Source organism: Nonomuraea sp. NPDC049129, from assembly GCF_040648495.1.
In the GTDB taxonomy this organism is placed as follows: Bacteria; Actinomycetota; Actinomycetes; order Streptosporangiales; family Streptosporangiaceae; genus Nonomuraea.
Genome location: NZ_JBEZDU010000002.1, coordinates 859888 through 917558, shown reverse-complemented (window position 1 = coordinate 917558; position 57671 = coordinate 859888). Strand labels below are relative to the sequence as shown.

Genomic DNA, 57671 nt, shown 5'->3' with positions numbered 1-57671 from the left:
CGGCGGTGGCGGCTGTCGGCCCTGCCCGAGTCCTACCGGCGCGATCGAGCATGGTTCGGGGCCTGCCTGGCGCGAGCCCACATCATGCAGGGCGATGCCGAGGCCGGCACCGCCATCGCCTTGAACGTGGTTCCGGATGCTGCGGCGGTCAACGCCTACGCCGTAGCCGAGCTCCGACGTGCCGCGCACGAACTGGCAGGGCCAGGTGCATCAGGTGCACAGGCGATCAGAGACTCACTCCTCGCCAAATAGCGTTGGATACGTCGGCTAAGCGGCGCCCGCCAAGATCGATCAAGGCTTCCTGAAATCATGTCCATGCACGTCAGGCGGGCCGCCCAGCGCAGTCGGCCTGTGTCCCGGAGCCGCCGATGACCTTCAGTTCTCCACCCAGGGCATGGATGTACAGGTTCAGGGTGGCCAGTTCGGCGTTGGACCCGTTCTCGATCGCCGAGACTCGCTGCTGGGACACCCCCATCACCTGGGCCACCTCGGCTTAGGGCAGCCCACCCTCCTTGCGCATGTCGGCCAGGAGCCCCCGCACACCTGCGCCACCCGGCGCTCCCGCGCCTCCTCCAACGCCTGGCGGTCGTCGGGGTGGACGAACTCGGTGATGAACTCCTCACGCGTATAGGAGTGGAACTCGGCGCTCATGGCAACTCCTTCAGATACGCCTCATACCGTTGCCGTGGCCGCTGTCATACGTTTCGTCTATTCGAATCCCCATCACACCGCCGAAGCACAGCGCGGAGTGCTTGGACTACTCAGGCCGCGTTGGTGCGGTGTCCGGTGAAGCTCACCCGGGTGTCGTCGTGGTCGAGGGCGATGTTAAGGGTGGCGTCAAGGGCCTCGGCCAGCTTGGCGAGAAGCGGCAGCGTGGGAACGGTGTCAGAGCCTTCGATCCGGGAGACCTTCGCCTGGGTGAGGCCCGCGCGGTCGGCCAATTCAGCCTGAGTGAGCCCGAGTTCGGTGCGCCGATCGTACACCGCCTTCGCCAGGGCCATGGACAGCCGGATCTCGCGACGAGCCTCGGCCACGTCCTCCGGCTCGGTGAAACCCGCGGCGAGCTTGCGTTCGCGCAAGGTCTTCCAACGGCTGTGGCTCATTGCTCCACCTCTCCTTCCTCAATGGTGCGGATGAACTTCTCGTGTGCTGGACCGTGTTCGGCCTCGCAGACCTTCTGAGCGAGCTTGGCGCGCTTGACGGCGTCCTCCCGCATAGGCGGCCGGCGTGGGGAGTGCGACTTACCGTTTCATTCGTCTGGATTCGTGGCAGCTTCCCGCCGCTGCGTCCGCTAGCTAGCGAAGTGGTACCAAAGGGGGAAGACGCTTACCGGCCTGCAGTTGATGCCAGTGGGCGTCGGAGTGAGATGGGATCCTCGAAACCAGGCGGGCGATCGCGGCCTGGCATGGCGGGGCCGGCGGCTCCGGTCTCACGATGCCGCCGGCCGATGAGATCGTTCCCTCGACTCGCTAGAACGCGGTGATGATCTGCGTGAACTCGCAGTTGACGAAGGTGTCGGGTGGCCCCGACACGAGCCGGATATCGGATATGCAGTGATCGGTTCCGGCGCCGCCGTCAAGGGTGCCGCCGCCGTTCTTGCCGGTGAGCTGATCGGCGCCGCCCAGGCCCTGGATCTGGTCACGGCCGCCGCCACCGTCGATGACGTTCGGGCCCGCGTTGCCGATGAGCACGTCGTCGGCGGTGCCGCCCTCCAGGTTCTCGACATCCGCGGCGATGGTGTCCCGTGCCCCTTCGGGCCCGTCTTCGGGACCGCCGTCGTCGCCGGTCGCGCCGTCGAGGTCGGCCCGGATGGCGAGCCTGCCGCCTGTCTCGCCGTAGGAGACGGTGTCGGAACCGCCGCCGCCCTGCAGGACGTCGCCGCCGAATCCTCCGTCCATGGTGTCGTCGCCGGAGCCGCCGACGAGCTGGTCATTGCCGGTCTCGCCGAACAGGTGCGCGGGGATGCCGGTGGAGTTCGTGATCACGTCGTTGCCGTCCAGGCCGCGGATGCGGATGGACGGGGAGGCCCCGACCTGGCAGTGCGCTTCGTGCGGGGTCACCAGGGTGCATCCGGTGCCTGCGATGAGTGTGGCGGTGGGGTCGGTCAGTACGAAGGACCCGTTCTCGACGCGGACCGTGATCTGGTCGTCCACGCCAACGGGAGCGTCGTACCTGAGGTCCCCGAAGCCACGCACCACACCAGGTTGGCAGTCACCGTAACAGGGACGTGCCGCCATCGCGGGCTGCACGGCCACGACGGCCGGGAGAATGGCGAGCGCCGCCGCACCGCCGAGCAGCCGCATCATGCGGCGCGGAACCCGGTACGTCCGATCACGAATTCGTGTACGTGTCATCTGTCATCACAGCCCTTGGCATGGCTTGGGCGATGTTGCGACATGTGCGTGACCCTTCGTCGTAGGAGACGGCGCCTTTATTGGCATCCACCCAGTAGGCGTTCCACCGGGTTCCATCACCCGCCGCCTCGCCCAGCCCCACCGCCGACGGTTCCGCCTGCGGCCTTCACCTCGGCCTGGTCGTCGGCGGAGACCTTCGCGACCACGTTGCGGCGCGGTGAACGAGACACCTTTGGCGCAGCGGTCCGTGATCGGCGATGCGCGGGTGCGGGCCCTGGGCCCCCACCGGAACCGCACCCGGACGGGGAAACCGTGTGGATCAGCGAGTGCAGTGGACGATGCCCGCCAAGTTCCAGACGCCGAAGCCCGGCGGGGCACTGGCGGCGAAGTCGAAGGAGACAGGCGAAGAGGTCACGTTCGGCCGGAAGAACAGCAGGTGCGCCCCGAAGCCGACGCTCGAGATCGCACCGCCGGTCGCCTGGTACCCGCTCGGGCAGGTGGTCGTCACCTTCTTCTGGGCTGCGGCGTCGTTGCTCGTCTGATTCTCAACGACCAGGAAGTCGAAGAGGCGGTTCTCCCGTGCGCAGATCGCGTATGAGGCCACCTGGTAGGGGTCGGTGGGCGCGACCGAGAAATCGTCCTTCGCGGCCTCAGCGCCCACACCCGACGCGACGCCGTTCAGGTGGTTCGGCCCCATTGTCAGATCGAGCTGCCCGTGGGCGCCGATGAGCTGTCCACCCGACCCGATGACGTTCTTGCCGGGTGAGCAGTTGGCGAGCACCGAATCTGACGGCCTCGTCGTCGGCGGATTGACCTGCGTGATCACCTCGTATCCGGGCGGCGCGACGGCGCAGGAGACGAACGTCGACACTGCCCATGGTGCTGTCACCCCGATCTGGTCCACCTGGACCGTGACGACGAAGCCGGCCCCGGCCGCGTCAGAGATCGGGCGAGCCTCGGTGATGATGAGGTGTTGCCCCCCGGAGGTCTGGGCCCCACCGCCGAGCGGGACCTTGCCGGGCGAGCAGTTCACCCGCTGGGACTTGTTCACCAGGCTGAACGGCGACAGCACCGTTTTCACCTCGATCGACCCTGCCGGGATCGTCGCCGCCGCCGTAGGTTGCACCGTGAGGACCTGCGCGGCCAGAACGGCCATGCCGAGCCAGATCGCTGCGTACCAGACTCGTTTCATGCGCTGATGTACGGCTCTTGCCGCATTGGTTGTCAGATCCTAAAGACGTTCCGGCCCGTTCCATACCGGCCGGTCTGCAGCTTGTGGCGAGTAGACGCTGCGCCGGTCAAGCATCCAGGCGCAGCGCGGCGGGCACCTTTCGGCCGATCCGTGCCGCGTCCCGGACCTGTTCCAGCATGCGATGCCGTCGGACGTCGTACAGGGAGTCGGGAACGCCCTCCGTGTCCGGCGCAATGCGCCCGGTGATCTGCTCGCGCAGAAGCGCGTACTGGTGGACGACGTTGTAGGAGGGCTCGGCGGATCGCCCGGTCCACGTCAGCGACCGCTCGTAGCGGACGGGAACCGGAAGTTCGGTCAAGGTGCCGTCGCTTCCCCGGGCGGCGGACAGTACGCCCGTCGAGCCTCCCGGCCACGTCGTGGCCTGAACACTCAACGTGGGTTCCGTGGTCATCAACTGGATGCCATTGCCGGGAGACATCGACGTCACCGTGTGCGGCGGCGCCTTGGGACAATCCCCGATCAGCAACCAGCCGGTCCCCTGCTCCTCAGGAGGATAGACATTGAGTTGGCAGGAATGTTCTGAACCACGCAGGGCGCCCCAAAGCGCCGGACGAAGCCCGCGGACCCCCTGCCCGGTCGGCCATCCACATGGCGGACCGATTCCTGCTCAGGGCCCCGCGTCTTCTATCCTTCGTATCCGACCCGATCGGAGGAGTAGATCCAGTGAACGCTCAGCGCGACTACGCCGAACTCGTCCAGCGTGGCCTTTCGCTCGACCTGACCCGGGGGAAGCCGTCGCCGCGACAGCTGGATCTCGCCAATGACATGCTCAAACTGCCGACGTCCTACAAGGCAGCCGACGGCACCGACGGGCGTAACTACGGCAACCTGCAGGGGCTCAGCGAGCTGCGGGAGCTGTTCGGGCCGTTGCTGCAGGTGCCGGCCGAGCAGTTGGTCGTCGGCGGCAACTCCAGCCTTGCCGTGATGCACGACACGATCGTGCACGCGCTGCTCACCAAGGTGCCCGGGGTCGAGCGGCGGTGGGTGGAGGAGCCGGAGATCACGTTCCTGTGCCCGGTGCCGGGGTATGACCGGCATTTCACGATCTGTGAGCGGTTCGGGATCAAGATGGTGCCCGTGCCGATGAACGGCGAAGGGCCCGACATGGACGTCGTCGAGCGGCTGGTCGCCGAGGACGCGAGCGTCAAGGGCATCTGGTGTGTGCCGAAGTACAGCAACCCGTCCGGGGTCACCTACAGCGACGAGACCGTGCGGCGGCTGGCGGCCATGTCCACGGCGGCGTCTGATTTCAGGATTTTCTGGGACAACGCTTATGCGGTGCACCACCTCACCGACACCCACGCCGAGCTGGCCGACCTGCTGGCCCTGTGCGCCGAGTACGGCAACGCCGACCGGGCCTTCGTGTTCGGGTCCACGTCCAAGGTGACCCTGGCGGGCAGCGGCGTGTCGTTCTTCGGGTCCTCGCCCGCGAACGTGAAGTGGTTCCTGGCCAACACCGGCAAGCAGTCCATCGGGCCCGACAAGATCAACCAGCTTCGGCACGTCGAGTTCCTGAAGGACGCCGACGGGGTGGCCGCGCACATGCGCAAGCACGCCGAGCTGGTGTGGCCCAAGTTCGAGCTCGTCGACCGGGTGCTGGCCAAGGAACTCGGCGACCTCGGCACCTGGACGAGCCCGCAGGGCGGCTACTTCATCAGCCTCGAGGTGTCGCATGCCGGTGAGGTCGTGGCCAGGGCCAAGGCGGCCGGGATCGCGCTGACCCCCGCCGGGGCCACGCACCCCTACGGCCAGGACCCCGACGACCGGACGATCCGGATCGCACCCACCTATCCCGATCTGGAGGAGCTGGAGCAGGCCATCACCGGTCTGGCCGTCTGCGTCCGCGCGGTGGCCGAAGAGCGCGCCTGATCCCACAGTTCTCTCTAAGCCCGCGTACGCCTGACGCATCTGCGACTTCCGGTACGGCGACCCGTCGTACCGGAAGTGTGGGGCTAGCTAGCGCTGTGACGGAAACGATCAAGCCGGGACGGGCTGGGCGGCGCAGGGCGAGCCGGACCGGCTGCCGGCCACCTACCACCGCACCCACGGCGTCACCTACTTCCACGGCTGCTACTGCGTCGGCGACGACTTGCTGTGGGCCGTCAATCACCGGCGCAAGGGCAGCAACATTGGCTTCCCGGTCGTGTACCGCGGGGATTCTCCTCGAATGGGGATGGGGCGTTCGCTTCCCCTCTCAAGGATGAGTCGTCCCCCGAGTGGTGCACGCAGCCGGACATCCACGGTGTAGGGATGACCAGCCGCGGAACTCCGCACCCTTCCCCAGGACATGAAGGGAGCGCACTCGTTGTATACCTGTACGCCCACCGCCACCCGGGCGGCCGACTCCTCCTCCACCACCGTGTCCACCACCCGCTCGCAGAAGGTGCCATCGGGCCTCGGCCTGCTGAACAGCAGTTCCGCGCGCAGAGTGCGCCCGTCGGCCAGCGGTTCCACCTGGGCGATCCACTGCCAGTGCGGTTTGTTGATCTGCGCGGTTGCGAAGAGGACGGCGAAGGCGACCAGCAGCATCGCAAGGATGATGCCAAGCTTCCTACGGCGAGTGGCGAACATGAGGTGGTGTTGGGCGTTCCTGGTCGGCGAGATGACGGCTGTTCTAGCGCTGGGATTTCGCTGGTTCAACGCTTTCGTCTTCTGGGTGGTCATGGTCTCCGTGGCAGGCATGATCGTGGCCGGTGCTTTTATCCCCATGATTCGGCTGTTCTACAAGCCTATGGAGGGGATAGGGCTGATAAGGGGCCAGACTAACCGCGGGGCACGCAACTGCCGGTTGAGCATGGCCGTGTAGTCACGGAGCCGCTGCGCGGCGTCGTACACGGCGGCTTGGGCCTGCTCAACGGGCAGCGTCCAGTGCGCAGTCGGTGGAGTGCCACTGCATGCCGCCGCCACGGGTACGCCCTTCAACGCGGGTGACCTGCTCGGGTACGGGTTTTACTGTGCCGCACGGATTACCCGGCTGGGATGGAACGCTGCGCAGTGTGATGGCGATTACCCGACATGGGGACGGAAGCGTTCTACACCACTGCCGCGCAGGTCCTGCCGACAATGTTGATAGCCCTGTCAGTCGAACTACTCCTACTGACGCAGGGGCGGGTACGTGAGTGGAAGGAGAAGGTCGCGAAGTGGGATAAGGAGAAGGTGTCGAAGAGGGGGCCCATGCCGTTTGAGGGTGGCGATGCGGCGCTCGGGCCGTTCTGGATCTATGTGCTACTGGCAGTGGTGTTCGTGGTTGGTGAAGTCGCAGCCTTCCTTGCGATTGGGGCGGGCTGGCGCAATGCGGGGACGTTCTGGACGGTTGGATCGTGCTTGCTGATCATGATCGTTGGCGCAGCGGGAGTACCGATAGCGCGCCTGGATGCCGCGCTGAGGTGGCGCTGAGGTGGAAAGGGCGCTGGACCGGCTAGCCGGTCCGTGCGGGGCCGAACTCGACGGCCGGTGGCTCCGCGAGTGCGGCAAGCCGGACTGCGAGCGCGTCGTACCGCCGCCATCCTGGCCGGCTTCGTCAAAGAGGTGGGCGCCGAGGACACGGTGATCGTCGGACGGAGCCTGGGCGGTCGCGCGGGCGGATCCGGCGGGCGAGCCTGACCCTCCACGCGGCGCCGGACCCGGTGATCGCCCTCAAGCCACCCGGCCACCACGACGCGCCCCGCCCCCGGCCTGAGCACGGAACTCCCCGGAACCTCCCGGCACAGCACGGAACGCCTTCAGGGCAGACATGCGCTCCGCGTGTCACAAGATCCCCGAACGCTCAAGGAGCGAACGTGCGTCGAATCCTCTTCTCCGTACTCACCGGAATGGGCCTGATGCTGGCCCTGGTGATGGCTGCCACCGCAGCTCAGGCCGCGGCTTTCCCGTCCACGATCATCCGCAGCAATGGTGTCGTCTCACCCGCCAGATGCATCGGCCCGCTCAACGGCGGCACGGCTGACAACACCCCTGTGGTGCTGATGGACTGCAGTCAGGTCTGGCACGGCTTCGCGCCCATCGGCGTGTCGATCGACAACTCGATCCGTCACTCCAGCGGCAAGTGTCTCAGTCTGGCCAACACCCAGAACCCGACTCCCCTCGGCACCCGGCTGATCCTGCGGACCTGCGCCTTCGGCGTCACGGGCGACCAGCAATGGACCTTCCGCGCGCTGACCCCCGGCGCCCCCGACAACGTCTGGGTCCTGGGACAGCACTTCAGCTTCAACTGCGTGGCCCCGGTCGGCAACAGCACGGCCAGCGGTACCCCGCTGAGTGTGCAGAGCTGCAACTTCGGCCCCCTGCAGCAGTGGGTGATGCCGCCGAACCCGGGCAGCTTCGGTTTCTCCTTCGATGACGGAACGACTCCCTGACCGCCTGAAGGGTGAATGATCGGCCGTCCGCCTTCGCGTACTGACGATCACGAGAGCACCGCGTCCTCGGCTTCAACCCGGTGGCCGGCTCGACTAGCTAGATGGTGCGGGTCTGGCTCTGGCGGAAGCCGAAGATGTACTCGCGGGTCTCGCTCGGGTGGAACGACACTCCGACCCCGGGTTCGAACACCACATTGTCCCGCGGGCAGTAGCACAGCCTCTCCCACACGGTGAGCGCCTGTACCCGGGCCGGGGCCTCCGCCGTGTCCCGCTTGCGGGCCCCGTACGACCCCAGCACGAACAGCAGCCCGAACCCCCAGAACAACCCGGTCAGGCAGAACGGCGCGAGCAGCACCTCGGTCCAGTTCGCGTCCTTGCCCATCGCGATCACCAGCGCGGTCACCAGGTGGACCAGGGCGGCGACGCCGAGCAGGATGTAGCCCTGGTTCCTGGTCCACGCCGTGTAGTGGCGGCTGGGGAACGACAGCCAGACCGCCAGCTGCGTACGGCTCATGAGGTGTTTCGAGGCGCCCAGCGAGGCCGCCGTCGGCAGGTCCACGATGTCGCGCGTGGCGGCCATCCGGGCGCGGCCGATCCGGTACGTGGTGCCCGCCGCCACCACTCCAGGGACTGCGGAGACCTGGTCAGATCGGCTGCATACCGGACACGTGACTTCCACCTGGGCAGTCTGGCCTTTAGCCGCTGTCGGCGCAAACCGTAGAGTTTCCCATGTGAGACCCATTGATGCCTTGGTGAACGCCCTGCCCGAGGGGCGCGTCCTGACCGACCCCGACGTCATCGACTCCTATGCCCGCGACCGTACGTTCCTGGAACCCGGCAAGCCGCTGGCCGCGGTGCTCGCCACGTCGCGTGACGATGTGGTGACGACGCTCAAATGGGCGACCGAGCACCGGGTCCCGGTGGTGCCGCGCGGCGGGGGCACGGGGCTGGCGGGCGCCGCCACCGCCGGCGACGGGTCGGTGATCCTCTCCGTGGCCAGGATGACGGCGATCAAGGAGCTCTCCCCCGCCGACGAGATCGCCGTGGTCGAGCCCGGGGTGATCACCGCCGACCTCGACCGGGCGGCCAGGGAGCACGGGCTGATGTACGCGCCCGACCCGTCGTCGTACGAGATCTCCACGATCGGCGGCAACCTGGCCACCAACGCGGGCGGGCTGCGGTGCGTGAAGTACGGCGTGACCCGCGACTCCGCGCTCGGCCTGGAGGTGGTGCTGGCCGACGGCCGGATCCTCGAGACGGGCCGCCGCACGATGAAGGGCGTCACCGGGTACGACCTGACCGGCCTGTTCGTCGGCTCGGAAGGCACGCTCGGCGTGATCACCTCGGCGACGGTACGGCTGCGCAGGGCACCGGACAAGCCGCCGGCGACGTTCGCGGCGGAGTTCGGCTCGCTGCGCGACGCGGGCGCGGCCGTGTCGGCGATCATGGCCGCCGGGTGCCAGCCGTCGCTGATGGAGCTGCTCGACCGGGCGACGCTGGAGGCCATCGACGACTATCGCAACATCGGCCTGGAAACGAGCACGATCGCCATGCTGATCGGCCAGTCCGACGCGTCGGACAGCGAGGCGGTCGTCAAGCGCATGGAGCAGCTGTGCGTCGACAACGGCGCGTCGTTCGTGGCGGTCTCCTCCAGCCCTCAGGAGACCGAGGAGCTGATCGGGCTGCGCAGGATGGCCTACGACGCCAAGGAGCGCCTTGGCGCGTGCCTGGTGGAGGACGTGTGCGTGCCGCGTTCTGCGCTGCCCGACATGATCATGGCGATCGAGGCGGCCGCCGTACGGCATGGCGTGAAGATCTGTACGGCCGCGCACGCCGGTGACGGGAACATTCACCCGGTCTTCATCTTCGAGCGTGGTATGACCGAGCCGCCGCCCGAGGTGTGGGCCGCGGCGGACGAGGTGTTCAAGCACGCTTTGCAGCTCGGCGGCACGCTGACCGGCGAGCATGGTGTCGGCGTCCTCAAGCGGCGCTGGCTCGGCCTGGAGTTCGGACCGGTGGCGCAGGAGATGCAGCAGGGCATCAAGGCCGTCTTCGACCCGCTTGGCCTGCTCAACCCAGGCAAAGCGATCTGAGTTCATCAAGCCGTGACCTAGCCCGGTCAATGGGGACACGACCTGCTCCGAAACGCTGACATCTTGCGTCAAAAGATGAAACATCTGATGGGTCCGGGCAACGCCCCAAGGGTCACGCTGGTAGCGTTTCGCACCATCTGTCGATTTGTTATACGTGGTCTTGGGGGTACGGCGTGAATCAGCACCAGCCGCTGGCGGCGGACGACCCGCGGCGGCTGGGGGCCTACGACCTCGTCGCCCGGCTTGGTGAGGGCGGCCAGGGAGTCGTGTACCTCGGCCAGAGTGACACCGGCGAGCAGGCGGCGGTAAAGCTGCTGCACAACGCGCTGGTGGCCGACGCCGACGCCAGGAGCAGATTCCTGCGCGAGGTCGCGGTGGCGCAGCGGGTGGCCAGGTTCTGTACGGCTCCGGTGCTGCACGCCGACCTTGAGGGCAGCCGGCCGTACATCGTGAGCGAGTACGTACCGGGGCCGTCCCTCCGGCAGCTGGTGATCAACGAGGGCCCACGCCGGGGAGCGGCGCTGGAGCGGCTCGCGATCAGTACGGCGACCGCGCTGGCGGCCATCCACCGGGCCGGGATCCTGCACCGCGACTTCAAGCCCGCGAACGTCCTCATGGGGCCCGAGGGCCCCGTCGTGATCGACTTCGGCATCGCCCGAGCGCTGGACTCCCCCGGGGCGACGGCCACGGGCATGGCCATGGGGACGCCGTCGTACCTGGCGCCCGAGCAGCTCAGCGGGGCGGCCGTGTCCGAGGCGGCGGACGTGTTCGCCTGGGGCGTCACGATGGTGTTCGCGGCGACGGGCAAGCCCGCCTTCGGCGCCGACTCGATTCCCGTGGTGATGAACCGGATCCTGAACGAGGAGCCGGAGCTGGGCGGGATGGAGGGGGCGCTGGGCCAACTGGTGGCGGCGTGCCTGTCCAAGGACCCGTCGCAGCGGCCCAGCGCGGACCAGCTGATCGTGCAACTCACAGGGCAGCCGGCGCCGCCCGCGTCCGTGGACCCGCTGACCACGGGCCCGAACCGCCAGGGCACCGGTCCTCAGCCTGACATTCAGACGGGCGCCGTCATGGGCGCACCGGCGGGTACGGGGCCACAGCCGGGCGCGAACCCGCAGGACTCCTACCCCGGCCCCTGGATGCGGCCCGGCGCCGCCTCCCAGACGGGTCCGACCGGTCAGACCGGTCAGACCGGTCAGACCGGTCACTTCGGCCTTCCCGGCGCGACCAAGGGCGGCGCCCCGGCTCCCATGGCGGCGGCAGGTCCCTCGGCCGGATCACCCGGTATGCCCCAGGGCAACCCCACGAGCGGCCAGAACATGCCGCACGGCAGCGGGCCGGCCGCCCCCGGGATGCCCGTCGGCGGCCAGGGAGCACCCGGCGGTCCGATGCAGCAGCAGGGCCCCATGGCCCAGGGGGCAGGCGCTCCCGGTCAGCCCATGGGTGGCGCTCCGGGACAGCCCATGGGTGGCGTGCCGGGACAGAGCGGCGCTCCGGGGTTCGGCGCAGGCGGACCGGGCGGACCGGCATACGGTCCTGGCGGCCCTGGCCCTGGCGGTCCCGGCGGTCGTGGGCCTGGCGCGAGTGGGCCCGGTGCGAATGGGCCCGGTGCGAATGGGCCGGGGCAGGGGCCACAGGCGGCTGACGCCGGGTCGGCGAAGCAGCGCCGTACCCTGACCTTCGCCCTGACCGGCGCCGCCGCGGCGGCCCTGCTGGTCGTGGGCGGCGCGGTGATCGTGCAGGCCAACAGCGGCGGCATCCAGAAGGTGGTCGCCGTCGGCAACACCTCCGAGGCCACCCCCACCGACGGCTCCGGGGGCGGACAGCCCGTCGAGCCGCCCCTGACGGAGGACAGCCCGGTCGTCTCGCAGCCGGTCCCGACGCTGAGCGTGGAGCAGCCCGAGCCCACCAAGACCAAGACCAAGGAGCAGGTGATCCAGGACCCGAGCAGCCAGGTCCCGGTCACCGTCCCCACGGTCCCGCAGACGTCGAAGCCGACAACGCACAAGCCGGAGTCGGATCCCAAGCCCACCAAGACCAAGCGCACCGACACGGTGGCCCCGGACCCCGGCCCCACGACCTCGCCCACCGAGGACAACACGGACGACCCGAACCCCCAGCCGACCACCAAGCCCACGACGAAGCCGACCGTGAAGCCGACCGTGAAACCCACGGTGAAGCCGACCGCCAGCCCCAAGCCGAACACCTTCAGCGCGACAGCAGTGTGCGGCTCCGGCTTCAAGGTGATCGACAGCCACGCGCTGGGCAGCTCCGCGACGATCTACCTGCTGTACGGCAACGGCAAGAACTGCGTCGTGACCATGTCCAAGCTGGTGTATCCCGGCAAGGTCTCGATGAACGCCACCCTCCAGGTACAGAACGGCGGCAGCGGCAGCAACCCGGGCAAGTTCACCGCCTACGCGGGCCCGGTGCGAGTGGCGGCCGTCAAGAAGTGCGTGATCTGGGGCGGCTCGTGGGGCACCGCGTCCTGGAAGTCCGGCTGGAGCCACTGCACCTGAGACAGCGGAACCCAAGCCCTCCACGACAGAAAGGATCGTCGTGGAGGGCTTTTCGCGTGCCGGACAAGCGGGTTACCCTAGTTGACGTGATCGTCAAGTCCGAGCTGACCGCCCGAGGACGGCGTACGAGGGACGCGCTCGTACGGGCGGGCCGGGAGGCGTTCGACGAGCACGGCTACGAGGCGGTGCGCATCGACGACGTGTGCGCCCGCGCCGGCGTCTCCCACGGCACCTTCTACACCTACTTCGACGCCAAGGAAGCCCTGTTCCGCGAGGTGGCGGCGGCGGTGGTCGGGGAGATGTTCACGGCGAGCGTCGTGGGTCCCGGCGTTCCCGGCGACCCGTACGCGCGCATCGAGGCGGCCAACCGGCTCTACCTGCGGGCCTGGGCGGCCAACTCACGGCTGGTCAGGATGCTCGAACAGGCCGCCACCGCCGAGGAGGGCCTGCGTGGCCTGCTGCTGGAGCTGCGCGAGGTGTTCGTCCGGCGCGGCGCCGAGGGGCTGCGGCGGTTGCAGGAGCAGGGACTGGCCGACCCGGCCCTCGATCCCCGGCTGACGGCGGTCATGCTGGGCGGGATGGTGGAGCACTTCGCCCACGTCTGGCTGGACCTGGGCGAGCGGGCCGACGAGCGGACGGCCGTGGAACTGCTCACCAAGCTCTGGGCCAGGGCCATCGGATTGACATCGGCGTCAAGTTGGCAACAGGAGGGCGTGTGATCCGGAGCAGGCTCGATCCCAGCGGCGCCGACCATCAGGAGCGGCGCGCGGCGATGCTGGACAAGCTGGAAGAGCTCGACGCCGAGCAGGCCAAGGCGGTCGCGGGCGGCGGCGACAAATACGTGGAACGACACCGGAAACGGGGCAAGCTGCTGGCCCGCGAGCGGATCGAGCTGCTCATCGATCCCGACTCCCCCTTCCTGGAGCTGTCGCCGCTGGCCGCGTGGGGCAGTGAGTTCCCGGTGGGCGCCAGCATGGTCACCGGGATCGGGGTGATCGAGGGCGTCGAGTGCGTGATCACCGCGAACGATCCCACGGTCAGAGGCGGCGCGTCGAACCCGTGGACGCTGAAGAAGTCGCTCAGATCCGCCGACATCGCGCTCCAGAATCGCCTGCCGTACGTCAATCTGGTGGAGAGCGGTGGCGCGGACCTGCCGACGCAGAAGGAGATCTTCATCCCGGGTGGGCGGATATTTCGGGACCTGACGCGAATGTCGGCGGCGGGGATCCCGACGATCGCGCTCGTGTTCGGCAACTCCACGGCCGGAGGCGCCTACGTGCCCGGAATGAGCGACTACGTGGTGATGGTGAAGGAGCGGGCCAAGGTGTTCCTCGGCGGGCCGCCGCTGGTCAAGATGGCGACCGGTGAGGAGTCCGACGACGAGTCGCTCGGCGGGGCCGACATGCACGCGCGCACCAGCGGCCTGGCCGACTACCTGGCCCTCGACGAGCACGACGCGCTGCGGATCGGGCGGCAGATCGTCCGGTCGCTCAACTGGCGCAAGCTCGGCACGCAGCCTCAGGCCGTACAAGAGCCGCGATATCCGGTCGAAGAGCTCCTCGGGATCGTGCCGCAGGACCTGAAGGTGCCGTTCGATCCGCGCGAGGTGATCGCGCGGATCGTGGACGGCAGCGAGTTCGAGGAGTTCAAGCCGCTGTACGGGGCCTCGCTGGTGACGGGGTGGGCGCGGCTGCACGGCTATCCGGTCGGGATCCTGGCCAACGCGCGCGGGGTGCTGTTCAGTGAGGAATCGCAGAAGGCGACCCAGTTCATCCAGCTCGCGAACCAGTCGCGCACTCCGTTGCTGTTCCTCCAGAACACGACCGGTTACATGGTCGGCAAGGACTACGAGCAGGGCGGCATCATCAAGCACGGCGCGATGATGATCAACGCGGTGTCCAACTCGACGGTGCCGCACCTCACCGTGGTGATGGGCGCCTCCTACGGCGCCGGAAACTACGGGATGTGCGGCCGGGCCTACGATCCGCGGTTCCTGTTCGCGTGGCCGAGCGCGAAGTCGGCGGTGATGGGGCCCGCGCAGCTCGCCGGGGTGCTGTCGATCGTCGGGCGGGCCTCGGCCGAGGCGCGCGGTCAGGTGTACGACGAGGAGGGCGACGCGGCCATGCGGGCGATGGTGGAGGCGCAGATCGAGGCGGAGTCACTGCCGTTCTTCCTGTCGGGGCGGCTTTATGACGACGGGGTGATCGACCCCCGCGACACCAGGACCGTTCTGGGATTGTGCCTGTCGGCGATCAACAGTGCCGCGATCCCCGAGGCGGCGGGATTCGGGGTGTTCCGGCCGTGATCACTCGTCTGCTCGTCGCGAACCGGGGCGAGATCGCCCGGCGCGTCTTCCGTACCTGCCGCTCGCTCGGCATCGAGACCGTGGCCGTCTTCTCCGACGCCGACGCCGGGTCGCCGCACGTGGCCGAGGCCGACTACGCGGTACGGCTGCCCGGCGCCAAGCCTACGGAGACATATCTGGACATCGAGCGGATCGTGGCGGCCTGCCAGGCGGCCGGCGCCGACGCCGTGCACCCGGGATATGGGTTCCTGTCGGAGAACGCGGACTTCGCCCAGGCTGTGCTGGATGCCGGGCTGGTGTGGGTGGGTCCGTCGCCGGAGTCGATCGCGGCCATGGGGTCGAAGATCGAGGCCAAACGGCTGATGGGCGAGGCCGGGGTGCCGGTGCTGCCGTCGCTGACGGCGGCGGTCACGGAGTTCCCAGTGACAGCGTTCCCAGTGACAGCGTTCCCAGTGACAGGGTTCCCAGTGACAGGGTTCCCCGTGCTGGTGAAGGCGTCGGCCGGTGGTGGCGGGCGGGGTATGCGGGTGGTGCGCGACCCCGCCGAGCTGGAGCGGGAGATCGCGTCGGCGCGGCGCGAGTCCGAGTCGGCGTTCGGCGACGGGACCGTGTTCGTCGAGCCGCTGCTCGAAGGCGCCAGGCACGTCGAGGTACAGATCCTGGCCGACCGGCACGGCACCGTGTGGGCGCTCGGCGAGCGGGAGTGCAGCATCCAGCGCCGGCACCAGAAGGTCGTGGAGGAATGCCCCTCGCCCGGCATCACCCAGCGAGTCAGGGACGAGCTCTGCGAGGCGGCGGTCAGGGCGGCCGGGGCCATCGGATACGTCGGTGCCGGGACCGTGGAGTTCCTGGTCAAGGGCGATCAGGTGGCCTTCCTTGAGATGAACACCCGGCTCCAGGTCGAGCATCCGGTCACCGAGCTGGTCTATGGGGTGGACCTGGTACGGCTGCAGATCGAGGTGGCCGAGGGGCTGGCGCTGCCGGGCTCTCCGCCGCCGCCTGATGGGCATGCGGTAGAGGTACGGCTGTACGCGGAGGACGGGGACTATCTTCCGCAGACCGGGGTCCTGCGGCGGTTCGAGGTGCCCGGGGACGTACGGGTTGATTCGGGGGTGGAGGCCGGGTCGGTCGTCTCCGCTCATTACGACGCGATGCTCGCCAAAGTGATCGCTCATGGCTCGTCCCGGGATGAGGCGGTACGGAAGCTGACGACCGCGCTGCGACGCGCTCGAATCCACGGGCTCACCACAAACAGGGATCTGCTGCTTAGCGTCCTGACAAATCCTGACTTCAGGGCCGGAGACACGCACACCGGGTTCCTGGACGGACACCAGCACGGCCTGAGACGCCTCGATGAGCTGGCCGTGCTGGCCGCCGCCCTGGCACAGGCCGCCGCCAACCGGGCCGCCGCGCCGGTCCTGCGCAGCCTGCCCTCCGGCTGGCGCAACGTCCGGTCGCAGCCCTCGCGCGCCGTCTTCGACGAGGCCGAGGTCGTCTACGAGCCACTCCCCGACGGAATCGAGCTGGTCCATGCGGACCCGTCCAGAATCGTCCTGGAAAGCGGGGGCGTACGGCACACGTTCGACATCGCCCACTACGACGGGAAGGTCTGCGTCGGCTCCCCCAGCGGTTCCGTCGAGCTGACGCTCGTACCCCGGCTGCCCGAGCCCGTCGAGCAGGTCGCGCCCGGCTCACTCCTCGCTCCCATGCCGGGTAGCGTGCTGCGGGTCGAGGTCGAGCCGGGTGACCGCGTGACGAAGGGCCAGGCGGTGCTGGTGCTGGAGGCGATGAAGATGGAGCATCAGATCGCCGCGCCCGCCGAGGGCGTCGTCTCCGGCGTACACGTCGAGAAGGGGCAGCAGGTCGAGGCGGGCGCCGTGCTGGCGATCATCCGGGAAGGGGACTCATGACGAGCCTGGTCCACAAGGAGCTGGCCGGCGGCATCGCGACCATCACGCTGGATTCGCCGGCCAACAGGAACGCGCTGTCCGTGCGGCTGCTCGGCGACCTGGAACGCCGGCTGAACTGGGCGCTGACCGAGCCGGAGGTCCGGGTGATCGTGCTGACCGGCGCGGGCCCGGTGTTCTGCTCGGGCGCCGACCTGAAGGAGCAGCGCGTCGAGCCCGCTTCCGGGGTCGGCGACGCGCCGGTGACGGCGTCGTTCCCGGAGATCCTCTCGTTGATCTGGGAGAGCCCGAAGCCGGTCATCTGCCGCCTGAACGGCACCGCCCGCGCGGGCGGGCTCGGCCTGGTGGCCGCGTGCGACTTCGCCATCGCGCCGGTGACGGCCTCCTTCGCGTTCACGGAGGTACGGCTCGGCGTGGTGCCCGCGATGATCTCCGTGCCGGTCCTGCGAAGGCTCGATCCTCGGGCGGCGGCCGAATACTTCCTGACCGGCGAGGTGTTCGACGCGGCCAGGGCGGTGGAGATCGGGCTGCTGACGCGGGCCGTACCCGCCGAGGAGCTCGACGCGACCGTGCGGCACTATGCCGGGATGCTGCTCAAGGGCGGCCCCGAGGCGCTGGCCATCACGAAGCGGCTGGTCAGGGAGCTGCCACAGGTTTCGTTCGAGGAGGGGCTGCGGCAGATGACCGCGCTGTCCGCCCAGCGCTTCACCTCTGAGGAGGGTCAGGAAGGCATCGCGGCCTTCATGGGCAAGCGCCCGGCCAAATGGGTTCCCGGCGTATGACCTTGCGCATCGCCAACTGCAGCGGCTTCTACGGTGACCGGCTGTCGGCCGCGCGGGAGATGGTCGAGGGCGGGCCGATCGACGTGCTCACGGGTGACTGGCTGGCGGAGCTGACGATGCTCATCCTGGCCGGCAACCGCCTCAAGGGCCGCCCCGGCTACGCGCCGACGTTCCTGACCCAGCTCGAAGAGGTCCTCGGCACTTGCCTCGATAAAGGCATAAAAATCGTGACCAACGCCGGCGGGCTGGACCCGGCCGGGTGCGCCGCCGCCGTACACGAGCTCGCCGCCCGCCTCGGCCTCTCCCCCAGGGTCGCCCACGTCACCGGCGACGACCTCACCGGCCGCGACCTGGACCTGACCAACGCCGACACCGGCGAGAAGCTCACCGCGACGCCCCTGACCGCCAACGCCTACCTGGGCGGCCGCCCGATCGCGGCGGCCCTGTCGGCCGGCGCCGACGTCGTGGTGACCGGCCGCGTCACGGACGCCGCCCTGGTCACGGGTCCCGGCATCTGGCGGTACGGCTGGGCACCCGGCGACCTCGATCCCCTGGCGGGCTCGGTGGTCGCGGGCCACATCATCGAATGCGGCTGCCAGGCCACGGGCGGCAACTACGCGTTCTTCCAGGACGTACCGGATCTGGCGCACTGCGGCTTCCCCGTCGCCGAGCTGCACGCCGACGGCTCCTCCGTGATCACCAAGCACCCGGGGACCGGCGGCCTGGTCTCGATCGGCACGGTGACGGCCCAGCTCGTCTATGAGATCGCCGGCCCCCGCTACCTCGGGCCCGACGTCGTGGCCCGCTTCGACACCATCACGCTGTCGGACGACGGCCCCGACCGGGTGCGCGTCTCCGGCGTACGCGGCGAGCCGCCGCCCGGCACGCTCAAGGTCGCGGTCAACTACCTGGCCGGCTACCGCAACACGATGACGCTGGTCCTGACGGGCCTGGACATCGAGGCCAAGGCCCGCGTGGCGGAGGAGGCGATCTGGGCCAGGGTGCCGAAGGAGTCGTTCGACTCGGTGGACGTCACGCTCGCGGACGGGGGGCTGCTGCGGATCACGGTCATGGACGCCGACCAGCGCCGGGCCGGCCGCGCCTTCTCCTCGGCCGTGGTGGAGACGGGGCTGGCCGGTTATCCCGGCTTCTACGGTCTCACCCCGCCGGGCAACGCGTCGCCGTACGGGGTGTACTGGCCGGTGCTGATACCGGCCGCGGAGGTGCGGGCCCGGGTCTTCCTGGACGGCGAGGAGGTGCCGGCAGTCACGGACCGTGAGTCAATGGCTCCCACCGCCTCCCCGTCTCCGCGGTCACAGCGGGCCGACGACGTGCGGCGGCCCCCGGCGCGGGTCTCAGGCGCCCAGCCGGCGGTTCGCACCCCGCTGGGCCGCCTGGCGGGTGCCCGTTCGGGAGACAAGGGCGGCAACGCCAACCTGGGGGTCTGGGTCGACACGGCGGAGCGGTACGACTGGCTGGCGGCGCACCTGACTACGGACCGCCTAAAGGAGCTCCTCCCCGAGCTGGCGGCCCATCGGATCACCCGTTATGAGCTCCCGAACCTCCACGCGCTCAACTTCGTCGTCCATGGCCTGCTGGGTAGGGGCGTGGCGGCCAGTCCTCGCATGGACCCCCAGGCCAAGGCCCTTGGCGAGCAGCTACGCGCCCAGCCGGTCGACGTGCCGGCGATGCTGCTGGCCTGAAAGCGGAATCCACTTGCCTGATCACAGTCCGTAGTCTTATTGTTACCGGCGGGATGACTATGCGGAGTCGCTAACTAGGCGACGGAGATCGTCATGGGTAAGCACGAAGGCGACCCCAAGAAGTACAAGCCGTACATTGCCCCCAAGGCCAAGGACGAAGACACCTTGTGCGGCGGAAACGGCAAACACAGCGGCGGAAAGGGCGACAACAAGGACAACAAAGACAACGGGGACAAGAAGTGAACGCCCCCGGCCGAATCGAGCGGATGCTCGACGAGATCATGGCCGTTTCCCCACGCAGCAAGTGGGTGCTCAGCGCGCTGCGAGCCGTTCCCCGTCACCTGTTCATCCCGTCGATCGCTCAGGCGTTCGTCGGGCTGGAGGAGCGTGAGAGCATCATCGACCGCGACGCCGACCCCGATACCTGGTGGGAGGTGGTCTACTCCGACAGCGTGCTCGTCACCCAGCTCGATGACGGTGCCACCGAGATCCAGCTCGGCGCCAGAGGCTCCACCTCGTCCAATTCCGCGCCCAGCACCGTAGCCGACCTGCTCCAATGGCTGGACCCCGAACCCGGCCATCGGGTGCTCGAGGTGGGCACCGGCACCGGCTGGACCGCCGCTCTGCTCTCCCACGTGGTCGGCGCGACCAACGTCACCTCGATCGAGATCGACAGGGCCAACGCCGAACAAGCGGCCAAGAACCTCGTCGCCGCCGGAGTACAGCCGCATCTTCTCGTCGGCGATGGCGCGTACGGCTTCCCCGGCCACGCCCCTTTCGATCGGGTGCATGTCACGTGCGGCATCCACACCGTGCCCTACGCCTGGATAGCACAGTCCCGGCCCGGCGCGGTGATCGTCGCCCCATACTGTCCCGGCTTCGGCCTCAACAATGCGCTGCGGCTCGTGGTCAGGCCGGACGGCACGGCGATCGGCCGCTTCCCCGGCTTCGCCTCGTACATGATGATGCGCTCCCAGCGGTTGGTCGAAATCGGCGACTTCGACCCCGACCAGGCGCAACTGTCCACCACCAGGATCGACCCGCGCACCCTCGCCTACGCACCGGCCGGAGCCGACCTGGCGATGTCGACGCTTACCGGCCTGCAATCTCGCACCTACCGCGAGGCTGATTTCTATCGCATGTGGGTTATCGGCGACAGCGACCGGTGGGCGGCGGCGACCTGGGAGCTGAAGGGGGACGACTACGAGGTCTTCCAGATCGGCGACCGGGCCGTGTGGCAGGAGGCCGAGGACGCCTACTTCCGGTGGGTGAGCTGGGGCGAGCCCGACCGTGACCGGTTCGGCATGACGGTCACCCCCGAGGGCCAGCACATCTGGCTGGACACGCCGGAGCGTGTCATCAGCCGATAGGTCAGAGTCATACGTGAGCCTCCTGGGCGCGCCAGCCCAGGAGGCCCGCGCCCAGGAGACCCGCGTGGACGCCGAGGGCCGAGACGCGCAGGGCCGGTGGACGACGGAAGGTGAGCAGGTCCGGCAGCCGTTCTCGGAGAGGCCCGATCAGAGTGTCGCCCGCCAGCGAGAGGCCGCCGCCGATGACGACCAGGTCCGGGTCGAGCAGCAGCGTGTACGTGGCCAGGGCCAGGGACAGCGCCTCCACCGCCTCGTCCCAGACCGCCACGGCCTGGGCGTCGCCCGTCAGCACGCGGGCGACCACGTCGGCGGCGGAGTTCTCGCCGCAGCGGGCCGCGATGGCCGAGGCCGAGGCGTACGCCGCCAGGCAGCCGCGCTGGCCACAGGCGCAGAGGAGACCGTCGGGCCGTACCGGGATGTGGCCGATCTGGCCGGCCCAGCCGGCGGCTCCGCCGTACAGGCTGCCGGAAAGGACCACCGCGCCCGCGATGCCGGTGCCGATGGGGAGGTACAGCACGTCTCCCGACCCGCCGCCGTACGCCAGTTCGGCCTCCCCCGCCGAGCGGACGTCGTGGCCGAGCGCGACCGGTAGGTCGACCTCGGTGAATGCCTCAACGGGGACGTCGCGCCAGCCGATCGCGGCAGAGAACACCGCGTGCGTCGCCGTCACCAGCCCCGGCACGGCCAGCCCCACCGCGACCGGCTCCAGAACCCCACCACCGGAAGAGCGTGCGCGGGACAGGTCCGTGACGAACGCCGAGATGGCGGCGATCACCCTTTCGGGGCCCTCGGCGCGCGGTGTGGCCCGGCGCTCCACGTACAGCGGAGTCCCGTCGCGGCCGACGAGGCCGCCCTTCAGCGTCGTCCCACCCACATCGACCGCCACCACGCATTCCACACGCCTAGTAAATCGTTTTGAACGAGCGGCCGAGGACCAGGAAAGATGTGCGGCATGAACCCGCGCCTGCTGTCCCGAGCCGACCTCGACGCCTGCACCCGCCTGGCCCAGGACCGCGAGTGGCCGCCCGAGCGGCACAAGTGGGGGCTGCTGTTCGAGGTCGGCGAGGTGTACGGGATCGACGCGCCCGACGGCGACGGCCTCGCCGCGACGACCATCCTGACCCGCTACGGCCACGACCACGCCGTGATCAGCATGGTCCTCACCGCCTCCAGGTACGGCAGGCAGGGATTGGCCGGCAAGCTGATGGAGCATGTGCTGCGGCAGGCGGGAGACCGCGTCGTCTGGCTGCACGCGACCGAGAACGGGCGCCCGCTGTACGAGCGGCTCGGCTTCCGTACCGTCGGCAGGGTCGCCGCGCATACCGGTGTCTTCCAGGGCGAGCGTTCCGGCCGGACCAGGCCCGCCACGCAGGAGGATCTCGGCGCGATCCTGGCGCTGGACGCGGAGGTGTTCGGCATGGACAGGTCGCCGCTGCTGCGCCGCATGTTCGGTTTCGGGGAGCAGGTACGGGTCGCCGAAGGCGGGTTCGGGCAGGCGTGGCGCAACGACGGCAACGTGGTCATCGGCCCTGTCGTGGCACGCGACCAGGCGACCGCCGAAGCGCTGATCGGCGACCTGGCCCTGGACATGGGCGGCGTCGTGCGACTGGATATCGACCTGGCCAAGGACGGCCTGATCAAGTGGGCGGATGCGCACGGGATCGGCAACCCGTGGCCGGTCTCGCTCATGGTGCTGGGCGGCGAGCTTCCTGGCGACCGGGCCCGCCAGTTCCTGCCGTACATGCAGGCGCTCGGTTGACCGGCCGAACGTGCCTCTCATAAGGTACTAGAACTTCATTCTACTAAAGGGCAGCGATGACCTCCACCCACATCGACGTCGGCGCCATCGACTTCGGCGCGCTCGGCGCCTGGATGGACGCCCAGGGCCTGCCCGGCGGCGACATCGGCGACGCCGTCCCGGTCCTCGGCGGCACGCAGAACGTCATGGTCCGCTTCGAACGCGGCGGCACCCCGTACATCCTGCGCAGACCGCCCCTGCACGCGCGGCAGCAGAGCAACGAGGTGCTGCGCCGGGAGGCGCGGGTGCTCGCGGCGCTGCGCGACACCCCGGTGCCCGCGCCGAGGCTGGTGGCCGCGCAGACGGCGGACGAGCCGGTCTACTACCTGATGGAGCCGGTCGACGGCTTCAACCCGTCGAACGGACTGCCTGAGCCGCACGCCTCCGACCCGGCGATCCGGCACCGGATGGGGTTGGAGGCGGCGGGCGCGCTGGCCGAGCTGGGACGCGTCGATCCCGCCGCGCTGCCCGGCTTCGGCCGGCCTGAGGGGTTCCTCGAACGGCAGGTGCCGCGCTGGCTCAGGGAGCTCGACTCGTACGGCCGGCTCGACGGCTACCCCGGACCCGACATCCCGCGCCTCGCCGAGACGGCCGAGTGGCTGGAGCGGCACCGGCCCGCGACGTTCACGCCGGGGGTCATGCACGGCGACTACCACTTCGCGAACCTGATGTTCGCCCACGACGGCCCCCGGGTGGCGGCGATCGTCGACTGGGAGATGTGCACCATCGGCGACCCGCTGCTCGACCTGGGCTGGCTGCTGGCCACCTGGCCATCGAACAACGAGCACGTCCCGGGCCTGCCACCGCCGGGAGAGCTCGTCGCCTACTACGCGGCGCTGTCGGAGCGCGACCTGTCGGCCATCGACTGGTACGCCGTGCTGGCCTGCTTCAAGCTGGGCATCGTGCTGGAGGGCACGCATGCCAGGGCCTGCGCGGGCCGGGCCCCCAAGGACATCGGGGATCGGCTGCACGCCACCACGCTGGCCCTGTTCGCGAGGGCCCAGGAGTTCATGGGAGGGCTGCTCTAAATACCGATTTTTCCCAAAACGATCACTTATGTCCGCCTGAGTCATACAATTGCGCGCAATTGCAGTTGATGCTCGGGGAAGGATAGATATGCGGATGCGGTTCCTCGGCTCCACCTCGGAGGCGGGCGCCTGCCCCACCCTGTACGAGACCGATCGGGGCACGATCGTCGTTCAGGGCCTCGAACTCACCGACAAAGAAGCACTCGCGGACCTTCGCGACATCCTCGATGGCGAGACGGCAGTGGAGGTACCCCGCGAGCTCATTACCGAAATAGCCCGCCGAGTCCTGGCCGAAACTCCGGTAACCGCTTTCCCGAGCAGGGACGGGACACCCCCAGCGACCGATTGATCACAATTGCAGACCGGGTCTGGCATGATCCACGCAACCCGGTCTAGCCTCATGCGGTGACGTCGTTTCAGCAGGCGCGCGTCGACCTCGGCAGCCAGCTCCGCCAGTTGCGCGAAGCCGCCCACCTTTCGGGCAAAGAGCTCGCCGAAAGGCTGCGGTGGCAGCCGTCGAAGGTCTCACGCCTGGAGAACGCCCGGCAGACCGCCACAGAGGACGACGTGGTCGTCTGGGCGGCTGCCGTACAGGCGTCTTCGGAGACGGCCGACGACCTGATCCGGCAGTCCATCGCGCTGCTGGAGCGGCACGACGACTGGAAGCAGCGGCACCGCAGCGGCCTGGCCGCGCTCCAGGAGGACATCCGCGACCTGGAGGCCCGCACCAAGCTCTTCCGGGTGTTCGAGCCGGCGATCGTCATCGGGCTGCTGCAGACCTCCGAGTACGCAAGGCACGTCTTCCGCAAGGTCAAGCGCCTCTACAGCGCCGCCGACCAGATCGACGCGGCCGTTCGCGTACGGATGCAGCGCCAGGAGATCCTCTATGACCGCAGCCGTACGTTCAGGTTCGTCGTGACGGAGTCGGCGCTGCGCACCCGGATCGCGCCGCTCGACGTCATGCACGGCCAGCTCGACCGGCTGCTGGCGGTGAGCACGCTGCCGAACGTGGAGTTCGGGGTCATCCCGTTCGACACCGAGATCCCCTCCTCGCCGATCAACGGGTTCTGGATCTACAACGAGGCCATGATCGGCCTGGCCACCATGACGAAGGACCTGGTGCTGCGCGACCCCGACGACATCGCCTTCTACGTGCGGGCGTTCGAGGACTACGCGAAGTGCGCCGAGTTCGACGAAGCTGGACGGGACGTCATCATCCGCATTCTTGACGGGTATCGGAAACAATCCTCACATTAACCATCGCAATTGCTTGCCTCCCACCACAAGATCGTGCAATTCTGTCGCGAGACGTTGCGGAGGTGATGCATGATGCTCGACACCGCGCTCAGCCTCGAGCGGTTCGCGTGGTATGCGCGACGACACGCCGACCTGGCGATTCAGAACGTCGCTCTTTCCAGCGACCCCGCTTATGTGTCCGTGCGCAATCGCTTCTCCGCGAACCTGGCCGAAACCGTCACCCTTTCCGAGGGCGGGAGTTTCCTCACCTCGTGGGGCTATCGGCTCGGCACGACGGACGACGTCGAGGGCGCGGCCGCCCGGCTGGCCTTCCTCCTGGCCGCACTGCCCGCGTAGCCCCTTTTTTAAGGCCCGTCGGGAAAGCGCCTTCCCTACTCGAACGACGAAGGCTCGATCCCGGCCTCTCTGGCCGCCGCCGTGTGCGCGTGGTCCAGCAGGCGGGAGCGGGTCAGGACCGCCGGGTGGAGCGTGTAGCGGATGACCAGGCCGTCCAGCATGGCGTCGATGCGCTCGGCCGAGGCCGCCGGGTCTTCGCAGCTGAACTCGCCTGACTCCGTACCGTCCGCGAGGACCTGAGCGAGGGCCCCCAGCCACGCCGACTCGAGCTCCAGCATGATCTCGCTGACCGCCGGCTCGCGGAGGGCGGTGTTCCAGGCGTCGATCCACAGCAGCCAGCTCTGGTCGGAACGGGACTCCGGGATGTAATAGCGGAGAACCCGGTCCAGGCGCTCGACCGCGGTGCCGGGGCCGGCCGCCAGCTCCCCCAGGCGGGCGCCCTCGATGTCGAGGGTGGCCCGCAGCATTGCGGTGATCAGCTCGTCCTTGGTGGCGAAGTGATAGTGGATGAGGCCGCCGCTGACGTTCACCGACTTGGCGATGTCGGCGATCCGGGTGTGGGCCAGGCCGCGCTCCAGGACCACCTTGCGGGTGGCCTCCAGGAGCTCGGCCCTGCGCTGGTCTGCCTGCTCGGCCCGGTTCGTACTCCGCACCGGGTCAGCCTATCGGCCCTCAGCAGCCGGCCTTGTAGAGGATCTTCTGGATCTCGGGGGTGTTCAGGTTCTGCTTGGTGACGATCGTGGCGTCGGTCGGGATGGAGGCGGTGACCGGCTGGCCCTTCACCGCGGCGACGGCCTGCTCGACGCCCTTGGCGCCGATCTCGCCGGGCAACTGGGCGATCAGGGCGGACACGACGCCGTCCTGGAGCTGCTTGACCTGTGCGGGACCGGCGTCGAAGCCGACCATCTTCACCTTGTCCAGCTTGCCCGCCTGCTGGAGCGCGGAGCCCGCGCCGGTGGCGGAGTTGAGGTTGGTGGCGAAGATGCCGGCCAGGTCCGGGTCCTTGGCCAGCGCGGCGTTGACGATCTTGGAGGCTTCGCTGACGTCATTGTGCGAGTACTGCACGCCGAGATAGGAGATCCCCGGGTGGCTGGCCTTGATCTCCTCCTCGAACCCCTTGATCCGGGCGTCCACCGAGCTGACACCCGGGTCGGTGGAGATGACCAGCGCCTTGCCCTTGTCGCCGATCTGCTCGGCCAGCGCCTTCGCGGCGGCGGCGCCGCCCTTGACGTTGTCGGTACTGATCCGGGACAGCCCGATGCTCGGGTCCTCGACCACCGTGTCCACCAGAATGATCTTGATGTCCTGCTGCTTGGCCTGGGTGAGCGGCGCGATCAGCGCCTTCACGTCGGTCGGCGCGATCAGCATGGCGTTGGGCTTGCTGGCGATCACCGAGTTGACGATCGGCGTCTGCAACGTCGGGTCGAACTTCTGCGGCCCCTGTACGTCGAGCTGCACACCCAGCTCCTTGGCCTTGGCCTTCGCGCCACAGGCCATGGTCTCGTAGAACTCCTCGCCGGCCAGCCCCTGGACGAGCGTTATCTTGGTGGGCCCACTCTGGGTTGATGTCCCACCACCACCACAAGCCGCGACGGTGAACAACAGCGTCGCGAGTGCCAGAGCCTTACGCATGCCTGTCTCCTTACTGGTCGCGCCTGCCGCGCTGCCACTGGTCGACATAGACGGCGGCGACGAGCACGGCGCCCACCACCACCTGCTGCCAGAACGGCCGCACCCCGAGAATCTGGAACCCGTTCTGCAGCACCACCGGGATGAACACCCCGATGACGGTCCCGACCACGGTCCCCACGCCGCCGAACAGCGAGGTGCCGCCGATCACCACGGCCGCGATGGCCTGCAGGTTGTCGGTGGAGTGGGCGGAGACGCCGGTGATCCCGTACTTGGCGAGCGACAGGTACCCGGCCAGGCCCGCCAGCAGCCCCGCCAGGCCGTACACCTTGATCAAATGTTTGTTCACGGCCACGCCGCCACGGCGGGCCGCCTTGGCGTTGGAGCCGATCGCGTACGTGTGACGGCCGAACCGGGTGCGTGTCAGCGTGACGCCGAGCACGGCGGTGATCGCGGCGCAGATCCACGCGATCACCGGCACGCCGAGCCAGCGCGCCAGCCCCAGGCCGAGGTTGAGGTCGCCGGGCGCGCGCAGGTCCACGCCGCCGGTCAGCAGCAGCGCGCCGCCCAGCGACATGCCCAGCGTGCCGAGCGTCACGATCAGCGCAGGAATGCGGCCCTTGGCGATCAGAAAGCCGTTCAGCAGCCCCCAGGCCAGGCCGGTCAGTACGGCGGTGGCGGCGCCGAGCAGGAGTGAGCCGGTGGCGTCCATGAGCTTGGTGGCCGCGACCGCGCTGAACACCAGCACACCGCCGACGGAGAGGTCTATGCCCGCGGTGATGATCACGTAGGTCATGCCGGTGGCGAGGAGGAGCAGGATGGCGGCGTCGCTGACGAGGTTGAGGAGGTTGAAGGAGGTGGCGAAGCTGGTTGGGCGCAGGATCGAGAAGAGGACCAGGAGGGCGGCTAGGACGGCGGCGATCCAGATGACTTGGCGGTCGCGCAGGCGGGTCTTCTCGGGGGCGCTCGCTTCGGGCGGCGTTTCAACTACGCTCACTTGGGCCTCCGCACAACGCTCACCTTTGTATTTCCGGCTGGTCGGTCGTCGCTTGCTCAGCGGCTTGGCCCTCCGCTGGCTCAGCGGCTTGGCCTTTGACCGGCTCAGTCGCTTGACCGGAGGCTTGCTCAGCGCCTTGACCCGAGAGCGCTTCCTCAGTGGCTTGTTCGATGGCGCCCGTCATGGCGCCGACCAGATCCTCCATCGAGACCCGCGCCGTCTCGAACCTGGCCACCCGCCGCCCGAGCCGCAGCACCTCAACCCGATCAGACACTGCCTTGACGTCCTGCATGTTGTGACTGACCAGCACCACCGCCACCCCGGTGTCCCGCACCCGGCGGATGAGATCGAGCACCTTCTGCGTCTGCACCACCCCGAGCGCGGCGGTCGGCTCGTCCATGAACACCACCCTGCGCGCCCACGTCACCGCCCGCGCGACCGCGACCCCCTGCCTCTGCCCACCCGACAACGTGGAAACAGGCGCACTCTGCGATTTGAGCCGCACCCCGAGCGTTTCACAGGCCTCTCTGGTACGGGCGCGCATGGCCGCGTTGTCGAGCAGCCCGAGCCGACCGCGCAGCCCCTTGTGAAGCAGTTCCCTGCCGAGAAAGAAATTGGCCGCCGGGCTCAGATCAGCACACAGCGCGAGATCCTGATAGACCGTCTCGATCCCGGCATCCCTGGCCTCCTCCACCGACCCGAACTCCACCGGCTCGCCATCCACGACGATCTCACCGGCGTCCGGCCCTTCGGCGCCCGAAAGGATGTTGACCAGCGTCGACTTCCCGGCGCCGTTGTCACCGACCAACGCGACGACCTCGCCGGGGAGCAGCGCGAAGTCCGCGCCGCGCAGCGCCTCCACGTGGCCGTAACTCTTGACGATCCCGCGGGCTTCCAGCAGCGGTGCGGACATAGAACTATCAAGTGCCGCGTATGACATCGTTGTCAACCCCGATCTTCACACGGCTTGGCATGGCCTCGTACGAAGTGCGCAACCATGCGTGACGATGACGATCGACCTTAGTGAAGATCATCGCCCGGGCACTCATCTCCCAGCTCCGTCTGCCAGGATTCGAGCTACCCGATCTATTCGATCTAGGAGAAGGGAGTCTCGACATGGCAGTGACCAACACTGGGATACGGCGATTACTCGCGGACTCGGGAGAGCAGCGCGGGTGGGTGTCACCCAGAACGGACCTGGTCACCGCGCTGCTGGGCGTCTGGTTCGGCATCGGCTTGATGATCGACGCCTGGGCGCACTCGAACCTGACGCAGCTGGAGACGTTCTTCACGCCTTGGCATGCGGCGTTCTATTCGGGGTTCGCCGTGGTCTCCGGCTGGATCATCTGGCAGGTATGGCGCAACGTCCAGACCGGCCGCCAGGGGGTCGCGGCGGTGCCCACCGGCTACCTGGCCGGGCTGCTCGCGATTCCCGGGTTCGCCGTCTTCGGGCTCCTGGACATGATGTGGCACACCTTCCTCGGCATCGAGACCACCATCAACATCCTGTTCAGCCCCTCGCACCTCGGGCTGATCGTGACGATGCTCCTCATCATCACCACACCGCTCCGCTCCGCATGGAACGCCCCCGACCTGGGCCCGCGCCCTTCGCTCGGCCGGATGCTCCCGGCGCTGATCGGGCTCGCGTTCGCCACCACGCTGGTGACGCTGTTCCTGGGGTACGCCGACGCCCTCCAGTGGGGCCCGCAGGGCATTGTCAGGGCCTTCTCCGACATGCACGACCAGGGCGCCGACCGGCTGGCCAGCGGCATGGTCATCAGCAACGTCGTCACGCTCGCCCCCGTACTGCTGCTGGCGCGCCGCTGGCGCCTTCCGTTCGGCAGCGTGACCATCCTGCACGCGGTGGGCATCCTGATGTCGGGCGCGCAGACCGCGTTCGGGAACCTGCCGGTGCTGCTGACGTTCGTGGCCGCGGGCCTCGTGAGCGATCTGCTGATTCTGTGGCTGAAGCCCTCGGGCGAGCGACGGGGCGCTTACTGGGCGTTCGCCGGGTTGTCGGGCTTCCTCACCTGGTCGCTGTACATCGGGGCGGCGTCGGTGGCGGGCGGCGGGCTGCCCACTGTCACCGAGTTGTGGACCGGCGCGCCGGTCGTGGCCGGACTGGTCGGGCTCGCGCTCGGGGCGCTGTTCCTGCCCAACGCGGTCACTGCCGAGCCTGTTCGGCCCAGCGCGGCCGACGCGGAGCCGGTTCCGCCCAGCACGGCCGACGCCGAGCCGGTTCCGCCCAGCACGGCCGACGCCGACCGGGCATGATCCGAGTCCTCCGGGTCCTCTGTCTGGCCGCCGTACTGATGCTGGCGGGCGCCGCTCCGGCCGCCGCGCACAATGTCACGGTCGGAGCGGATCTGCGGATCGCCCAGACGATCGCGGGCACGGAGCTCACCATCGTGATCAAGGGTACGAAGCGGGTGCCCGGGCCTTTGCAGGTCGGTGTCATCGCCTTCCAGCCGGTGACCGACCTGCCGGTCGCCCTGGAGCTGCGCTCGGTCGCGGACGGGCGTACGGTGACGGGCGTGGCGCGGGCCGCGTACGAGCCTCAGTACACGCAGCTCACGGTGGACCGGACGGGCCCGCACGAGCTCACGCTACGGGCGGGGAACGAGACCGCCGTGGTGCCGTTCCGCGTCCTGGTGGACCGCGGGTCGGCGATAGAGCTACTGATCTACGGCGGCCTGCTGGTGGCGGCCCTACTGATGATCGGCGGCCTACTCACCGGAGCACTGGCCCGCCGCAATCAGGCGATGCTACTGAGCGGCGGCGCCGCGATCGGTTTGACGGTCGCCGCCATGGTCGTCATCTTCGAGCCACTACTCCCCGCCGCCCCACCCGACGGCGCCCCACCCACGGTGGCGCCGACGGTGGGAGCGGGTGCGGGAGCTGGGGCAGCGTCGGGGGCGCAGACCGGCGGCCGCCCGTTCGCGCAGGGCCGGATGGCGACGCTCCCGGCCCGCCCGGCCGCCGGAGAGGAGTTCACGTTACGGCTCGACCTGGTCGACGGCTCCACCGGCAGGCCCGTGGACGACCTCGTCCTGCACCATGAGGCCCTCGCCCACGTGATCGTCACAAGCGAGGACGGGCGCTATTTCCGCCATATACATCCGCTGCGCACGGCACCGGGCCGGCTGGAGGTCAAGATGCGAGCCGACCGGCCGGGCCGGTATCTGGCGTACGCCGAACTGGAGCGCGAGGATTCCGGCGGGCAACTCATCACCGGCGAGTTCAGCATCAGCGGCGACACTTCTGTTGGGGCGGAGACGCCCGTTGAGACCGTCACGCCGCTCATGCAGCCCGCCGCTCCCGTCGCGGGCCGCCCAACGACGATCGAACTCAATACGTCCGGCACCCCACGCCCCTGGCTGGGCATGACCGGCCACCTGATCGTCCGCAGCCAGGACGGCACTTTCCTCGGCCACGTACACGAGATGGGTACGCCCGGCCCCCGGCTCCGCTTCACCTTCAGCTTCCCGTCGGCTGGCCGCTACCTCGCCTGGGCGCAGTACGCGACCGGCGACCACATCGTGACCGCGCCTTTCACCATCAACGTCACGGCATCGGGAGCCGCGCAGTGAAGCGGGCTGCGGTGGCCGTCGCCGTTCTAGCGGTGGCAGTGGTGACGTTCCTCATCGTCGGAAGAAACTCGGCCCCCGACCCGCTCCAGGTGACCGCCAGGGGAACGCACTACGCCGCCACCGTCTCAATCGACCGACCGACCACGGGACGCGTCGTCGTGGACGTGCGGCTGACTTCAGGTGACGCGAACAGCGCGGCCCTGTCCGCGGTGATGCCCACCATGGGGCATGCCATGCCGGAGATCACCGCCCGGAAGCCGGAACCCAGCCACTTCGTCGCCGAGGGCGAGTTCTTCCCGATGACCGGTGTCTGGGAGCTCTCAATCCGGCTGAACGGACCTGCGGGCGAGGAGGTACTGACCGTGAACGCGCCGATCACCGGCTGATCGGCGCGCGACCGGTCAGCCGCTACGTCAGAGCTTCAGCTCCTGCTCTTCTGGGCGCACGAGATCACCTCATTGTCCGGCAGATGACGCGAGCTGAATTACCTGGTTCCACTCAGATCGGTAGAGCGTGGCCGGCAATGAGAACCATTGATCGTACTCACCGTCCACCGCCCCTCCTTGCGCGACATAGACAAGTTCATCGGATTGCCAGATCAAAATATGCCAACCTTGATCCATGTCCTAATAGGGCGACTCAATCGATCCGATTGGAATATCAGCCAGCGACCATTCGCTGATTTCTGCCTTTACATTTCCCCACCACGGAAACCGGACAGTAATATTAAGCCCAGGGGCGAGAAAGCGAATCGATGACTCCACTCCCTCGCCAGTCAGCTCGACAGTGAAGTCCACCGCGAACGGAAATGCCTTAAGATCAAGGTAGCGGAGCTCGTCAAAGCTGTTGACCTGAAGTTCTGTCGCGCCTGCCATGAACATCCTTCACTTTCAGCGCCTCACGGATCAACGATCGTGTAACCGGATCTACGAATTCAACCTGGGCACTGCCGCCATCGCCTCAACGCGATATTCACGCCGCAGGGAATCACTCCAGCGCATGTTCGATGCACAAGATAATATCTTCGAGATCTTCCATTGAATCCCGAGAATAATCTGGGCGGCTTTCCGCAAAGTACAGGATGGCTTCCGAGTCGGTCCGCCAGCCTCCGCGACCAAACGTCTCCGACAGTTCTCTTGGGATTAGAACCCAGTTGCGATCAGTCTGCTCCAACAGCCAGCCGACCCTTCCGCGGAAGGCGTTTACCGCGAGAGCGAACCGTTCTTCAAGAGGCTCGTCCCCTTGCTTGAACCGCCACACCAGCAACGGCGGACGCGGTTTTCCGTCAAGCGTTGGCCCAACTGCAATTCGCGCCCATTCCACTTCGCCTACCAGACCAAGAAGAGCCATGATTCGCGCTACAGCAGATCGATCATCCGCTTCCATTTTCGGAGCATACCAAGGTTAGCCTCGATTCTTCAGTGGGCTTTGTTCTCTGAGTCTCTCCGCGGTTTGCCCGTAATGTCCCCGATGCGGTTGGGGCGGGCCATCGCGTGACGCTGCGGGGCGCCGGCTTCCACAGGCCCGGTGAGGCTCCTTTCTGGATCGTTGTGGTGGGGACCGGCTCTCAGGTGAGAGCGGGCAGGTCGGTGAGGCGCCGCCAGGTCAGGACGAAGGCCTGTGCCCAGGGCCAGGTCCGGTCGATGCACAGGTAGCGGTGGCGGGCGTGATGACTCAGCCGGGCGGACAGGTGATCGGCGCACGATCGGTCAGCATGGCGCGAGATCCTGGTAGACGGCGGTCCAGATCTATCAGCTTGCACAGCCCACGCCCGAACCTGCTCGCGAAAACGGTAGGAACGTCTTCCTACCGTGCGTGACACGTGACCCAGGGCCGCGCCGCTGCGCGCGAACTGGTGGCGGAGTACGAGAGCGAGCACGGCAAACTCCCCGAGGAGTCGAGGCAGCGCGCCCGCCAGTTCATCATGAAGGCCGGACTGCTGGACGACGAGCCGTGATCGGCGATCGGGTAGTGCGCATGATCGTCTATGACACCGGCACCCTGCTGGCCGCCGAGCGCCGCAACCCGGACTTCCTCGCCCCGCACGACAAGCTCACCGCCGCACACATCCGCCCCATCGTGCCTGTCGTCGTCCTCGCCCAAACCTGGAGAGGCGGACCGCAACACCAGATCTCAAGGGTGCTCAAGGGCTGCGACATTCTCCCCAGCGACCAGCGCACCGGTCGCGCCGCTGGCCTCGCCTGCGGGGCCGCGGGAACCTCCGACGTAGCCGACGCGATCGTCGTCGCCACCGCCGTCCAGCACCAAGCCTCCCTGGTCACCAGCGACCCCGACGACCTGACCCACCTCGCCGACTCCATCGGCGTCAAACTCCGCCTCTTCACCATCTGACCGCCACGGCCGGTCAGCACCACGGAGGGCGGTGGAGCGGGCTTTGGCCGGCGCCCTGCCCGGGTTAGGGCTGATCCGCCCAGGGGATCTCGACTTCCTCGCAAGCGACGGACAACATCCGGGAATCGTCCGTCGGTTGACCACGCTGGGCGGATGCGACCGGCGACCGCATCGACTGCGCCCTTCACCATCGACGTCACGCGCGCCTGGCCTCCTCGACGGGCCCAGACGCGATCGGCTTACCGTCCAGGGCGATCTCGCCCGAAAGCGCATTATGAGCGCATGGACTGCTCTTCATTGGCACGGCCATACCAACATGTCCCACGGATGTGAGGAGCGCGGGGGCGACGAAGTCGCCGCCGCCCGCCTGTCAGCGGTCATGTGGAAATCTTGGTAAGCGGACACATCATGCCTGGTAGATGGCCAGGTGCCTCCCGGTGGGCGGACGTAGGCGGTCCAGGTAGGCGGACAGCAATCGGGCACGATGGCGGCCGAGCGCGAGTCGGACTGCGCCAATTTGCGTTGACAGCACGCCGCCGACCTCAGCAGTATCTCGACGAACAGTCGTATGCGATCCAGTGAGAAGGACGGAACGAATCATGCGCGGACTCGTGTGCCCAGAAGCCACCGCCGACCTGCACACGAGGAGCCATGAGCCGTTCGAACCCGCCGACGCCCGCAGGACCTGACGCCTCTCACGAGCACCCGCACCCCGGACCCCGCGTCCTCGCCCGCCGCTTCCTGGTCTGGAACTTCCTGCGGGCAGTGCTACACAACGGCTGGTGGCTCGTCACCAGCCTCTATATGGCTATCGATGCGGGCCTGTCCCCTGCGCAGCTGCTGCTCATCGCCGCCGCGCAGGGGGTGGCGAGCATCCTCTTCGAGGTCCCGGCCGGGGTTGTGGCCGACACCCTCGGCCGCAAGAAGGCGATCGTCGCGTCGCACGTCCTGATGGCCACCGCCATGGCGGTCACCGGCCTGTTCCCCAGCTTCGTCCCGCTGATGCTGGCCCAGATGCTGTGGGGCATCTCCTGGACCTTCACCAGCGGATCGGACATTGCCTGGGCGACCGACGAGATTGACCGGCCCGACCGCATACACCTCCTGATCGCCGCTCAGGCCCGATGGCAGATGATCGGCGCAGGGGCCGGGATCGTCGCGTTCGGCGTCTTCGCGGCCATCGTGGACCGCCCGACAGCCATCGTCTGCGCGGGCGTCCTGATGCTCCTGCTGGGGGCGTGGTTCACCGGGGCCTTCCCCGAGAAGAACTTCGTCCGCGTCCGCAAGGACCACCTCAAGGCCGCCCTCGGTATCGCCCGCCGAGGCGCACACCTGGCGGTCACCGATCGCACCATCCTCATGCTGGTCGTCGTCACCGTCCTGGTGAACGGCGCGGCCGACACGTTCGGCCGGATCTACCCGGTACACCTCGCCGACCTCGGCCTCCCCCCAGGCGCCTCCGGCATGGCCTGGTTCACCGCGATCAACCTGGCCGTCTACGCCACTGCGGCCCTCGCCCTCGCCGCCGCCCAGCGCCGACTCGACTCCGATGGCGGCGCCCGCACCTCCCTGGCCCTTTCCTGTCTTACCGGGCTGGTCAGCCTCGTCCTCCTCGGCTCGGCGTCGAGCCTCCCCCTCGCGGTCGCCGCCGTGATCACCACGAACGGCATCGCCATGCCCCTGGTGCGGACCGTCACCACCATTTGGGTCAACCGTCGCACCACCAGCGACATCCGGGCCACCACCCATTCCTTCCTGGCGCAGGCCGAGTACACCGGCGAAATCCTCTGCGCCGCCGCCCTCGCCGCCCTCGCCGGGACCTTCGGAACCGGCGGCACCATGCTCCTCGCCGCAACACTCTTCGCGGCCGGCGCAGGGGCCGTCGCCCTCAACTGGTCTCGAACGAAAAGCCCGAGCGAGGGAGTGTCGACTTGAAGGCTGATCTTGGCGGCTGGGCGGCGGTAACCGGCAACTGACGACCTGGAAACGCCCGAAACCCGGGGGCTCCTGACCTGGGAACGGTCACCAGCATCTGAAACACCATCGCGTGTCGGCCCGGCACTGTGATCATGTCAACGATCGGGCTGTGATGAGGGCACCGGGAGTCAGGCGCTGCGGACGAGGGCGTAGCCCGCAGGTTCCACCAAGCTGCGCAGAGCTGTGTGCCCGATGCCGGAGACGTGGCGAGGAGGACCTTGCGGCCCTGATCGCCGTGGCCCTACGGCGAGTGCCGAGGTCAGCGATCGTGACGGCCTCAGCTTGAAGCCCTTCGAAGGCCACGAGGTGCTCATTCGATGGCCGTCCGCCGGGACGCGTGGTGTCCGTCTGCCGGGAGGTCGCGTGGCCATGGATCTGGATCGTCATGGCCGTCTACCTGGGGGAACTCGTGTCCGTTCACACCGCCCGTGCCGTTCACCCCTACGGGCCTGGAGAGCACCTCCTACGCCAAGGAGGACGGCAAATGCAGGATGGCGGCGTCGGGATCGTACGGTTTACGGTCCCTCGGGCACGTCCTCTTCTGCTACCAGACTCTTACGTAGAGGTTGGTGACGGGAATGCGGTTCCAGACTGCGGCTGAACCAGATGGTCTTCCCCATACCGCAGGGGACCGGTTCGTACTGCCATTCGTCCGTGAGAGCAGCCACGATCGACAGGCCGCGGCCGTGGTCTGAGTCGTGTCGGACCATGAGACATCGAGGTCGTCCAGCACCCTGGTCATAGACGTGCCCGGTCAGCGCCTCGGGGGTTAGGCCCAAGTACAGCCTGATCGGAGGGGCTCCGTGGATCAGCGCGTTGGTGACCAACTCGCTGATGACCAGAGTGATGTCGTCGATCAGGTCGTGCAGATTCCACGAGGTGAGGGTGTCGCGAACCAGATCGCGAGCCTGCCCGATGATGACTGAATCATCAGGCAGGTCCCAGTGCAGGGCCTGCTCGACATGCACAGGGCTCGCCATCAGGCCACTCAGAGACCACGTCGGCGGATGGCAGAGGTACTTGGGCACAGCATCTGACTTGCGGAAAGGCCTACGGAAGCGCTTGAGGAAGCCGAGCGTGAACGCCATGAGCACGTACCGTTCAGTATCAGTGGCTGTGAATGGGTGCGCTGGTAGCCCCCGTCAGGCATGCGGGCACCACGGGGGCATCCGTGTGCCCGACGACGGGGCCTGCCAGCGTCTATGGGCGCGGGTTGGGGGCGAGGTAGGCGGCTCCACGCCATATCTCCCTGCCAGTGGCGGGTGGCAATTCGGCCAAGGGGCGACTACCCAGTTCGTGGTAGCGGGCGGCGAGCCGTTCCGCTGCGGCCTGGACAGTGACGGCGTACGTTCAGAGCGGCGTGGGGCGCTCACAGGCGTTGGGGACGAGCCACCAGAGCCGGGTCCCGTCGGTGTGGACCAGAAGGCCGATGCAGATCGAGATGATGACCTGGTCGCCTCGTAGTGGCAGAGCGAACGCAGGGATGTTGTGCTGCCGAGCAAGGGTCTGGATGAGCTCGCCCAGGCCATCCAGGTCAAACGCCGCCGCACCGACCACAAGACCGGCAAGACCATCATCGTGACCATCTACGCCGTCACCAGCCTCCCACCGGGACGGATCACACACGCACAGCTCGCCGGGCTGATCCGCGGACACTGGAGCATCGAAGCCCTGCACCACATTCGCGACGTCACCTACCGCGACGACACCTCCAAAATCCGCACCGGCACCGCACCCCGAATCATGGCCACCCTCCGCAACCTGGCCATCGGCCTGGCCCGCCTCATCGGCTGGACCAACATCGCCGCCGCCACCGACCACTACCGCAGCCACCCCGCCGACGAACCCCAGCTACACACAGCTTGAATGCGTAGTGTCTTAGCGTCGTGACGGATCGCTTCGGGTGCGGTACGACCGTGGGCTGCGGTATGGGCAGAGGGGTGAGTACACGCCCGCTGAGCAGGAGCGGCGGGAGCGTGTACGGCTGCAGGCGGCCGAGTGGTTCGAGGCCGGAGAATCGACCAGGGCGGTGGCCGCCTGGTTACGGATGCACGGGCGGCCGGTGACGCGCTGGCGTAAGGCCTGGCGGGAGGGCGGCGCTGAGGCGTTGCGGTCCAAGGGGCCGGTCTCGGCGGAGAGCTTGTCGGCGGGGCAGTGGGAGGGGTTGGATGCCGAGTTGCGGTAAGTCTACGGTAAACAGAGCGCGATTACACCAGAACTCCTTGAATGCACTCTCCATCTGCTTCAACGCTACAGAGGAAACAAACTCGAGACGTCAGGTGGTCAACCAAACATACATAATTCTGACAATCGCCAACACACAGCCAGCACACCCAGGAACAAGAGCCCATTTTTTCCAGATAATTACACTTGCCCCACCCGAGAAAATCACTGCAAGTATGGCCATCACAGTAGCCCCAAGAATGTTGCCCAAAGATGGAGGATTAGTCGCCCCAACATCAACCGCGTCATAGGTGCGGGCATCCACGGCGAAACTCAGCCATAGACAGAGAGCAGCCATTGCATAGCAGATGCCACCGACTATAGTCCTAAATATCCGCATGAAACAAAATCCTTCTCCGATGAATCAGAGCTCAAGCCCTTCCCCTTCACGGGGCGAGCAGTTTGCCAACTTCTATGCGACTTGCCATAACCCAGTAACCGTACCGCTGGCCATTATGGACATATCCTGGATTGTAAACGTTTGCGATATTTGTCCATGCCTGCGTCCATTGTGCATCGGTGACCGGCTCCTTCTTCCCCTGCATATAGCTATCGCGATAGGCGGCGATATGTTTTGCGGCAATAAAGATTGAGAGGACCGGATCGGCGAGAGCATCGAGAACTAGTCGAGCCTGTACGGCCTTCAGCTTGTTCGGATCGTACCCGAGCGCCACTGCGGCCACCCTGATCGATACATTCATCGCACCGAGACTCGTATCTAACCACCTCCCTCCCTTGATAATCGTATTGGGGGCCGCAGCCCGAATCTCTTCTGCGATTTTCTCCAATGTTTCCCATTTTTTGCCGACTTCGATTAGCGCGATGCCACCGAGGACGATAGCAGGGATGGCATAAAAAGCAGCCGCCCCCTTGATGACCTCTCTGTAGTGGCGCACCCAACCTCTCTTGAAGTTGTTTAGCTTGTCCCAGTTCTCCTTGAGTTGCCAGGCGGACCAGTCACTGAAACCCCATTCCGGCGCACCCTGGTTATATTTCTCATACTTCCTTGCGGCATCCTTGAGCATCTTATGCGCGGGAGACATGTAGCATGATGCCGACTGCGCTTTGGACTCTCCAAACTTACATGGATTCCGAGGAATGCCCTTCCCGCCGGCCATCGTGCCGGCGTTCATCATCAAGGCGCCGATCCATGCGGCCAGAAGCTGCTTATCGTCGAACGCCGGACTGTAGGCCGCCATAAAGGCATTCTGCACCGCAGCGCTAGCTTTCCAGAACTGAGACTCTATGTCTTTCGGCACCGCCCTGCCGTTGGGCATGACCCTATATCCGAGTCTCTTGATTTCCTCGTCCGAGGCCAGTGGGAGATGCTCGTAGTCGTATCCAGGGGAGGTGACGTATTCGTTCCACCATTGCTGGTGAACAAAGGTCTCGGAACAGATATTTCCGGCACAGATATAGCCTCCGCCGCTGACACAATTACTGGCCCATGCACACATGTCACCGATCTCGTAGTTGTCCCGGACGGGACCATAAGGTGTGCCTGCGACTCCTGAGACCGGCAACCCGACGTAGGAGGGGGTATCCGAGATTGAGCCGAAGCCGCTGGTCGTGACGGAAGCATGGCCGGTGGGGTCGGTGCCGGTGAGGGGGGAGGCGTTGGCGTAGGTGTAGCGGTTGGCCTGCACGGAGGGGTTCGGCGTGAGAGTAGCGGTGTCGCGGCTGGTGAAGTTGCCGGTGCCGGGCTGGTACCAGCGGGCGTGCATGTTGACCTTGCCGGTGTCCGGGTCGGTGTATTCGCCCTGGTAGCCGAGGGTGGTCTTGACGCCGGTCTGGGCGGTGACGGTGCCGAACGGGTCGTAGGCGGTAGTGGTGGCCAGGGCGGTGGTGCTGTAGGTAGCGACCAGGTCGCCGTGCAGGTCACTCAGCGTGGCCAGGGCGGGGTTGGTGCCCTCTTGCTGGCCGAGCAGCGTGCCTCCTGCGTCACGGCCGTATTTGGCCTGGATGGCGCCGCTGCTGTCGGTGAGGGCGGCCAGGTCGTTGCTGAGTCCGGCATAGGCGAAATTCTGCTTGACCGCCCCTTTGATGCGCGAGCTGATGCGGTCGAGGGCGTCGTAGCTGTACAGCGAGTCGCCGTCGGCGATGAGGCGGTCGAAGGCGTCGAAGGTGTAGTTGGTGGTGGCGCCGGCTTTGGTTTCCGTGGCCAGGGTGCCGCGCGGGGTGTAGGTGTAGTCGGTGCCGTCGCCTGAGGTGAGGCGGTTGCGTTCGTCGTAGGTGTAGGTCTTGGCACCGGCCTTGGTGCGGTTTCCAGACTTGTCCCACTCGTACGCGGTGGTGGCGCCGCCGGGGGCGGTCCAGGACGTTAAGCGTCCGGCCTGGTCGTAGCCGTAGGTGTTGGTGCCCGCTCCGGCCAATCCTGCGGTGGTCTTGGTGGTGAGGTTGTCGTCCTTGTCCCAGCCGTAGGTGATCTTGGCGAGCTGGGTGCCGCTGGCGGCGCCCTTGCGCAGGGTCTGGGTTTCCAGCCGGTCGGCGTAGTCGTAGGTGAAGACCTGAGTGTCGACGGTGGTGGTACCGGTCTTTGCCGTCAGCGAAGCAAGGTTGTTGGCGGCGTCGTAGCCGTAGGTGAGTTTGCGGCCGGTGACCGGATCGCTGGCGGTTTCGGCGCGGTTGTTGGCATCCCAGGTGAAGGTGGCGGTACCAGCGGCGTCCACGCGCTGGGTGGGATTGCCCAGGCCGTCGTAGGCGTAGCCGGTCAGCTGGGTCGTGCCACGCTTGATCGATAGGGGCAGGGTGCGGTCGTTGTAGTCGACGGTCAAATCACCGATGGTGGTGGGGCGGTCGGCCAGGTCGTAGCCGAAGGTGCGCTCCGCAGTAGCGGCACCGCCGCCCGCACCGCTCTCCTTGGTGAGCCGTCCGAGGTGGTCGAAGGTGCGGTCGATACGCACCCCGCCGGGCTGGATGACCACATTGGGGTTGCCGGCCGCGTCATAGCCGGTGGTCCAGGTACGGTCGGCCGGGTCCGGGTGGGCGATGGTGGCTGGCTCGGTCACCGTTTCGGCCAGGGCGAGGCTGTTGTATGTGGTCCAGGTGGCGTTGCCGCGGCCGTCGGTGAGCCGGGTGCGGGCGCCGGTGGCGTCGTAGCCGAAGCTGGTGGTGATCGAGTCAGTGGCGGAGATCGGCTCGATCAGTGAGGTGGCGCGGTTGAGCGCGTCGAAGGTCTGCCTGGTGGTATGGCCTTCGCCGGAGGTAACGCTGGTCTGATTGCCAACCGGGTCGTAGCCAGCGCTGGTGGTGCGCCGAACCGTCGTACCTTCCAGTTCCTTGGTGCCGATTTGACGGCCGGCCAGGTCGTACTCGACGGTGGTGGAGTTGCCTCGGTCGTCGGCGGTCTTGATCAAGCGGCCGGCCAGGTCGTAACCCATCGTGGTGGTGGTCGCCGTGGCCGTGCCCTTCGCGGCGATCTGCGTCACCACCTCACCAGCCGCGTTCGGCGTGTAGTCGATGGTCTTGTTGCCCGGGGCGACCGTCTTAATAAGGAAGTCGGCCTGGTTGTAGAACAGGTTGGTGATGTAGGCGGCCGTGGCTGGCTTGCGCTCGATCTGTGTCTGGGTGATCTGACGGCCTAGGCCGTCGTAGGTGGCCTCAGTCCGGGCGCCAGTCGGGTCGACGGTCGCCTTCTTCGCGCCGTCCATGTAGTACTCGATGATCGACCGGCCTGGGGTCTGGCCGTCCGGGGCGGGGTCGGTGATGCGGACCTGGCGGCCTAGCTTGTCGTACTCGAAGGTGGTGACGTAGCCGCGCGGGTCTGTGGTGGTGATCAGCTGACCGGCTGTGTCGTAGGTGTTGCTGGTGGTGGGGGTGACGGCGGTGCCGCCGGGCGGGGTGTAGCTGGGGGCGCTCTGGCTGGTCAGTCGCCCGGCCTTGTCGAAGACCGAGGTGACCGTACGGCCCTCGGCGTCGGTCTCGTGGGTCTTGACGCCGAGCGTGTCGTAGCCGAAGTGGGCGGTGGGGTGCACATCGCTGGACGTGCCGGCCTTGTCCACCTTCACCTGCGGGCCGCTCACCTCGATCAGCCGACCGAGCGCGTCGTAGCGCATGGTGGAGGTGAAGTCCGCCGCATTCGCGCCGGTCACGTTGCCGCGCGGGTCGGTGCTGGCGACGGCCAGGCCGCGATCGTCGTAAGTCGTGGTGGAGACCAGGTCCTGGTCGCCATTCTCCACGGTGGTCTTGGTGACCTGGTTGACCTTGTTGTAGGCGTACTCGGTGACCTCTGCGCGGGTGGAGCCGGCGCCGGTGCGGGTGGTCTTGAGCACGTTGCCGTTGGCGTCGTAGACGAAGGCCGTCTTGCGGGCCAGGCTAGTGGGATCGAAGGTCTGTGAGGTCAGTCGGCCGGCGGCATCATAGACAGAGTTGGTGGTGATCGACTTATCCCCGCCACTGACCAGTTTGATCTGATTGCCTGCCGCGTCGTAGGTGTGATTCTCCAGCACCACATCGCTGGTGGTGGTCGTGGAGTCGTTCAGCAGGGCGCCTACGGCTGTCTTCTTCTCCAGCAGGTTGTCCTTGAAGTAGCTGTAGAAGGTCGTGCGGCGCATCGCGTCCGTCTGAGTCTCAAGGCGACCGCCTGGGTCATAGGTGAACGACTCCAGTACCTCGTCCTTGGCCGGTTGCGGGTTGACCGGGCTGCCGGTCCAGCCCTTCAACGTGCGTGAGGTGAGTAGGCCGCGCGCGTCGTAGCCGTACTCCACTAACGCGCCGCGGGCGTCGGTGATCGTCGCCAGCTGGCCGATAGCGTTCCAGGTTTGCCGAACGACGCCGCCCTCGGGGTCGGTGGTCGTCTCCAGTTTTGCGTGAGTGTCGTAGGTGTAGCCGATGACACGCTCGGCATCTCCGCCAGTCAGGTCGGTGAGGGTGTCACTGAGCTTGTTGCCGTCCGGATCATAGGCGAACGTGGCGCGCTTGGTGTGCGTGACCCCGGAGACCTCGTTCTTCACTCCTGGATCGGTCTGCGTCAAGGGACGGCCCACCCCATCGTAGGTAAAGGTGGTCTTCACGCCGTCCGGGTACGCCTGCGAGACCTCGAACTTCTCCCGTACGCGCCCGAGCCCGTCATATGCCAGCTTGACCAGCAGGCCCTCAGGATTGGTCTGCTCGGCCAAGTCACCAGCTGCGGTGTAACGGTAAGTCCACGCGTAGCCTCTGGCATCGATCTGCGAAGCGACCAGGCCCGCGGGAGTGGCCCCACCACCGATCGCCGCCTCAGTCCCGTCGGTAAAGCTCATGCCGATCGAACGGCCATTGGGGAAATCGGATGTCGCGGGGGAAGTCTGCTTCGTTGACTCCCCGTACTGGTTGTATTCCCAGGTGGTGACGTAGGTATTGTCCGTGGAACTAGACGATCGGGCATCCCGATTAGTCAGCACACGGTCGTTACGCGGGTCGAACTCGTCATTCTTGTTCAGGTAGTACGTGGCATAGGCGATCTGGCAGTCGACCGTGCTGGTACGGCAGGTCTTGCCGCTGATCGGGTTTCCCCGCTCATCATTGGCCAGCGTGGTGACGTTATCATTGGGGTCGATCACCTGTGCCAGGAAACCACCAGTGTCGTAGTCGTAGCTGGTCTCTCCGCCGACCTGATCGGTTACCGAGACCAGCCGGCCGCCACGCCAAACGCTGTGCACACTTGTGATCTTCTTGCCATTCGGGTCGGTCACCTCAATGGTGGACGTTCCCTCAGCGGAATCGATGACCGGCTCACCAATCTGCCACGTGCCGCCATGCTGATCGGTGTGGGTCTTGATCCTGTCCGTCGCCGCATCGTAGGTGTTATCCGCCCACACCCGGCCGGACGGCAAGGTGACCTTCGTCAGCTTGTTGGGCGCTTCCAGACGGGCCGCGTAATGCGACTGGATCTCCGCCTCCGTCAATGGCCGGTCATAGATCGCCGCCTCATCCAGTTGGCCACGGAAGCCAGTGCTTGCGACAGGCCAGCGGAAGCCGAGCTGCCCGCCGGCGAACTGTGCCACAGGCTGCCAGGCCTCATCCCGCACGGACTGCAGCACGCCCACGGACTGTCCGTCCAGGTACAGCCGATCGGTTCCGTTTTCAGCTGTCAACACCACGTGGTGCCATTGTCCGTTGGTGACCGTGGCTGAGCTGGTGATCGGTGTGTACCAGTCGTCCACGTCGAGACCATGCGCTCGAAATTGCGCACGCAGCTTGCCATCGGTGCCGACATAGATCGCCGAAGACGAACTCCCCATCTCACCAGCGGAGAAGACCACGCCGGGTTGAGTGGTCTTGAACCACACCTCCACCGAAGCCTGTCCCGCCAGCCGCCCGACCACATTGGGCCGAAGCTGGATGCCGCCAGTCGCCAAACCGCCAAACGTGAACCCGACCGAGGCGTCAGCAGTGCCGGCCAGCGCACCCGGCTGCCGCAGCGTGGGATCGTTATAGGTCGCCGGACCCGCACCCCATCCGAGATTGGCCGCGTCGGTACCCGTGGCCTCGTTCAGGCGCCAATATCCATACGGGTCCGAATCCAGCACTCGCGGCCGGTACGCCGACCCGCTGCCATATCCGTACTGGGTACAGTTCGGCGCCGCCACCGGCGAGCAGGAGGCCGTCAAACGATCACCGTCGTACTGATACGACCACGTCAACGCCGCGCCATCAACGGGGTCAGTCGACACGGTGGTGACGTGGTTCCCCGTCCAGCCGAACCGCAACGACCGGCCCCCTGTGGCGGTCGCCGAAGCCAGCTTGCCGTCGGTTCCGTACGCCAGATCCTGCGTACGACCGCGACCGTCACGCACCTTCAGCACCCGTCCAGCAGCATCGAACACATACGAAGTCGAGGACTGATCCATCAACCGCCAGCCGCCACCGGTCTGCGCGGCAAGCGCGGCATGCATGCCCGGTGGGGACTGGAAAGTGCCGTCCCCGTTGGCCGCGAAACGCAGAATCTGGCCATTAGGCCAGGTGACCAGAAGCGCTCCCGTCTCCTGGACGATCCTCATGTCCCAGCGCGTCGACCACCCGGCGCCGAACATCCCATCCACGCGTGCATCCAGCGTGTTGTAGGTGCGTACGACCGACAGCGGCGGGCCGGCCGTCGCGACCGACGCGTCGGCGAACGTGGTCGTGTAGTTGCCATCCAGTTGGTGGAACTCCTGGCCGTTCACGCCCCGCGCCGCCAGTTGAGAACCCACCACCGGCTGCTTCACGCCGGTGGTGAACGTGTTCACCTCCGACTCGGTCTCCACCAGCGTGCCGCGATCCGTGGCCGTGACCTGCCAGTAATACTGCTTGCCCCATGCCAGCTTGCCTGCGGGCACCCTCCAGGTGTTGACATCGCTCAACACCGCGGACGAGGAACACCCCGCCAGCATCGAGGCGTCACGGCACACCTTGAAGGAATAGTCGATGCCGTTATCGCTGGTCGCATAGACGACCAGCAACGGCGTCCTGGTCCCGACCAGCGCAAAATCCAGCGGAAACATGTCCTCGATCAGCGGAGCACAGCACGCGGCGTCCAAACGCTCGGCACGAGCCACCCCACCAGGTAACGCCCGCTCATCGGTATCTTCCGCCGCCTGTTCCGCAGGCCGACGTTCAAGCGGCAACGCCCCCTTGGGCCGCTCCCCCGTTGTGGCCCGGACAGGACCCGTCGCCGATGTCGCGTCAGGCTCCACCAGCGTCGGCAGCAGACCCGTCCCACCAGTCAGCTGCTTGGGTGTCATGGGCATTCCCTGCGCCTGCTCCGCCTCGCTTGCCACTTGCGCCTGCGCAGATAGGGGAAGGACCGCCAGCGTCGCAACAGGCATGCTCACCACAAGGGCGGCCACCGCACACGAACGAGCCCAAGCCAGCAATCGGCGCATACGCCGTCACACTCCGAACCACGCGGGGCGCCGCACAGCGCCGGACGAAGCCCCAGCTCACCTGACATGAGCCCGAAGGCCCCCGCCCGTGTGGTTCGGAGCAAGATTGCCAAACGGGCAAAGCGTAAGCTGCGTATAAAACCGACACAAGATCGATTTTTGTGATCAAGAGTCACGGAATGCGACTTACCGCACTATCAGGCGTGCATAAGGACATGTATGCGCATGCAGGGCCAAGGAGTAACAGATCGCACCGCTTCGCTGGACAGGGAGGGTGTTCGGGACCGGCCAATTGCAAGTTCAGGCCGATGAGCCGCCTATCCAAGACCCGTGTTCGGACACCGGCTGAACCGCCACGACTTTGATGGAGTCCTCGGCGCAGATGTGGGTGGGGAGGTTGTCCAAGACGATCGTGCGACCCGGCCGGAGCCCTTGCCGGACACGCTCACGAGCGGAATCTGTCCGCACCGCGCTCGGCGACCTGCTCCCAATATGCGGCCAGATCTCCTTCACCCAGGCAGTGATGGCTTCGTCATCGCATTCGGCAGCGCGGTGCGCGGGCACCTGCGGCTCGCGGGGTGTAGTCGATACGGAACAGCTCCTTGATCAGAGCGGTGACGCGGGCCAGATGTGCGCATAGTCACGGTTTGACGTCACTTACCAAGCTTGCGACCTGCTGCGATCACCGCAGGTGACCACCTTCTGGACGGTGATCATCGATGACTACTGATCGTAGATTTTGACCAGAGGTGTACTGGTGTGGCTTGATCAGGGCGCTTCATCTCTTCCTCATTCCTCACGAGCGGAGATCCACGTGCGTCTCTTATCCACGGAACGTCGCAGACCCGCCGCATTATGGCCGGCCGCCCTCGGCGGCGTTCTGACCCTGATGGCCGGCCTCCTCATCGCTCTGGCACCCACCGCCTCGGCCGAGGATTCCATGACCGACCTCCACGTTGTCTCCAACAACAGTGACCTGGTCGTCGGAGGCGACCAGGTCGCCGTCGCCGCCAACGATCGCATCGTCGTCGCGGACACCACCGGCAAGATCGAGGGCGCCGTGACCGGCCTGTCCGGTGCCTTCAGCCTGGCCATCACGCCCGACGGCGCCCGCCTCTACGCGGCGCTGTACCGCTCGAACGAGGTGGCCGAGATCAACACCGCCACATTGGAAATCACCCGGCGGATCGACCTCGCCGACTACCCGTGTCCGGGGAGCCTGGCGCTCACCGGTGAGCGGTTGTGGGTCGGATACTACGGCTGCGGCAATGGAGGATACGGCGTCGTCGGCCTCGACCTGTCGGTGGCGAAGCCGGAGCCGGAGCCGTTCGACACCTCTCTCCTCAAGTCGGCCCCGGTAGTCGCGGCGGCCGGGAACACGCTGGTGGTCGGCGAAGGAGGGAACTATCCGACCGATCTGTTCGTCTATGACATCAGCGGCGCCGCTCCTGTCCTGCGCGGCGAGATCGACGGGCACGCCAACGACAACGCCCGGCTGATGGACGTCACCGTCACCCCGGACGGCTCTCACGTCATCTCGGCGTTCGCCCTCCCCTACTCGTTCGACGTGTGGGACGCCACCACCTTGGCGAAGGTAGGCGGCTATGACGGGCCCGCGTGGGCGACGGCGGTCGCTATCAGTCCAGACAGTGCCTACGTCGCGGGCGGGCGCGACAACGGCCAGGGGGTAGCGTCGATGACGCTGTACGACGCGGCCTCAGGGGCGAACCTTCACACCGAGAACACCACCGTGGGTGAGGTGGTCAACGGGAGCGTCGCGTTCTCTGGCCGGGACGTCTTCAGCCTGGTGAAGTCGCGCACGGACCAGCTCTACCTGTGGCGGCTGCACGACATGACCTTGCCGCGCTCGACGCTGACGCTGACGGCGGCACCCGGCGGGACGGCGCATGAACCGCTCACCATGACAGGACAGCTGGCGTTCGCCGACGGGACGGCCCCGGGCGCGCAGCCCCTCGCCGTGACCCGCACTCTGCCCGACGGAACCAGCGCGGAACTGCCCGGGGTGACGACCGCGGCGGACGGGACCTTCTCCATCACGGACGCACCACCGGTCGGAGGGCGGATCACCTACACCGTGCTCTGGAAGGGCGACGGGGAAGTCCGGTGGAGCAAGGCCTCGGCCACCACTGCGGTCAGGTATGGGACCACGCTGACGCTGACGGGGCCGACGAGCGGGGTCGCCGGCAACACCATGGTGTTCAGCGGAGTGCTGCGGTTCGAGGGCGTCGCGTTGCCGAGTAGCGCCCGCGTCACCGTCCAGCGCACTCTCACCGCCGACGGCAGCGGCCTGCGCCGGTGGTCGGCGAGGGTCAGCAGCGACGGGTCGTACATCTTCGTCGACACGCCGGAGGCGGGTGAATACACCTACACCGTGCTGTGGCCCGGCGACAGCAGGACCGGACCGGCACAGACCAGTCAGGCCGTCACGGTCGACGAACCGAGCAGGTGACCAACGGTGCTGCCCGGCCCTGCCGCCGCCGGGCAGCACCTTTCGAGGATCTTGCCCTGACGCGGTGAGCGCGTCAGGGTGCGGCCGTCATCTCAGCACCGCGGGTGCAAGGCCAGCGGCTTGACCCGCGGCGCATTCACGATCTCCCGACGCTCATGAACGACAGGCTGGCCATAGGACCTGGAATCAGCGAATCGAGCAGCTCCCACTCAGCATCGGACAGATCGGTCGGGTACGGACGCCGAGGAACCATCGCATGCCTCCAAGCTCACGCCCCCGACATCTGTCAGCATGACTCGCCCGACCCTTTTCAGACACCCTCTGCTTCGGCCCTTGGAAGCCCTCTCCATTTCCTCTAGGCCCGCCCCGGGGCGCCGCGCCGCTACGGATCACAGCGCCCTTAGACGGATCACGAGGAGCAGTGGTACAGGCCGTCCTGGCCGGTTACGGCCTTGCAGTTGGCCTGGACCCACGTGGTCACCTCGCTGTTGCCCCTGCCGGGGCCACCCCGGTCGCCGTCACCGGCCAGCACAAAGCGGAGCTTGCCGGATGCCACCAGCTCCTTGAGGCGGGTGACGGTCATGGCGGGGTCGCTGCCGGTGAAGCCGCCCATGGCCATGACCGGCTTGCCCGTGGACAGGATGATCGACGACGCCTGCATGGCGCTGCTCACGGCCACAAGCCACTCAGCCTTGCCCTGGTTGGCCTCCAGATAGGAGATCATCGAGCTGCTGACGCCCCCGCCGAAACCGCCCATTCGCCCGAACCGACCGTCCGCACCCTGCCCGTCCTGCCTGTCCTGGACCCGGCCGTACTGGCCGTCCTGGGCCTGGCCGTCCTGGCCGTTCGGTGGGGTCATGGGAGGCTGACCGTTCTGGCCGGGGCGCATCATGCCGCGGAAGCCGCCGCCCGGCCCGAAGGCTGCGCCGCCCGACGGTCCTGCCGTCGGGTTCGAGCCGTTGACCTGCGACTGGAGCGGCGTTACCGCGTACGCGGCCGGACCGGCCAACCCGGCGATCACTGCCGCTGCCAGCCCGATCGCGACCAGTCGGACCGCGACCTCGCGACGGAACGTGGCCAAGACCAGCCCCACCACCGCCACAACGGTCGCAGCGAGCACTACCCAGGCCAGCCATGGCAGGAAGTCGGGTGTACGGCGCAGCACCATGAACGACCAGGCGCCCGTGACGGCGATGCCCGAAGGCAGGACCCACGCCCATGCCCGCGAGTGTCGGTACGCGTCCCACATGGCCAGTCCGCCGAAAGCGGTGATGGCGGCTACGGCGGGCGCCATGGCGGTCGTGTAGTACGGGTGGAAGGTACCGCTGGCGAAGCTGAACACCATGAAGTGAACGACGAGCCACCCACCCCAGACCAGCCATGCGGCGAGGCTTGCCCCGAGCTGATCGGCGGCCCCTGAAGTGCCAGCGGCTATGGACGGGCCAGTGGCCTCGGGCGCGATTCCAGCCTCGGACGCGACGCCAACCTTGGACGCGGTGGCAACCTCGGGCGTGACCAGGCCGACCCAAGGCGTGGTCGCCTCAGGCTTGGCGGCGGTGCTCGTGTCCGTGTCGGCCCAATGCGGCGCGGTGAGCTTGGCGCGCCGCCACCCGGCGGTCAGCGCGAACACCAGGGCCAGCCCGCAGAACGGCAGCAGCCACGAGATCTGGCCCGCCATCGTGTCATTGAACAGCCGGTCCGCCCCCGCCGCGCCACCGAACGAAGCGCCACCGCCACCGCCACCCCCGGGACCGCCACCGCCCTGGCCGAAGATCCGGCCCAGGCCGTTGTAGCCGATGACCAGGTCCCAGACGGTGTTGTCGGTCGAGCCGCCTATATACGGACGGGAGTCGGCGGGCCAGAGGTCCACGATGACCATCCACCAGGCGCTCGACACCACCATCACGGCGCCCGCCGCCAGCAGATGCCCGACACGCTTGACCCACGAGACCCGCGCACACAGCAGGTACGCCAGCGCGAGCGCGGGCACGACCACGTACGCCTGGAGCATCTTGACGTTGAACGCCAGCCCCACGAACAGCGAGCACACCAGCAGCGACCCAAGCCGTCCGGTGCGCAGCGACTCCAGGCAGAACCAGGCGGCCAGGACGAGCAGCAGCACCAGGATCGTGTCGGGGTTGTTGTCGCGGTTGATCGCCACGGTGATCGGGGTGAGGGTCATGACCACGGCCGCGATCAGGCCCGCCACGTGTGCCTGCCGTACCTCCGAGTGGGCAGACACGACGATGGGGTAGGCCCGTCTGACGGCGGAGAAGACCAGGCCGACGGAGGCCACGCCGGCCAGCGCCTGTGGGATCAGCATGCTCCAGGTCGAGAAGCCGAAGATCCGTGCTGACAGGCCCATCACCCACAGGGCCAGCGGCGGCTTGTCTACCGTGATGTACGAGCTGGAGTCGATCGCGCCGAAGAAGAACGCCTTCCAGCTCTTGGTGCCCGACAGGATGGCGGCCGAGTAGTACTCGTTGGCGTTGCCGCTCAGTGCCCAGGTGTAGAGGATGAGGGCGACGGCCAGGACGGCCCAGAGCGCGGGCCGGGACCAGCGGGGGTCCTCCGGGGCGCCGCGCCAGATCTGGGCTGGACGGGACATGCGACGGTGACTCGGACGGTCGAGGGCAGCCGTGGTCATGACGTGCTCCGGCGAGGGTTGAAGACCCAGACGCGCAGCAGCAAAAAGCGGACCAACGTGGCCACCGCGTTGGCCACCACGACCGCCACCAGCTCCACCCCATGAGAAACCCCGTCCGGCAGCAGCGCCAGCACGCCGCTGGTCAGCGCCAGCCCCACGAGGAACGCGATCAGCCCCTCGAACTGGTGCCGCATGGCCCCCGCCGACCCCGTCACCCCGAACGTGAAGCGCCGGTTGGCGGCGGTGTTGGCCACGGCCGTCACCAGCAGCGCGATCGCGTTGGCCGCCAGCACCGGGATCGCCTGCCGCAGCCCCGAGAACAGCAGCAGGTACGCCAGCGTGCTCACCACGCCCACGACCGCGAACCTGGGCAGCTGCGCTGCCATCCCGCGCGGCAGCCGCGCCTGGGAGACGCGGGCGGGCACCGGGATGCGGGCCGCGCCGGACAGCGTCTTGCGGGCCACCCTGACCAGGCCGCGCAGGTCGTCCATGGCGGTCTGGAAGACGTCCACCCGGCTGTCGGGGTCGTCGACCCAGTCGACGGGCACCTCGTGGATGCGCAGCCCGTGCCGCTCGGCCAGCAGCAGCAGCTCGGTGTCGAAGAACCACTGTTCGTCCTCGACGGCGGGCAGCAGCGCCTGCGCGATCTCGGTGCGTACGGCCTTGAAGCCGCACTGCGCGTCGGAGAACTTCGCGCCCATGACGGAGTGGAGCAGCAGGTTGTACGAACGGGAGATGAGCTCGCGCTTCGGTCCGCGCACCACCCGCGACGACCTGGCCAGCCGGGTGCCGATGGCCAGGTCGCTGTGGCCCGACAATAGAGGGGCCACCAGGGGCAGGAACGCGTCCAGGTCGGTGGACAGGTCGACGTCCATGTAGCTGACGACGTCCGCGTCGCTCTCCGACCACACCTGGCGCAGCGCCCGCCCGCGTCCCTTGCCGTCCAGGTGTACGGCCCGCACGTGCGGGAGTTCGGCGGCCAGCTCTATGGCCAGTTGCCAGGTGCTGTCCGTGCTGGCGTTGTCGGCGATCGTGATGCGGTAGTCGTAGGGGAAGGTGCCTGAGAGGTAGGCGTGCAGCCGGCCGATGCTGTCGCGCAGGGCCCGCTGCTCGTTGTAGACCGGGACGACCACCTCGACCAGCCGGGTCTTGACTGTTGTGTGCATGACCCAGATCCCATCGTGGGGGTCTTTAACGGGAATTAGCCGATTATGAGTGAGGGGTGAGATTCCCGGGCAGTTCGACGATCGCGATCGCGCCGCCGCCGGGGGCGTTCTCCAGACGTACCTTTCCGCCCGCCTCGGCCACGGCCTGCGCGACGATCGCCAGGCCGAGCCCGGAGCCGGGCAGGCCGCGCGCGGCCGGGGAGCGCCAGAAGCGCTCGAAGACGTGCGGCAGGTCCTCTTCGGGGATGCCGGGTCCGTGATCGCGTACGGTCAGCTCGCCCTGCCGCAGGGTCACCTGGACCTCGCCGTCCGGGCTGAACTTGGCGGCGTTGTCGATGAGGTTGAGTACGGCACGTTCCAAGGAGGCGGCGTTGCCGACGACGTACCAGGGCAGGAGGTCGATCGTGACGTCGGCGCCGCGCAGCCTGGCCCGTTCGACGGCGGCGGTGACCACCTGGTGCAGGCCCAGTTCGACGTGCGGTTCGTGGTCGGTGTCGCCTCTGGCCAGCTGGAGCAGGTCGCCGACGAGCGCGGTGAGCTCGGCGAACTGGGCCTTCACGTTGATCAGCAGGCGTTCCTTGGCACCGGGGTCGAGGCTGCGGCCCGTCTGCTCGCTGCGCAGCAGCAGGTCGATGTTGGTACGCAAGGTGGTCAGCGGGGTGCGTAGCTCGTGCCCGGCGTCGGCGACCAGTTGCTGCTGGCGCTCGCGTGACCCGGCCAGAGCGGTGATCATGCCGTTGAACGCCAGGCTCAGCCGGGCGATCTCGTCGCCGCCCTTGACCGGAATGCGGGTGTCGAGGTCCTCTGTCTGGGCGATGTGCTCAACAGCCCTGGTGAGCCGGCCGACGGGCGCCAGAGCCGTACGGGAGATGGCCAGGCCCGCCCATCCGGCACCGAGCACGCCCAGAGCGGCGACGGCGGCCAGCGCGAACGCGGTGTTGCGCAACGTGTCCTGAAGGTGGAAAAGCGGCCTGGCCTCCAGGACGGCCACACCTGGCGCGAAGTTCACCGTCACGACGCGCACCGGCATGCCGTCCTTGGTGACGCCGTAGCGGTAGATCGGCCGGCCGGGGTGGGGGATGGCCGGCTTGTCCTCCTCGGTCACCACGATCGGCGAGCCCAGCGAGCAGGTAGTGCCGTCCCCGTACAGCAACGTCACCAGGCCGGCGGCGTATTCGGCGGGGGTTCCCTCCGCCGAGCAATGGTCCCTCAGCCATCTCTGGTCCTTCCCGGACTCGGGGTCCATGATCGTCTGGTCGAGCTGGCGGACCATCTGCTCGCGCACGATGAGCCAGGACAGACCAGCGCAGGCCGCGATGGCCAGCGCCACGGCGACCGTGACGAGGAGGGTGAGCCGGGAGCGCAGGCTGTAGCGCCTCACGGCGCGGCCCGGAGGGTGTAGCCGACGCCGCGGACGGTGTGGATCACCCGCGGCTCGCCGCCGGCCTCGGTCTTGCGGCGCAGGTACATCACGTACACGTCGAGCGAGTTCGACGTCGGCTCGAAGTCGAACCCCCACACCTCGCCCAGGATCTGCTCACGGGTCAGCACCTGGCGCGGGTGCGTCAGGAACAGCTCCATCAGCAGATATTCGGTCCTGGTCAGGTCCAGCCGCCGCTCGCCCCTGGTGACCTCGCGGGTGTCGGGGTCCATGCGCAGGTCACCGTAGGTCAGCGTGACCTCCGGGACGGCCGAGTTGAGCGCGCCCCGCCGCAGCAGGGCGCGGACCCTGGCCAGCAGTTCGTCCAGCTCGAACGGCTTGACCAGGTAGTCGTCGGCGCCCGCGTCGAGCCCGGAGACCCGGTCGCCGACCGCGTCGCGCGCGGTCAGCATGAGGACGGGGATGTGGTTGCCCGTGGCCCTGAGCCGGCGGCAGGCGGTCAGCCCGTCGAGGCGCGGCATCATGACGTCGAGCAGCACCGCGTCGTACGTCTCGCGCGCCACCTGGTCCAGCGCGGCCTGCCCGTCGTTGGCGGTGACGACCTTGTAGCCCTCGAACTCCAGGCTCGACTGCAGCGCCTCGCGCAACGCGGGCTCGTCGTCCACCACCAGCAACCGTGCGGGCTCACTCATAATCTTTACGCTAAGGCCCCATCATGAGAACGCCATGAACGGTTCCGAGGCTGTTTCATGAGTGCTATAGCAGCTACCACGTGACGGGCATGGCGTTCGCCCCGAAGATGACCTGACTGTACTTGAACGACACCTCCTCCTCGTCCACCGCGAGACGCAGCGACGGGATCCGCTCGAACAGCGTCCGGTAGGCGATCTCCAGCTCGGCCCTGGCCAGGTTCTGGCCGAGGCACTGGTGCACGCCGTAGCCGAAGGCGACGTGGTGGCGGGCGCCGCGGTCGATGTCGAAGTCGTCCGGCCGCTCGAAGGCCCGCTCGTCCCTGTTCGCCGAGGCGCCGAGCACGAAGATGCCCTCGCCCTTCCTGACGAGCTGCCCGCCGATCTCCTGGTCCTCGATGGCCACCCGGTCGAAGGCCACCCAGTCGACGATCGACAGGTAGCGCAGCAGTTCCTCGATCGCCATCGGCCACAGTCCCGGGTCCTCGCGCAGCCTGGCCAGCTGGGCGGGGTGGCGCAGCAGGGTGAGGACGCCGAGCGGGATCATGTTGGCGGTGGTCTCGTGGCCGGCGATGAGCAGCAGCGAGATCATGCCGACGATCTCGTCGTGGCTCACCTGTCCCGCCGAGATCAGCCGCCCGAGCAGGTCGTCCTTGGGCTGCTTCTCGGCCTCGGTGACGAGGTCGTCGAGGTAGCTCTTGATCTCCACGATCGCGGCGAAGCTCGCCTGCGGGTCGTCGCTCGACACCATCATGCGGGTACGCGACTGGAAGAACTCGTGGTCGCTGTACGGCACGCCGAGCAGCTGGCAGATGACCAGCGACGGCAGCGCCAGCCCGAAGTCGGCGACCAGCTCGGCCTCCGGGCCCTTGGCGAGCATGTCGTCGATGAGCAGGTCGGCGGTCCGCTGGATGCCGGGCCGCATCTCCTTGACCCGCCTGACGGTGAACTCGGGGATGAGCAGCCGCCTGAATCGGCCGTGCTCGGGCGGGTCCATGTCGATGAACTGGCCGACCCTGAACCGTTCCATGAACTCGCGCTGCTCCTGGGTGGGCTCCTCCGTGGTGAAGGCGTTGTTCGGATGGCCGGGGGTGGCCGGGCTGGTGCTGATGCCCTGGCCGTTCAGCACCTGCCTGGCTTCGGCGTACCTGGTGACCAGCCAGACGTCGCCGTTGGGCAGCGACGTCCGTACGAGCGGCGCCTCCTCGCGCATCCGCTCGTACTCGGGCGGCGGCGCGTACGGGCACGTGCGCGGGACAGGGAAGGAGGGGGTCATAGTCTTGCTCCCTACGAAGCCGGAATCGCATTGCTTACTTACGCGAAAGTAAGCAATGATGGGCCCGGCCGTCAAGCGAACGGAGTGAAATGGCAGGGCGGCGGACCGATACACGTGAGCGGATCCAGCGGGTCGCGATGGAGCTGTTCGCCGAGCGGGGCTACGACAAGACCACGTTGCAGGAGGTCGCGGAGCGGCTGGAGATCACCCGGCCGGCGCTGTACTACCACTTCCGGACGAAAGAGGAGATTCTCGCCAGCATCGCCGACGGGTTCATCGCCTCGCTCGACGAGCTCGCGGAGTGGGCCCGTACGCAGCAGCCGGACACGTTCGAGGCCCGGCAGGAGATCCTGCGGCGCATCTCCGAACTGCTGGAGGACAAGTGGCGGCCACTGATGCGCTTCGCGCAGATGAACCAGGGGGCGTTCGCCCAGTCGTCGGTGGGCGACCGGATGCAGGAGCGCATCGTCACGCTGGTGTCGGTGCTGAGCAGGCCCGGGGCCGACGCGATCACGCAGTTCGAGGCGCGGCTGGCGGTGTTCGCGCTGATCCTGGGCGGGGTGCCGGAGCTGTTCGGCATGGACCTGCCGCCGTCCGAGCTGGCCGCCGCCGCCATGACCGTGGCGGTCCGGCTGGTCTCAGACCACGAGTCCTCAGGTCAGTAGGGCCATCGCCGCGTTGTGGCCGCCGATGCCGCTGACGCCGCCGCCCCGCCGGGCGCCCGCGCCGCACAGCAGGATCCGCTCGTGCCCGGTCTCCACCCCCCAGCCGCCTTCCTCCGCGTACGGCCAGCTCAGGTCCCGGTGGAAGATGTGCCCGCCGGGCAGGCCCGCCTCGTTCTCCAGGTCCACCGGCGACTTGGCCTCGACGCAGGGCGTGCCGTCAGGGGCCCGCAGGAGGCAGCTCTCGATGGGCTCGGCCAGCACGCTGTCGATGGAGGCCAGGGTGGCCTTGAGCGCCTCGTCCCGCGCCTTGTCCGGATTCTCGCGGAACAGCCGGGCGGGCATGTGCAGCCCGAACAGCGTCAGCGTCTCCGCCCGGCCGCGCAGTTCGGGGCCGAGGATCGACGGGTCGGTCAGCGAGTGGCAGTAGACCTCGGCGGGCGGCAGGTCCGGGATCCGGCCCGCCACCGCCTGCGCGTGGGCCCGGGCCAGCTGGTCGCGGCTCTCGTTGATGTGGAACGTACCGCTGAAGGCCGCGCGCGGGTCCACCGAGTCGTCCTTGAGCCGCGGCAGCCTGCTCAGCACCATGTTGACCTTCAGCTGGGCGCCCTCGGGCACCTCCGGTGTCGCGCCGAGCAGCCGGTCGAGCACGGCCGGCGGCAGGTTGGCCAGCACGTGCCGTCCGGTGACCGTGTGTTCACCGTCGTCCGCGCGGAACGCCACCTCACCCGATGGGGAGATCCCGATGATCTCCGCACCGGTCCTGATCTCGGCGCCCGCCTGCCTGGCGGCCGCTTCGAGCGCTCCTGACACCGCGCCCATCCCGCCGACCGGCACGTTCCAGTCGCCCGTCCCGTCGCCGATCACGTGATAGAGGAAGCACCGGTTGGCCAGCAGGTCCGCGGCGGGGTCGGCGAACGTCCCGATCAGCGCGTCGGTCAGCACCACGCCGCGTACGGTGTCGTCACCGAACCGCTCGTCCACCGTCTGCCCGATCGGCCGCTGGAACAGCTCCCGCCACGCCTCGGCGCCCACCAAGCGCTCGATCTCGGCGGGGGTACGCAGGGGTTCGAGCAACGTGGGCGCCAGGACCCGGGCCACCTCGGCGGTCAGCCCGTAGAACTCCCGCCACGCCCGGTGGTCGGCGTCGCCTCCGGTGACGGCCCTGAACGAGGCGGCGGTCGCGCCTTCGTCGCCGTCGTCCACGAGCAGGCCGGTGGCGCCGTGGGGCGTGTAGGAGGAGTAGCGGCGCCGGCGCAGGTCTAGACGGAGCCCCAGGTCGCGGACGATCTCCGTGGGGAGGAGGCTGACCAGGTAGGAGTAGCGCGACAGCCGTACGTCCACGCCAGGGAAGGGCCGCGCGGAGATCGCCAGGCCGCCCACGTACCCGAGCCGCTCCAGCACCAGCACCCGCCGCCCCGCCCGCGCCAGGTAGGCGGCCGCCACCAGTCCGTTGTGCCCGCCACCCGCGACAACGACGTCATAGGACCCCATACCGGCACCATACCTAGTGATCGCTCTCGTAGAGTCCGGGGCATGACGAGCGAGCACCCGGCCCGCTTCAGCGGAGGGGACGGACGACGTCGGCCAGCGGGGTGGCGGGGTGGCCGGTCAGGCGAGCGATGGCGTCGCTGACACCGTCCATCTCGCCGTTGGCGATGGCGGTGTAGGTGGAGACCCAGGCGTCGAGTTGCCAGTCCGGGGCTCCG

Annotated in this window: 51 protein-coding genes and 1 pseudogene (1 of these 52 running past the window's edge); 28 read left to right on the top strand and 24 right to left on the bottom strand. The window is 67.7% G+C overall.

The genetic code is table 11. The annotated features are described in order from the left end of the window. Positions 1 to 322 precede the first annotated feature (322 nt). From AB0B64_RS09180 to AB0B64_RS09155, 6 genes are all read right to left on the bottom strand, one after another. Positions 323 to 469 (bottom strand): hypothetical protein, encoded by a 147-nt coding sequence (locus tag AB0B64_RS09180; protein WP_357951063.1) that lies wholly within the window; start codon positions 467 to 469, stop codon positions 323 to 325. A gap of 5 nt (positions 470 to 474) precedes the next feature. Continuing rightward, positions 475 to 651 (bottom strand): hypothetical protein, encoded by a 177-nt coding sequence (locus AB0B64_RS09175; RefSeq protein ID WP_357951060.1) that lies wholly within the window; start codon positions 649 to 651, stop codon positions 475 to 477. Positions 652 to 761: 110 nt separating this feature from the next. Next, positions 762 to 1103, bottom strand: a complete 342-nt coding sequence (locus AB0B64_RS09170) for a helix-turn-helix transcriptional regulator (RefSeq protein WP_357951057.1) — start codon at positions 1101 to 1103, stop codon at positions 762 to 764. 366 nt (positions 1104 to 1469) lie between these two features. Then, positions 1470 to 2354 (bottom strand): calcium-binding protein, encoded by an 885-nt coding sequence (locus AB0B64_RS09165; protein ID WP_358175911.1) that lies wholly within the window; start codon positions 2352 to 2354, stop codon positions 1470 to 1472. A 319-nt stretch (positions 2355 to 2673) separates the two neighbouring features. Beyond that, the gene (locus AB0B64_RS09160) at positions 2674 to 3546 is read right to left on the bottom strand and encodes a hypothetical protein (protein ID WP_357951049.1); all 873 of its coding nucleotides are present in this window, start codon (positions 3544 to 3546) and stop codon (positions 2674 to 2676) included. 106 nt (positions 3547 to 3652) lie between these two features. Next, positions 3653 to 3997: a hypothetical protein gene (locus AB0B64_RS09155; protein WP_357951046.1), complete on the bottom strand. Its 345-nt coding sequence runs from the start codon at positions 3995 to 3997 to the stop codon at positions 3653 to 3655. A gap of 272 nt (positions 3998 to 4269) precedes the next feature. Here AB0B64_RS09155 and AB0B64_RS09150 point away from each other — a divergent pair, with 272 nt between their 5' ends. Beyond that, positions 4270 to 5475 (top strand): aminotransferase class I/II-fold pyridoxal phosphate-dependent enzyme, encoded by a 1206-nt coding sequence (locus AB0B64_RS09150; RefSeq protein WP_358175908.1) that lies wholly within the window; start codon positions 4270 to 4272, stop codon positions 5473 to 5475. Between the two features lie 112 nt (positions 5476 to 5587). After that, a pseudogene (locus AB0B64_RS09145) lies at positions 5588 to 5728 on the top strand (IS630 family transposase); the annotation flags it as partial. Here AB0B64_RS09145 and AB0B64_RS09140 read toward each other — a convergent pair. After that, complete coding sequence (locus tag AB0B64_RS09140) at positions 5713 to 6270, bottom strand: hypothetical protein (RefSeq protein ID WP_357951040.1); 558 nt, start codon at positions 6268 to 6270, stop codon at positions 5713 to 5715. The pseudogene AB0B64_RS09145 and the gene AB0B64_RS09140 sit on opposite strands and share 16 nt — an antisense overlap. A gap of 351 nt (positions 6271 to 6621) precedes the next feature. On the opposite strand from AB0B64_RS09140, the gene AB0B64_RS09135 reads away from it, so the two are divergent. Next, positions 6622 to 7002, top strand: a complete 381-nt coding sequence (locus AB0B64_RS09135) for a hypothetical protein (protein ID WP_357951037.1) — start codon at positions 6622 to 6624, stop codon at positions 7000 to 7002. A gap of 383 nt (positions 7003 to 7385) precedes the next feature. Beyond that, positions 7386 to 7961 carry a ricin-type beta-trefoil lectin domain protein gene (locus AB0B64_RS09130; protein ID WP_357951034.1) on the top strand — a complete coding sequence of 192 codons (576 nt, stop codon included), beginning with the start codon at positions 7386 to 7388 and terminating at the stop codon, positions 7959 to 7961. Between the two features lie 97 nt (positions 7962 to 8058). On the opposite strand, the gene AB0B64_RS09125 is transcribed toward AB0B64_RS09130, so the two are convergent. Next, positions 8059 to 8580, bottom strand: coding sequence for a hypothetical protein (locus AB0B64_RS09125; RefSeq protein ID WP_357951031.1), 522 nt, complete (start codon positions 8578 to 8580; stop codon positions 8059 to 8061). A gap of 112 nt (positions 8581 to 8692) precedes the next feature. Here AB0B64_RS09125 and AB0B64_RS09120 point away from each other — a divergent pair, with 112 nt between their 5' ends. The 9 genes from AB0B64_RS09120 (at position 8693) to AB0B64_RS09080 (ending at position 20640) form a co-directional block, all read left to right on the top strand. Next, positions 8693 to 10054: an FAD-linked oxidase C-terminal domain-containing protein gene (locus tag AB0B64_RS09120; RefSeq protein ID WP_358175905.1), complete on the top strand. Its 1362-nt coding sequence runs from the start codon at positions 8693 to 8695 to the stop codon at positions 10052 to 10054. Positions 10055 to 10227: 173 nt separating this feature from the next. After that, positions 10228 to 12573, top strand: a complete 2346-nt coding sequence (locus tag AB0B64_RS09115; RefSeq protein ID WP_358175902.1) for a protein kinase — start codon at positions 10228 to 10230, stop codon at positions 12571 to 12573. Between the two features lie 86 nt (positions 12574 to 12659). Next, on the top strand, positions 12660 to 13292 hold the full coding sequence (locus AB0B64_RS09110; RefSeq protein WP_357951022.1) for a TetR/AcrR family transcriptional regulator: 633 nt from the start codon (positions 12660 to 12662) through the stop codon (positions 13290 to 13292). A 53-nt stretch (positions 13293 to 13345) separates the two neighbouring features. Next, positions 13346 to 14878, top strand: coding sequence for a carboxyl transferase domain-containing protein (locus tag AB0B64_RS09105; protein WP_358175994.1), 1533 nt, complete (start codon positions 13346 to 13348; stop codon positions 14876 to 14878). Continuing rightward, positions 14875 to 16788 (top strand): biotin carboxylase N-terminal domain-containing protein, encoded by a 1914-nt coding sequence (locus AB0B64_RS09100; protein WP_358175899.1) that lies wholly within the window; start codon positions 14875 to 14877, stop codon positions 16786 to 16788. The genes AB0B64_RS09105 and AB0B64_RS09100 overlap by 4 nt, the downstream gene beginning before the upstream one ends. After that, positions 16785 to 17567 carry an enoyl-CoA hydratase-related protein gene (locus AB0B64_RS09095; RefSeq protein WP_357951017.1) on the top strand — a complete coding sequence of 261 codons (783 nt, stop codon included), beginning with the start codon at positions 16785 to 16787 and terminating at the stop codon, positions 17565 to 17567. Before AB0B64_RS09100 ends, AB0B64_RS09095 begins: the two co-directional genes overlap by 4 nt. Continuing rightward, on the top strand, positions 17564 to 19270 hold the full coding sequence (locus tag AB0B64_RS09090; RefSeq protein WP_357951015.1) for an acyclic terpene utilization AtuA family protein: 1707 nt from the start codon (positions 17564 to 17566) through the stop codon (positions 19268 to 19270). Before AB0B64_RS09095 ends, AB0B64_RS09090 begins: the two co-directional genes overlap by 4 nt. A gap of 93 nt (positions 19271 to 19363) precedes the next feature. Beyond that, a complete protein-coding gene (locus AB0B64_RS09085; RefSeq protein WP_357951012.1) occupies positions 19364 to 19513 on the top strand; it encodes a hypothetical protein in 150 nt (49 codons plus the stop codon). After that, entirely contained in the window at positions 19510 to 20640 is a 1131-nt protein-coding gene (locus tag AB0B64_RS09080) for a methyltransferase domain-containing protein (protein WP_357951010.1), read from the top strand. Before AB0B64_RS09085 ends, AB0B64_RS09080 begins: the two co-directional genes overlap by 4 nt. A gap of 7 nt (positions 20641 to 20647) precedes the next feature. Here the strand turns inward: AB0B64_RS09080 and AB0B64_RS09075 are convergent, their stop codons facing one another. Continuing rightward, positions 20648 to 21526 (bottom strand): ROK family protein, encoded by an 879-nt coding sequence (locus tag AB0B64_RS09075; RefSeq protein WP_357951008.1) that lies wholly within the window; start codon positions 21524 to 21526, stop codon positions 20648 to 20650. Positions 21527 to 21592: 66 nt separating this feature from the next. On the opposite strand from AB0B64_RS09075, the gene AB0B64_RS09070 reads away from it, so the two are divergent. The 5 genes from AB0B64_RS09070 to AB0B64_RS09050 all read left to right on the top strand — a co-directional run bounded on the left by AB0B64_RS09070 (position 21593) and on the right by AB0B64_RS09050 (position 25059). Next, positions 21593 to 22399, top strand: coding sequence for a GNAT family N-acetyltransferase (locus AB0B64_RS09070; RefSeq protein ID WP_357951005.1), 807 nt, complete (start codon positions 21593 to 21595; stop codon positions 22397 to 22399). A gap of 56 nt (positions 22400 to 22455) precedes the next feature. Next, complete coding sequence (locus AB0B64_RS09065; RefSeq protein WP_357951002.1) at positions 22456 to 23466, top strand: phosphotransferase family protein; 1011 nt, start codon at positions 22456 to 22458, stop codon at positions 23464 to 23466. An 88-nt stretch (positions 23467 to 23554) separates the two neighbouring features. Then, the gene (locus tag AB0B64_RS09060; RefSeq protein WP_357950999.1) at positions 23555 to 23815 is read left to right on the top strand and encodes a hypothetical protein; all 261 of its coding nucleotides are present in this window, start codon (positions 23555 to 23557) and stop codon (positions 23813 to 23815) included. 56 nt (positions 23816 to 23871) lie between these two features. Further along, entirely contained in the window at positions 23872 to 24723 is an 852-nt protein-coding gene (locus AB0B64_RS09055) for a helix-turn-helix transcriptional regulator (protein ID WP_358175896.1), read from the top strand. 69 nt (positions 24724 to 24792) lie between these two features. Next, the gene (locus AB0B64_RS09050; RefSeq protein ID WP_358175893.1) at positions 24793 to 25059 is read left to right on the top strand and encodes a hypothetical protein; all 267 of its coding nucleotides are present in this window, start codon (positions 24793 to 24795) and stop codon (positions 25057 to 25059) included. A 35-nt stretch (positions 25060 to 25094) separates the two neighbouring features. Here the strand turns inward: AB0B64_RS09050 and AB0B64_RS09045 are convergent, their stop codons facing one another. The 4 genes from AB0B64_RS09045 to AB0B64_RS09030 are packed head-to-tail and all read right to left on the bottom strand — an operon-like array spanning position 25095 to position 28598. Further along, positions 25095 to 25712, bottom strand: a complete 618-nt coding sequence (locus AB0B64_RS09045; RefSeq protein ID WP_358175890.1) for a TetR/AcrR family transcriptional regulator — start codon at positions 25710 to 25712, stop codon at positions 25095 to 25097. Between the two features lie 19 nt (positions 25713 to 25731). Beyond that, positions 25732 to 26691: an ABC transporter substrate-binding protein gene (locus AB0B64_RS09040; protein ID WP_358175887.1), complete on the bottom strand. Its 960-nt coding sequence runs from the start codon at positions 26689 to 26691 to the stop codon at positions 25732 to 25734. 10 nt (positions 26692 to 26701) lie between these two features. Beyond that, positions 26702 to 27685 (bottom strand): ABC transporter permease, encoded by a 984-nt coding sequence (locus AB0B64_RS09035; protein ID WP_358175884.1) that lies wholly within the window; start codon positions 27683 to 27685, stop codon positions 26702 to 26704. A gap of 19 nt (positions 27686 to 27704) precedes the next feature. After that, positions 27705 to 28598, bottom strand: a complete 894-nt coding sequence (locus tag AB0B64_RS09030; RefSeq protein WP_358175881.1) for an ATP-binding cassette domain-containing protein — start codon at positions 28596 to 28598, stop codon at positions 27705 to 27707. A gap of 203 nt (positions 28599 to 28801) precedes the next feature. On the opposite strand from AB0B64_RS09030, the gene AB0B64_RS09025 reads away from it, so the two are divergent. Genes AB0B64_RS09025 through AB0B64_RS09015 form a run of 3 tightly spaced genes read left to right on the top strand, consistent with a single transcriptional unit; the run spans position 28802 to position 31661 of the window. Further along, the gene (locus AB0B64_RS09025; RefSeq protein WP_358175878.1) at positions 28802 to 29959 is read left to right on the top strand and encodes a hypothetical protein; all 1158 of its coding nucleotides are present in this window, start codon (positions 28802 to 28804) and stop codon (positions 29957 to 29959) included. After that, a complete protein-coding gene (locus AB0B64_RS09020; RefSeq protein WP_358175877.1) occupies positions 29956 to 31275 on the top strand; it encodes a hypothetical protein in 1320 nt (439 codons plus the stop codon). The genes AB0B64_RS09025 and AB0B64_RS09020 overlap by 4 nt, the downstream gene beginning before the upstream one ends. After that, on the top strand, positions 31272 to 31661 hold the full coding sequence (locus tag AB0B64_RS09015; RefSeq protein ID WP_357950980.1) for a hypothetical protein: 390 nt from the start codon (positions 31272 to 31274) through the stop codon (positions 31659 to 31661). The genes AB0B64_RS09020 and AB0B64_RS09015 overlap by 4 nt, the downstream gene beginning before the upstream one ends. Positions 31662 to 31901: 240 nt before the next feature. On the opposite strand, the gene AB0B64_RS09010 is transcribed toward AB0B64_RS09015, so the two are convergent. Together AB0B64_RS09010 and AB0B64_RS09005 are read right to left on the bottom strand one after the other, a co-directional pair. Next, complete coding sequence (locus tag AB0B64_RS09010; protein WP_357950978.1) at positions 31902 to 32150, bottom strand: hypothetical protein; 249 nt, start codon at positions 32148 to 32150, stop codon at positions 31902 to 31904. Positions 32151 to 32262: 112 nt separating this feature from the next. Continuing rightward, complete coding sequence (locus AB0B64_RS09005) at positions 32263 to 32661, bottom strand: hypothetical protein (protein ID WP_358175874.1); 399 nt, start codon at positions 32659 to 32661, stop codon at positions 32263 to 32265. A 436-nt stretch (positions 32662 to 33097) separates the two neighbouring features. Between AB0B64_RS09005 and AB0B64_RS09000 the strand changes: the two genes are divergently transcribed. The 3 genes from AB0B64_RS09000 to AB0B64_RS08990 all read left to right on the top strand — a co-directional run bounded on the left by AB0B64_RS09000 (position 33098) and on the right by AB0B64_RS08990 (position 35562). Beyond that, complete coding sequence (locus tag AB0B64_RS09000; protein WP_357950973.1) at positions 33098 to 33232, top strand: hypothetical protein; 135 nt, start codon at positions 33098 to 33100, stop codon at positions 33230 to 33232. Between the two features lie 20 nt (positions 33233 to 33252). After that, on the top strand, positions 33253 to 33627 hold the full coding sequence (locus tag AB0B64_RS08995) for a PIN domain-containing protein (protein WP_358175871.1): 375 nt from the start codon (positions 33253 to 33255) through the stop codon (positions 33625 to 33627). 651 nt (positions 33628 to 34278) lie between these two features. Then, entirely contained in the window at positions 34279 to 35562 is a 1284-nt protein-coding gene (locus AB0B64_RS08990) for an MFS transporter (RefSeq protein ID WP_358175869.1), read from the top strand. Between the two features lie 557 nt (positions 35563 to 36119). On the opposite strand, the gene AB0B64_RS08985 is transcribed toward AB0B64_RS08990, so the two are convergent. Beyond that, entirely contained in the window at positions 36120 to 36692 is a 573-nt protein-coding gene (locus AB0B64_RS08985; protein ID WP_358175867.1) for an ATP-binding protein, read from the bottom strand. Positions 36693 to 37092: 400 nt separating this feature from the next. On the opposite strand from AB0B64_RS08985, the gene AB0B64_RS08980 reads away from it, so the two are divergent. Together AB0B64_RS08980 and AB0B64_RS08975 are read left to right on the top strand one after the other, a co-directional pair. After that, complete coding sequence (locus tag AB0B64_RS08980; RefSeq protein WP_357950963.1) at positions 37093 to 37470, top strand: hypothetical protein; 378 nt, start codon at positions 37093 to 37095, stop codon at positions 37468 to 37470. A 37-nt stretch (positions 37471 to 37507) separates the two neighbouring features. Next, on the top strand, positions 37508 to 37789 hold the full coding sequence (locus tag AB0B64_RS08975) for a helix-turn-helix domain-containing protein (RefSeq protein WP_358175864.1): 282 nt from the start codon (positions 37508 to 37510) through the stop codon (positions 37787 to 37789). Between the two features lie 424 nt (positions 37790 to 38213). Here AB0B64_RS08975 and AB0B64_RS08970 read toward each other — a convergent pair whose 3' ends face one another. After that, a complete protein-coding gene (locus tag AB0B64_RS08970) occupies positions 38214 to 45530 on the bottom strand; it encodes a LamG-like jellyroll fold domain-containing protein (RefSeq protein ID WP_358175861.1) in 7317 nt (2438 codons plus the stop codon). A 1081-nt stretch (positions 45531 to 46611) separates the two neighbouring features. Between AB0B64_RS08970 and AB0B64_RS08965 the strand changes: the two genes are divergently transcribed. Next, positions 46612 to 48141, top strand: coding sequence for a hypothetical protein (locus AB0B64_RS08965; protein ID WP_358175858.1), 1530 nt, complete (start codon positions 46612 to 46614; stop codon positions 48139 to 48141). A 409-nt stretch (positions 48142 to 48550) separates the two neighbouring features. Here the strand turns inward: AB0B64_RS08965 and AB0B64_RS08960 are convergent, their stop codons facing one another. The 5 genes from AB0B64_RS08960 to AB0B64_RS08940 form a co-directional block, all read right to left on the bottom strand. Then, entirely contained in the window at positions 48551 to 50749 is a 2199-nt protein-coding gene (locus AB0B64_RS08960; protein ID WP_358175855.1) for a glycosyltransferase family 39 protein, read from the bottom strand. A gap of 35 nt (positions 50750 to 50784) precedes the next feature. Beyond that, complete coding sequence (locus AB0B64_RS08955; protein ID WP_358175852.1) at positions 50785 to 51954, bottom strand: bifunctional glycosyltransferase family 2/GtrA family protein; 1170 nt, start codon at positions 51952 to 51954, stop codon at positions 50785 to 50787. Positions 51955 to 51997: 43 nt separating this feature from the next. Further along, on the bottom strand, positions 51998 to 53335 hold the full coding sequence (locus AB0B64_RS08950; RefSeq protein WP_357950945.1) for a HAMP domain-containing sensor histidine kinase: 1338 nt from the start codon (positions 53333 to 53335) through the stop codon (positions 51998 to 52000). Then, entirely contained in the window at positions 53332 to 54027 is a 696-nt protein-coding gene (locus AB0B64_RS08945; protein WP_225289654.1) for a response regulator transcription factor, read from the bottom strand. Before AB0B64_RS08945 ends, AB0B64_RS08950 begins: the two co-directional genes overlap by 4 nt. 73 nt (positions 54028 to 54100) lie before the next feature. Further along, positions 54101 to 55300, bottom strand: a complete 1200-nt coding sequence (locus tag AB0B64_RS08940) for a cytochrome P450 (RefSeq protein WP_357950942.1) — start codon at positions 55298 to 55300, stop codon at positions 54101 to 54103. Positions 55301 to 55389: 89 nt separating this feature from the next. Between AB0B64_RS08940 and AB0B64_RS08935 the strand changes: the two genes are divergently transcribed. Further along, on the top strand, positions 55390 to 55965 hold the full coding sequence (locus tag AB0B64_RS08935) for a helix-turn-helix domain-containing protein (protein WP_357950939.1): 576 nt from the start codon (positions 55390 to 55392) through the stop codon (positions 55963 to 55965). On the opposite strand, the gene AB0B64_RS08930 is transcribed toward AB0B64_RS08935, so the two are convergent. Beyond that, complete coding sequence (locus AB0B64_RS08930; protein WP_358175849.1) at positions 55954 to 57456, bottom strand: NAD(P)/FAD-dependent oxidoreductase; 1503 nt, start codon at positions 57454 to 57456, stop codon at positions 55954 to 55956. The two genes, AB0B64_RS08935 and AB0B64_RS08930, sit on opposite strands and share 12 nt — an antisense overlap. Before the next feature lie 67 nt (positions 57457 to 57523). Next, positions 57524 to 57671: the final stretch of an SDR family oxidoreductase gene (locus AB0B64_RS08925; protein ID WP_357950933.1), read on the bottom strand. 701 nt of this gene lie beyond the right edge of the window; 148 of the gene's 849 nt are visible here — the last part of the coding sequence; its start codon lies off the right edge, out of view — the gene reads right to left on this strand; it ends in the stop codon at positions 57524 to 57526.

Bases quoted from the DNA above. Each gene is read 5' to 3' on its own strand.
- AB0B64_RS08955 (WP_358175852.1), bottom strand. From the start codon at position 51,954: ATGCACACAACAGTCAAGACCCGGCTGGTCGAGGTGGTCGTCCCGGTC.
- AB0B64_RS09160 (WP_357951049.1), bottom strand. From the start codon at position 3,546: ATGAAACGAGTCTGGTACGCAGCGATCTGGCTCGGCATGGCCGTTCTG.
- AB0B64_RS08930 (WP_358175849.1), bottom strand. From the start codon at position 57,456: ATGGGGTCCTATGACGTCGTTGTCGCGGGTGGCGGGCACAACGGACTG.
- AB0B64_RS08965 (WP_358175858.1), top strand. From the start codon at position 46,612: ATGACCGACCTCCACGTTGTCTCCAACAACAGTGACCTGGTCGTCGGA.
- AB0B64_RS09085 (WP_357951012.1), top strand. From the start codon at position 19,364: ATGGGTAAGCACGAAGGCGACCCCAAGAAGTACAAGCCGTACATTGCC.
- AB0B64_RS09095 (WP_357951017.1), top strand. From the start codon at position 16,785: ATGACGAGCCTGGTCCACAAGGAGCTGGCCGGCGGCATCGCGACCATC.
- AB0B64_RS09165 (WP_358175911.1), bottom strand. From the start codon at position 2,354: ATGACACGTACACGAATTCGTGATCGGACGTACCGGGTTCCGCGCCGC.
- AB0B64_RS08960 (WP_358175855.1), bottom strand. From the start codon at position 50,749: ATGTCCCGTCCAGCCCAGATCTGGCGCGGCGCCCCGGAGGACCCCCGC.
- AB0B64_RS08995 (WP_358175871.1), top strand. From the start codon at position 33,253: ATGATCGTCTATGACACCGGCACCCTGCTGGCCGCCGAGCGCCGCAAC.
- AB0B64_RS09020 (WP_358175877.1), top strand. From the start codon at position 29,956: ATGATCCGAGTCCTCCGGGTCCTCTGTCTGGCCGCCGTACTGATGCTG.
- AB0B64_RS09030 (WP_358175881.1), bottom strand. From the start codon at position 28,598: ATGTCCGCACCGCTGCTGGAAGCCCGCGGGATCGTCAAGAGTTACGGC.
- AB0B64_RS09140 (WP_357951040.1), bottom strand. From the start codon at position 6,270: ATGACCACCCAGAAGACGAAAGCGTTGAACCAGCGAAATCCCAGCGCT.
- AB0B64_RS09060 (WP_357950999.1), top strand. From the start codon at position 23,555: ATGCGGATGCGGTTCCTCGGCTCCACCTCGGAGGCGGGCGCCTGCCCC.
- AB0B64_RS08990 (WP_358175869.1), top strand. From the start codon at position 34,279: ATGAGCCGTTCGAACCCGCCGACGCCCGCAGGACCTGACGCCTCTCAC.
- AB0B64_RS09010 (WP_357950978.1), bottom strand. From the start codon at position 32,150: ATGGCAGGCGCGACAGAACTTCAGGTCAACAGCTTTGACGAGCTCCGC.
- AB0B64_RS09050 (WP_358175893.1), top strand. From the start codon at position 24,793: ATGATGCTCGACACCGCGCTCAGCCTCGAGCGGTTCGCGTGGTATGCG.
- AB0B64_RS09175 (WP_357951060.1), bottom strand. From the start codon at position 651: ATGAGCGCCGAGTTCCACTCCTATACGCGTGAGGAGTTCATCACCGAG.
- AB0B64_RS09065 (WP_357951002.1), top strand. From the start codon at position 22,456: ATGACCTCCACCCACATCGACGTCGGCGCCATCGACTTCGGCGCGCTC.
- AB0B64_RS08935 (WP_357950939.1), top strand. From the start codon at position 55,390: ATGGCAGGGCGGCGGACCGATACACGTGAGCGGATCCAGCGGGTCGCG.
- AB0B64_RS08970 (WP_358175861.1), bottom strand. From the start codon at position 45,530: ATGACACCCAAGCAGCTGACTGGTGGGACGGGTCTGCTGCCGACGCTG.
- AB0B64_RS09040 (WP_358175887.1), bottom strand. From the start codon at position 26,691: ATGCGTAAGGCTCTGGCACTCGCGACGCTGTTGTTCACCGTCGCGGCT.
- AB0B64_RS09135 (WP_357951037.1), top strand. From the start codon at position 6,622: ATGGGGACGGAAGCGTTCTACACCACTGCCGCGCAGGTCCTGCCGACA.
- AB0B64_RS09025 (WP_358175878.1), top strand. From the start codon at position 28,802: ATGGCAGTGACCAACACTGGGATACGGCGATTACTCGCGGACTCGGGA.
- AB0B64_RS08945 (WP_225289654.1), bottom strand. From the start codon at position 54,027: ATGAGTGAGCCCGCACGGTTGCTGGTGGTGGACGACGAGCCCGCGTTG.
- AB0B64_RS09005 (WP_358175874.1), bottom strand. From the start codon at position 32,661: ATGGAAGCGGATGATCGATCTGCTGTAGCGCGAATCATGGCTCTTCTT.
- AB0B64_RS09090 (WP_357951015.1), top strand. From the start codon at position 17,564: ATGACCTTGCGCATCGCCAACTGCAGCGGCTTCTACGGTGACCGGCTG.
- AB0B64_RS09070 (WP_357951005.1), top strand. From the start codon at position 21,593: ATGAACCCGCGCCTGCTGTCCCGAGCCGACCTCGACGCCTGCACCCGC.
- AB0B64_RS08940 (WP_357950942.1), bottom strand. From the start codon at position 55,300: ATGACCCCCTCCTTCCCTGTCCCGCGCACGTGCCCGTACGCGCCGCCG.
- AB0B64_RS09155 (WP_357951046.1), bottom strand. From the start codon at position 3,997: ATGACCACGGAACCCACGTTGAGTGTTCAGGCCACGACGTGGCCGGGA.
- AB0B64_RS09105 (WP_358175994.1), top strand. From the start codon at position 13,346: ATGCTGGACAAGCTGGAAGAGCTCGACGCCGAGCAGGCCAAGGCGGTC.
- AB0B64_RS08985 (WP_358175867.1), bottom strand. From the start codon at position 36,692: ATGGCGTTCACGCTCGGCTTCCTCAAGCGCTTCCGTAGGCCTTTCCGC.
- AB0B64_RS09170 (WP_357951057.1), bottom strand. From the start codon at position 1,103: ATGAGCCACAGCCGTTGGAAGACCTTGCGCGAACGCAAGCTCGCCGCG.